This is a genomic window from Dankookia rubra, from assembly GCF_004355005.1.
Taxonomy (GTDB): domain Bacteria; phylum Pseudomonadota; class Alphaproteobacteria; order Acetobacterales; family Acetobacteraceae; genus Paracraurococcus; species Paracraurococcus ruber_A.
Genome location: NZ_SMSJ01000009.1, coordinates 1 through 57,671, shown reverse-complemented (window position 1 = coordinate 57,671; position 57,671 = coordinate 1). Strand labels below are relative to the sequence as shown.

The 57,671-nt window shown below is 70.9% G+C and carries 37 protein-coding genes and 2 pseudogenes (1 of these 39 running past the window's edge); 13 read left to right on the top strand and 26 right to left on the bottom strand.

Annotated features, from left to right (window positions below; genetic code table 11):
- Nucleotides 1-692, top strand: partial view of a dioxygenase family protein gene (locus E2C06_RS09940; protein WP_133288448.1) — the 3' portion only. It extends 25 nt beyond the left edge of the window; the window shows 692 of its 717 coding nt (coding positions 26-717); its start codon lies off the left edge, out of view; the stop codon is at nucleotides 690-692.
- Nucleotides 689-1,291 carry a protocatechuate 3,4-dioxygenase subunit alpha gene (pcaG, locus tag E2C06_RS09935; RefSeq protein ID WP_133288447.1) on the top strand — a complete coding sequence of 201 codons (603 nt, stop codon included), beginning with the start codon at nucleotides 689-691 and terminating at the stop codon, nucleotides 1,289-1,291. The genes E2C06_RS09940 and pcaG overlap by 4 nt, the downstream gene beginning before the upstream one ends.
- Nucleotides 1,292-1,303: 12 nt before the next feature.
- Here pcaG and E2C06_RS09930 read toward each other — a convergent pair whose 3' ends face one another.
- Both E2C06_RS09930 and E2C06_RS09925 read right to left on the bottom strand, forming a co-directional pair.
- A complete protein-coding gene (locus E2C06_RS09930) occupies nucleotides 1,304-1,603 on the bottom strand; it encodes a hypothetical protein (protein ID WP_133288446.1) in 300 nt (99 codons plus the stop codon).
- A 2-nt stretch (nucleotides 1,604-1,605) separates the two neighbouring features.
- On the bottom strand, nucleotides 1,606-1,821 hold the full coding sequence (locus E2C06_RS09925) for a dodecin (protein WP_133288445.1): 216 nt from the start codon (nucleotides 1,819-1,821) through the stop codon (nucleotides 1,606-1,608).
- A 176-nt stretch (nucleotides 1,822-1,997) separates the two neighbouring features.
- On the opposite strand from E2C06_RS09925, the gene glgX reads away from it, so the two are divergent.
- Nucleotides 1,998-4,202: a glycogen debranching protein GlgX gene (gene glgX, locus E2C06_RS09920; RefSeq protein ID WP_241671203.1), complete on the top strand. Its 2,205-nt coding sequence runs from the start codon at nucleotides 1,998-2,000 to the stop codon at nucleotides 4,200-4,202.
- A gap of 139 nt (nucleotides 4,203-4,341) precedes the next feature.
- Here glgX and E2C06_RS09915 read toward each other — a convergent pair whose 3' ends face one another.
- The gene (locus tag E2C06_RS09915) at nucleotides 4,342-6,102 is read right to left on the bottom strand and encodes an ATP-binding protein (protein WP_133288443.1); all 1,761 of its coding nucleotides are present in this window, start codon (nucleotides 6,100-6,102) and stop codon (nucleotides 4,342-4,344) included.
- 154 nt (nucleotides 6,103-6,256) lie between these two features.
- Between E2C06_RS09915 and E2C06_RS09910 the strand changes: the two genes are divergently transcribed.
- The gene (locus E2C06_RS09910; RefSeq protein ID WP_133288442.1) at nucleotides 6,257-7,258 is read left to right on the top strand and encodes an MBL fold metallo-hydrolase; all 1,002 of its coding nucleotides are present in this window, start codon (nucleotides 6,257-6,259) and stop codon (nucleotides 7,256-7,258) included.
- Nucleotides 7,259-7,323: 65 nt separating this feature from the next.
- Nucleotides 7,324-8,289 (top strand): Bug family tripartite tricarboxylate transporter substrate binding protein, encoded by a 966-nt coding sequence (locus E2C06_RS09905; protein ID WP_133288441.1) that lies wholly within the window; start codon nucleotides 7,324-7,326, stop codon nucleotides 8,287-8,289.
- Between the two features lie 4 nt (nucleotides 8,290-8,293).
- Here the strand turns inward: E2C06_RS09905 and E2C06_RS09900 are convergent, their stop codons facing one another.
- The 5 genes from E2C06_RS09900 to E2C06_RS09880 form a co-directional block, all read right to left on the bottom strand.
- The gene (locus E2C06_RS09900; RefSeq protein ID WP_133288440.1) at nucleotides 8,294-9,376 is read right to left on the bottom strand and encodes a zinc-binding dehydrogenase; all 1,083 of its coding nucleotides are present in this window, start codon (nucleotides 9,374-9,376) and stop codon (nucleotides 8,294-8,296) included.
- A gap of 66 nt (nucleotides 9,377-9,442) precedes the next feature.
- Nucleotides 9,443-10,891, bottom strand: a complete 1,449-nt coding sequence (locus E2C06_RS09895) for a glutamate synthase subunit beta (protein WP_133288439.1) — start codon at nucleotides 10,889-10,891, stop codon at nucleotides 9,443-9,445.
- A gap of 10 nt (nucleotides 10,892-10,901) precedes the next feature.
- Entirely contained in the window at nucleotides 10,902-15,545 is a 4,644-nt protein-coding gene (gene gltB / locus E2C06_RS09890) for a glutamate synthase large subunit (protein WP_133288438.1), read from the bottom strand.
- Between the two features lie 225 nt (nucleotides 15,546-15,770).
- Nucleotides 15,771-16,961, bottom strand: a complete 1,191-nt coding sequence (locus E2C06_RS09885; RefSeq protein WP_133288437.1) for a 3-hydroxybenzoate 6-monooxygenase — start codon at nucleotides 16,959-16,961, stop codon at nucleotides 15,771-15,773.
- Nucleotides 16,962-17,115: 154 nt separating this feature from the next.
- Nucleotides 17,116-18,321: an MFS transporter gene (locus tag E2C06_RS09880; RefSeq protein ID WP_206664499.1), complete on the bottom strand. Its 1,206-nt coding sequence runs from the start codon at nucleotides 18,319-18,321 to the stop codon at nucleotides 17,116-17,118.
- Between the two features lie 160 nt (nucleotides 18,322-18,481).
- On the opposite strand from E2C06_RS09880, the gene E2C06_RS09875 reads away from it, so the two are divergent.
- Genes E2C06_RS09875 through E2C06_RS09865 form a run of 3 tightly spaced genes read left to right on the top strand, consistent with a single transcriptional unit; the run spans nucleotide 18,482 to nucleotide 21,023 of the window.
- Nucleotides 18,482-19,627: an acyl-CoA dehydrogenase family protein gene (locus E2C06_RS09875; RefSeq protein WP_241671202.1), complete on the top strand. Its 1,146-nt coding sequence runs from the start codon at nucleotides 18,482-18,484 to the stop codon at nucleotides 19,625-19,627.
- Entirely contained in the window at nucleotides 19,624-20,418 is a 795-nt protein-coding gene (locus tag E2C06_RS09870; RefSeq protein WP_133288436.1) for a PIG-L deacetylase family protein, read from the top strand. The genes E2C06_RS09875 and E2C06_RS09870 overlap by 4 nt, the downstream gene beginning before the upstream one ends.
- Nucleotides 20,415-21,023 (top strand): SAM-dependent methyltransferase, encoded by a 609-nt coding sequence (locus E2C06_RS09865; RefSeq protein WP_133288435.1) that lies wholly within the window; start codon nucleotides 20,415-20,417, stop codon nucleotides 21,021-21,023. The genes E2C06_RS09870 and E2C06_RS09865 overlap by 4 nt, the downstream gene beginning before the upstream one ends.
- On the opposite strand, the gene E2C06_RS09860 is transcribed toward E2C06_RS09865, so the two are convergent.
- Entirely contained in the window at nucleotides 20,950-22,134 is a 1,185-nt protein-coding gene (locus E2C06_RS09860) for a glycosyltransferase (protein WP_165982308.1), read from the bottom strand. The genes E2C06_RS09865 and E2C06_RS09860 overlap by 74 nt on opposite strands.
- A 160-nt stretch (nucleotides 22,135-22,294) precedes the next feature.
- Between E2C06_RS09860 and E2C06_RS09855 the strand changes: the two genes are divergently transcribed.
- Entirely contained in the window at nucleotides 22,295-23,230 is a 936-nt protein-coding gene (locus tag E2C06_RS09855) for a fumarylacetoacetate hydrolase family protein (protein WP_133288433.1), read from the top strand.
- Entirely contained in the window at nucleotides 23,230-24,267 is a 1,038-nt protein-coding gene (locus tag E2C06_RS09850) for an amidohydrolase family protein (RefSeq protein WP_133288432.1), read from the top strand. Before E2C06_RS09855 ends, E2C06_RS09850 begins: the two co-directional genes overlap by 1 nt.
- On the opposite strand, the gene E2C06_RS09845 is transcribed toward E2C06_RS09850, so the two are convergent.
- The 7 genes from E2C06_RS09845 to E2C06_RS09815 form a co-directional block, all read right to left on the bottom strand.
- A complete protein-coding gene (locus E2C06_RS09845; RefSeq protein ID WP_133288431.1) occupies nucleotides 24,255-25,229 on the bottom strand; it encodes a Bug family tripartite tricarboxylate transporter substrate binding protein in 975 nt (324 codons plus the stop codon). The two genes, E2C06_RS09850 and E2C06_RS09845, sit on opposite strands and share 13 nt — an antisense overlap.
- A gap of 8 nt (nucleotides 25,230-25,237) precedes the next feature.
- Complete coding sequence (locus E2C06_RS09840; protein ID WP_133288430.1) at nucleotides 25,238-26,608, bottom strand: LLM class flavin-dependent oxidoreductase; 1,371 nt, start codon at nucleotides 26,606-26,608, stop codon at nucleotides 25,238-25,240.
- A gap of 88 nt (nucleotides 26,609-26,696) precedes the next feature.
- Complete coding sequence (locus E2C06_RS09835) at nucleotides 26,697-27,449, bottom strand: GntR family transcriptional regulator (RefSeq protein ID WP_133288429.1); 753 nt, start codon at nucleotides 27,447-27,449, stop codon at nucleotides 26,697-26,699.
- 31 nt (nucleotides 27,450-27,480) lie between these two features.
- Nucleotides 27,481-28,437, bottom strand: a complete 957-nt coding sequence (locus tag E2C06_RS09830; protein ID WP_133288428.1) for a Bug family tripartite tricarboxylate transporter substrate binding protein — start codon at nucleotides 28,435-28,437, stop codon at nucleotides 27,481-27,483.
- 1 nt (nucleotide 28,438) lies between these two features.
- Nucleotides 28,439-29,821, bottom strand: coding sequence for an MmgE/PrpD family protein (locus tag E2C06_RS09825; protein ID WP_133288427.1), 1,383 nt, complete (start codon nucleotides 29,819-29,821; stop codon nucleotides 28,439-28,441).
- Nucleotides 29,818-30,816 (bottom strand): NAD-dependent epimerase/dehydratase family protein, encoded by a 999-nt coding sequence (locus E2C06_RS09820; protein ID WP_165982307.1) that lies wholly within the window; start codon nucleotides 30,814-30,816, stop codon nucleotides 29,818-29,820. Before E2C06_RS09820 ends, E2C06_RS09825 begins: the two co-directional genes overlap by 4 nt.
- Nucleotides 30,817-31,065: 249 nt before the next feature.
- Nucleotides 31,066-32,028, bottom strand: a complete 963-nt coding sequence (locus E2C06_RS09815; protein WP_133288425.1) for a pirin family protein — start codon at nucleotides 32,026-32,028, stop codon at nucleotides 31,066-31,068.
- A gap of 572 nt (nucleotides 32,029-32,600) precedes the next feature.
- Between E2C06_RS09815 and E2C06_RS09810 the strand changes: the two are divergent.
- Nucleotides 32,601-33,266, top strand: a pseudogene (locus E2C06_RS09810) (DDE-type integrase/transposase/recombinase); the annotation flags it as partial.
- 127 nt (nucleotides 33,267-33,393) lie between these two features.
- Here E2C06_RS09810 and E2C06_RS09805 read toward each other — a convergent pair.
- From E2C06_RS09805 to E2C06_RS09790, 4 genes are all read right to left on the bottom strand, one after another.
- Entirely contained in the window at nucleotides 33,394-37,956 is a 4,563-nt protein-coding gene (locus E2C06_RS09805) for a PAS domain-containing protein (protein WP_165982306.1), read from the bottom strand.
- Nucleotides 37,957-38,000: 44 nt separating this feature from the next.
- Nucleotides 38,001-38,411 carry a helix-turn-helix domain-containing protein gene (locus E2C06_RS40240; protein WP_133288422.1) on the bottom strand — a complete coding sequence of 137 codons (411 nt, stop codon included), beginning with the start codon at nucleotides 38,409-38,411 and terminating at the stop codon, nucleotides 38,001-38,003.
- A gap of 221 nt (nucleotides 38,412-38,632) precedes the next feature.
- The gene (locus tag E2C06_RS09795) at nucleotides 38,633-39,703 is read right to left on the bottom strand and encodes an HWE histidine kinase domain-containing protein (protein WP_133288421.1); all 1,071 of its coding nucleotides are present in this window, start codon (nucleotides 39,701-39,703) and stop codon (nucleotides 38,633-38,635) included.
- 488 nt (nucleotides 39,704-40,191) lie between these two features.
- Nucleotides 40,192-44,076 (bottom strand): PAS domain S-box protein, encoded by a 3,885-nt coding sequence (locus E2C06_RS09790; RefSeq protein WP_133288420.1) that lies wholly within the window; start codon nucleotides 44,074-44,076, stop codon nucleotides 40,192-40,194.
- A gap of 830 nt (nucleotides 44,077-44,906) precedes the next feature.
- Here E2C06_RS09790 and E2C06_RS09785 point away from each other — a divergent pair.
- Complete coding sequence (locus tag E2C06_RS09785) at nucleotides 44,907-50,438, top strand: PAS domain-containing protein (protein ID WP_165982304.1); 5,532 nt, start codon at nucleotides 44,907-44,909, stop codon at nucleotides 50,436-50,438.
- A gap of 10 nt (nucleotides 50,439-50,448) precedes the next feature.
- Nucleotides 50,449-50,850, top strand: a complete 402-nt coding sequence (locus E2C06_RS09780; protein ID WP_206664498.1) for a PAS domain-containing protein — start codon at nucleotides 50,449-50,451, stop codon at nucleotides 50,848-50,850.
- A 716-nt stretch (nucleotides 50,851-51,566) separates the two neighbouring features.
- On the opposite strand, the gene E2C06_RS09775 is transcribed toward E2C06_RS09780, so the two are convergent.
- From E2C06_RS09775 to E2C06_RS09750, 6 genes and pseudogenes are all read right to left on the bottom strand, one after another.
- Nucleotides 51,567-52,079 carry a nucleoside deaminase gene (locus E2C06_RS09775; RefSeq protein WP_133288418.1) on the bottom strand — a complete coding sequence of 171 codons (513 nt, stop codon included), beginning with the start codon at nucleotides 52,077-52,079 and terminating at the stop codon, nucleotides 51,567-51,569.
- Nucleotides 52,079-52,492 (bottom strand): VOC family protein, encoded by a 414-nt coding sequence (locus E2C06_RS09770; RefSeq protein ID WP_133288417.1) that lies wholly within the window; start codon nucleotides 52,490-52,492, stop codon nucleotides 52,079-52,081. Before E2C06_RS09770 ends, E2C06_RS09775 begins: the two co-directional genes overlap by 1 nt.
- 466 nt (nucleotides 52,493-52,958) lie before the next feature.
- Nucleotides 52,959-53,237 (bottom strand): annotated as a pseudogene (locus E2C06_RS09765) (transposase); the annotation flags it as partial.
- 134 nt (nucleotides 53,238-53,371) lie between these two features.
- Nucleotides 53,372-55,525: a PAS domain S-box protein gene (locus E2C06_RS09760; protein ID WP_133288416.1), complete on the bottom strand. Its 2,154-nt coding sequence runs from the start codon at nucleotides 55,523-55,525 to the stop codon at nucleotides 53,372-53,374.
- 275 nt (nucleotides 55,526-55,800) lie between these two features.
- Nucleotides 55,801-56,190: a hypothetical protein gene (locus E2C06_RS09755; RefSeq protein ID WP_133288415.1), complete on the bottom strand. Its 390-nt coding sequence runs from the start codon at nucleotides 56,188-56,190 to the stop codon at nucleotides 55,801-55,803.
- A 904-nt stretch (nucleotides 56,191-57,094) separates the two neighbouring features.
- Nucleotides 57,095-57,671, bottom strand: a 577-nt coding sequence (locus E2C06_RS09750) for an IS630 family transposase (protein ID WP_133288414.1), incomplete at its 5' end; no start/stop codon positions are given.

Here is a 57,671-nt window from a genome sequence, read left to right as displayed (position 1 = left end):
GCTTCGAGCCCTGGCCCCCCGGGATCGAGCCCGCGGTGCCGATCGAGGGCTATGCCAATACCTTCACCCATACCCCGGCCCTGGCGCCGATCCGCCGCCCGGCGACGCGGACCGAGGTGACCGGCCCAACCGAGCTCTGGCGCAAGCTGCCCTGCGGCGATGACAACCTGGCGGTGGTCGGGCCCGGCCGCATGGCGCTCGGCCAGCTGATCCATATCGCCGGCCGCATCCTCGACGAGGATGGCCGTCCGGTGCGCGGCGCGGTGGTCGAACTCTGGCAGGCCAATGCCGCCGGTCGCTATTTCCACCCGAACGACGACCGCGATGCGCCGCTCGACCCGAACTTCGTCGGCAATGGCCGCATCCGTACGGACGAGGAGGGCCGCTACGGCTTCTTCACCATCAAGCCCGGCGCCTATCCAGTGCCGACGCCGAATACCTGGTGGCGGCCGCCGCACGTGCATTTCTCGGTGCTAGGCCCGGCCACGTTGTCGCGGCTGGTGACGCAAATGTACTTCCCCGGCGATCCGCTGAACCTGCTGGACCGCATCTTGATGTCGGTGCCCGATGCCGCGGCGCGGGAGCGGCTGGTGGCGCGGCCTATCCCGCCGGCCGAGGTCGGCCTCGGCTGGCTCGGCTACCGGCACGACATCGTGCTGCGCGGCCGCGCCGCGACGCCGGTGCAGCCATGACCGCGCCGCTGCCGACCTCGGCCCATACCATCGGGCCCTTCTTTCCGCAGACCTTCTTCCGGATCGGCGACAACGATCTGGCGCGGATGACCGCGGATGCGCCACCGACCGCGCGCGGCGAGCGCATCCTGCTGCGCGGGCGGCTGATGCGGGAGGGCGGGGTGCCCTGCGTCAACGCGATCCTGGAAGCTTGGCAGGCCGATGCCGCGGGCCGCTTCCGGCATCCCGCCGACCCGGAGGCAGCGCTGGCCGACCCGGATTTCCTCGGCTGGGGCCGCGCCTGGACGGATGCGGACGGCGCTTACGAATTCCGCACCCTGATGCCCGGCGGCTTCGCCGAGGGGAACCAGCGCCGCGCGCCGCATATCGATTTGTGGGTAATGGCCTCCGGCCTGATGCGGCAGTTGGCGACGACGATCTATTTCGCGGATTTCGCCGCGGAGAACACCGCCGACCCGGTGCTGGCGCTGGTCCCGCCGGAGCGGCGGGCACGGCTGGTCGCGGTGGCGGATGGCGAGGCGGAAGGGATGCGGGTATTCCGCTTCGACCTGCTGCTGCGCGGGGCGCCGGAGGCGGAGACGCCGTTCTTCGTGGAGTAGGGGCTGCGGCTCCTACCCATCCACCCGCAGGATCTCGACCCCTGGTGGTGCCGTCAGCACCTCGCTGAAGGCATGCATCCAGTCCTGAGCCTCGGTGTCGCCGCCGCGCTGGCGCAATTGCTCAAGCTGGTCGAGGCTGGTCAGCTCGACTTCGAACTGCAGCGCGGCGCCGCCCTGGCCACGGGTCAGCGGCACCAGCATTCGCGCCTTGAGCCCGGCACCGACCGCCGCCTCGACCTCGCGCCGGATGAAGCCCATGGCCCGCTGGCGGTTGACCGGCAGCACGTCGTAGGAAAAACGGGCGAGATACATGGCTAGGCATCCTCCAGCGTGAAGCCGGCCTTCAGCGTGACCTGCATGTGGTCGACCCTGCCATCCTCACCGACCGCGCCGCGGATCTGCGTCACCTCGAACCAGCGCAGATGGCGCAACGTGGCGCCGGCGCGGGTGATGGCGGTCTGGACGGCGTCGTCGATGCCCTGCTTCGATGAGCCAACCAATTCGACGACCTTGTAGACGTGCTCCGGCATCGCGGGATCCTCCGGATTTCCAGGCAATCCACCTGAAGCGCCGGGCCGGCCCGGCGGTTTCCCGCCCTTCTACGCTGCACCGCGGAAACGAAAGCAAGTCTGCTTTGTTGTCACGCGGCAAGACGTGAGGGGCCTCGACCATGGATGCGCGTATCGAAATCGGGAAGTCGCGGGTGATGCGGCGATCACGCATCCGGGAAGGCTCGCCATTTCCGCTGGGCGCCAACTGGGACGGGCTCGGGGTGAATTTCGCGCTATTCTCGGCGAATGCGACCAAGGTCGAACTCTGCCTCTTCGACGATGCCGGGGAGCGGGAGCTGGAACGGATCGAGTTGCCCGAATATACCGACGAGGTCTGGCACGGCTACCTGCCGGAAGCGCGCCCCGGCACGATCTACGCCTACCGCGTGCATGGCCCCTACGCGCCGGAGCAAGGCCACCGCTTCAACCCCAACAAGTTGCTGCTCGACCCCTATGCCCGTGCCATCGTCGGCGACCTGACCTGGGGGCCGGAGCTGTTCGGCTACAAGCTCGAGACCGGCGACGACTTGACCTTCGACACCCGCGACAGCAGCGACCGCATGCCGCGCTGCCGGGTCATCGACCCCGCTTTCACCTGGGGCCGTGAGCGCAGCCCCGCGGTGCCCTGGGAGCGGACGATCTTCTACGAAACCCATGTGAAGGGCTTCACCAAGCTGCATCCCGGCCTGCCGGAGGAGATGCGCGGCACCTATGACGGCCTGGCCTCGGCCGAGGTGGTCGCGTACTTGCGAGGGCTCGGCGTCACCTCGGTGGAGCTTCTGCCGATCCACAGCTTCGTCAACGACAGCATGCTGCTGGACAAGGGGCTGACCAACTACTGGGGCTACAACACGCTCAGCTTCTTCGCCCCGGCCCGGCGCTATGCCCGCAACCAGGCCTTCGCCTTCTCCGAGTTCAAGGAGATGGTGGCGCGGCTGCACGATGCCGGGCTCGAGGTCATCCTCGACGTCGTCTACAACCATACCGCCGAGGGCAACGAGAAGGGCCCGACCCTGTCCTTCAAGGGCATCGACAATGCCAGCTACTACCGGCTGCTGCCGGAGACGCCGCGCTACTACATCAACGACACCGGCACCGGAAACACCTTCAACCTCTCGCATCCCCGCGTGCTGCAACTGGTGACGGACAGCCTGCGCTACTGGGCGACCGAGATGCGGGTCGACGGCTTCCGCTTCGACCTTGCGACCATCCTAGGCCGCGAAACGCATGGCTTCGACGAGGGCGGCGGCTTCCTCGACACCTGCCGGCAGGACCCAGTGCTGTCCCGTGCCAAGCTGATCGCCGAGCCCTGGGACATCGGCCCTGGCGGCTACCAGGTCGGCGGCTTCCCGCCGGGCTGGGCCGAGTGGAACGACCGTTTCCGCGACACCGTGCGTGCCTTCTGGAAGGGCGACGAGGGCCAAGCGGCCGAACTTGCCGCGCGCCTGACGGCATCCGGCGACAAGTTCAACCGCCGCGGGCGCAAACCCTGGGCCAGCGTCAACTTCATCGCCGCGCATGACGGTTTCACGCTGAACGACCTCGTCTCCTACGACGAGAAGCACAACGCGGCGAATGGCGAGGACAACCGCGACGGCCACTCGCACAACCTGTCCTGGAACTGCGGCGTCGAAGGCCCGACCGACGACCCCGAGATCCTGGCGCTGCGCGAGCGGCAGAAGCGCAACATGCTGGCGACGCTGCTCCTGGCACAGGGCACGCCGATGCTGCTTGCCGGCGACGAGTTCGGCCGGACACAGCGAGGCAACAACAACACCTATTGCCAGGACAATGAGCTCAACTGGGTGGACTGGTCCGGGATCGACGAGGCCGGGCAGGGCCTCGCCGCGTTTGCCCGCAAGCTGATCGCGTTGCGCCAGGGTTTCGCCGTGCTGCGCCGCGCCCGATTCCTGACCGGGGCGCACGACGAGGGCGCCGGGGTGAAGGACGCCACCTGGCTGACCCCGGACGGCACCGAGATGGATGCTGACCACTGGGGCGACCCCAATACCCGCTGCTTCGGCCTGCTGCTGGATGGCCGGGCGCGGGCCACCGGTCTCCGTCGCCCGGCTTCCGACGCCACCCTGCTGCAGGTGGTGAACGCGCATCACGACGTGGTGGAATTCGCCCTGCCGGAACCGCCGGCTGGCCAGCGCTGGCTGCTGCTGGTCGATACCAACCGGCCGGAGCTGGACGAGCCGGAGCCCTTCGAGTTTGGCCACCCCTACATGGTCACCGGGCGGTCGCTGCTGCTCTTCGTGCTGCGGCCGGAGAGGGGCGGCGGGGCGATCCTGGCTGCGGCGCGGGCGGCGCTGCTGGCCGGCACGGCACCACCGCCGCTGCCGGGCGCCGAGGGCTAGAAAGGTTGGGGCGGAAAAGAGATTCCCGCCCCAAGCCTCTCCCGTCCTTCTTGTGGGGCGGGTGCTGCGGCGGGGCGGCTGCGAGACCCGCCGAGATGGATCAGGGTTTCGGGGAGAATACCTTCTCCCTGGCTTTGCCTTACCCGCCGCTTTGCCGCGCCGCGACCAGGGCGCGGCGCAATTCCTCCAGCGAATAGGGCTTCCGCAGCAGCGGCAGCCCGGCGGCGGCGACCCGGGCTGGGGCGCCGCCATAGCCGCTGTAGAGCAGGATCGGCAGGCCGGGATGGTTTCGCCCGAGCTGCTTCGCCAGTTCCAGCCCGTCCTGCCCGCCGGTCATCACCACGTCGGTCAGCACCAGCTCCACCGCCAGACCCTCCGTCAGCGCGCGGATCGCCGCCGGCCCGCTGGCGACGCGCGTGACCGTATGACCGAGATGCCGGAGCATCTCGGCCGTCAGTTCCGCTACTGCCTCATCGTCCTCGACGAGCAGCAGGTGCAGCGGGGCACCCTCCTCTGCCGCTCGCGGTGCCGGCGGCACTGCGGCGACGCCAGCCGGGAGGGTTGGCGCCGCGCGTGGCAGCAGAAGGGTCACCGTCGTGCCCTCGCCGGGCCGGCTGGCCACCCGGGCCGTGCCGCCGCTCTGCCGCGCGAAGCCATAGACCTGCGCCAAGCCGAGCCCGGTGCCCTGGCCGACATCCTTGGTCGAGAAGAAGGGCTCAAAGGCCCGCGCCAGCACCTCCGGCGCCATGCCGGTGCCGGTGTCGTGGACCGCGATGCGGGTGAAGGCGCCGCCCAGCCGGTCGGCGTCGGTAAGGGCATCCAGCTCGACATTGCCGGCGACCAGCCGCAGCACGCCGCCCCGCGGCATGGCATCCCGCGCGTTGACGCCCAGGTTGAGCACCGCCAGTTCCAGCTCCGCCGCGTCCACCCGCGCCCACCACAGATCCGGCGCGGCCTCGACCTCGATGGCGATGTCACCGCGCAGGGCACGCGCAAGCAGCTCCCGCATCTCCTCCAGCCAGGCGCGCAGGTCGAGCGGTTCCGGCCGCAGCGCTTGCCGACGGGCGAAGCTGAGCAGCCGCCGCGTGAGGTCGGCACCGCGATGCGCCGCCTTTTCCATGGCATCCAGCAGCCGCTCGCGCCGGGCTGGCTCGATTCCCCGCTTCAGCAACGCCACGCCGTTGGTGATGACGGAAAGCAGGTTGTTGAAGTCGTGCGCGACGCCCCCGGTGAGCTGGCCAAGCGCTTCCAGCTTCAGCGTCTGGAACAGCCGCGCCTGCGCCGCCTCCCGCGCCCGCGCCTCCTCCTCCACCTCCTGCCGCAGGGTGGCGTTGGTCGCGGCGATCGCCAGTTCGGCGCGCTTGCGGTCGGTGATGTCGAAGGTCAGGCCGATCAGCCGTTGCGGCTCGCCGCCCGCGCCACGGACCAGCCGGCCGCGGCTGGCCAGCCAGCGCTCGCCCTGAGCGGGCCGGCGGACCCGGTATTCCAGCCGATATTCCGCATCGCAGTGGTTGAGGCAGGCCTCCACCGCGGCTTCCGCCGCGGCCCGGTCCTCCGGCGCCATCGCCTCGATCCAGGCGGCGCGGCTCGGCGCGACCTGGCCGGGGTCGAGCCCGTGCAGGGCGAAATACTCCGGCGACCAGCTGATTTCGCCACTGCCGATATCCCAGGCCCAGAGCCCGATGCCGGCATGGTGCTGCGCCAGGCGCAGGCGCTCCTCCCCGCGCAGTTGACGCTCCAGCTTGGCGAGGGCGGCATCGCGCGCCGCGACCTCCTCCGCAAGCGCCGCGTTCCGAGCTTCGAGGGATGCGGCACGCCGGCGCAGCGCAGCGAGGGTGAGGCGCTGGTCGGGCCGGGTCTTGGTGGCGGCGGCCCGCTTACCCGATAGCGACTCAGGCATGGCGTGGGTGTTCCTGCAACGTCATGTCCTGCCATTCGTTCTTGGGTCAACGGTCCATCGCCCGTCGCGTTCTCCGCGATGCCGCGATCTCGTCCGGCGGGAGCGCGATGGACCGGCCTCGACCGCGCTGGCTTGGCCGTGGCACTCCCATCCGATGAGCGCGACACTGCATCCCCGCTTGCTGAACGGGCGCACCGGCGATCCCGGCCTCTGGATCGAGGCGCTGCACCAGCCGGAGGCCATCCTGATCGATTGCGGCGACCTCGCCTCGCTTTCGTCGCGGCAGCTGCTGCGGGTCGGGCTGGTGGCCGTCTCGCACGCGCATATGGACCACTGGGCCGGCTTCGACAGGCTGCTGCGCCTGCTGATCGGGCGGGAGCGGCGCCTGCAGGTGGTCGGCCCGGCGGGTTTCGCCGAGCGGCTGTTTCATCGGCTGCAGGCCTATACCTGGAACCTGGTCGGCCGCATCCCGGCCGAACTGGCGTTCGAGGTGACGGAGGTCGCCCCGGGCCCGGCCTGGGCGCGCACCCGCTTCCGCCTGGCGGAGGGTTTCCGCTCCGTGCCGCTGCCGCCGCAGCCCGCGGCGGCGGATGGCACGGTGCTGCGGCTCGGGCCGCTGCGGTTGCGCGCCGCGGTGCTCGACCACGGCACCCCCAGCCTCGGCTTCGCGGTGGAGGAGGCGGCGCATCTGAATGTCTGGCGCACCCGGCTCGAGGCCCGCGGGCTGCCGACAGGACCTTGGTTGGCGACGCTGAAGGCCGCGGTGCTGGCCGGCGCGCCGGACGAGACGTGGATCCCGCTGGCGGAGGGCGCGCCGCCGCAGACGCTCGGAGCGCTGCGGGACCTCATCGAAGTCACGCCGGGCGAGCGGCTTGCCTACCTTACCGACCTGGCCGATACACCGGCGAACCGCGCCGCCGCCATCGCCCTGGCACGGAATGCCGACATTCTCTTCATCGAGGCGCCCTTCGCCGCCGCGGATGCGGCGCATGCGCTCGACCGCCGGCACCTGACCACGCGGGCGGCCGGGGAAATCGCCCGCGCTGCCGGGGCGCGGCACGTCGAGCCCTTCCACTTCTCCCCGCGCTACGAGGATGCCGAAGTCCGGCTGCTGGCCGAGGTCCTCGCCGCGGCCGGGTGCCCGCCGGCGCATTGACAGGGCGACGCCGGGCGCAGCAGCCTGACCGGGTCCAGGAAGCACCAAGATCGGGGAGGGGATATATGCACCTGCCACGCCGCGCCCTGCTGCGCGCCTCGGGCGCGCTGCTCGCCGCGCCCTCCCTTGCGGAAGCCGCCCTGCCGCAGGGCACGGTCCGCATCCTGGTCGGCTTCCCGCCCGGCGGCGGTACCGACGTCATGGGCCGGGCGATCGCCGAGACGCTGCGCAAGCGCGGCAAGCTGCGGAACATTGTGATCGAGAACCGCGCCGGCGCCAGCGGCACGGTGGCTTGCGAGGCGCTGAAATACGCGGTGCCGGACGGCACCACGCTGCTCTTCGCGCCCAGCGCCTCGACCGTGCAGCCGGTCTTGACCTTCCGCAAGCTGCCCTTCGACCCGCGCAGCGACTTCGCCCCGGTGACCATGACCGGCACGGTGCAGACCTGCTACGTGCTGGCACCGAGCCTGCCCTTCACCAGCTTTCGCGACTATGTCGCCTGGGTGAAGCAGGATCCGAAACGCGGCAGCTTCGGCAGCACGGCGCTGGGATCATCCACGCATTTCTTCGGTCTGCAACTCGGCGGCGCTTTCGGGGTGGAACTCGAGCCGGTGGGCTATCGCGGCGCCGCACCCGTGATCGCCGACCTGGCTGCGGGGCATATCAAGGCGGGCTGCGGTGGCGTCTCCGACTTCCTGACCCACCACAAGGACGGCAACCTGCGCATCGTCATCACCTCCGGCCCGAAGCGGGGCGTGACGACGCCTGAGATCCCGACCATCGCCGAGCTCGGCCATCCCGACCAGGCGAGCTTCGGCTTCTATGCCCCGGCCGGCACGCCGGCGCCGGTCGTCGCTGCACTGCGCGACGAGCTGGCGGCGGCAACCATGGAGCCGGAGGTGAAGGCGCAGCTCCTGGCGATCGGGCTGGAGCCGGAGGTCTCGACGCCGGCCGAGCTCGGCAGGATTCTCGTCGAGGATATCGAGCGCTGGCGGCCGGTGGTGGAGAAGAGCGGCTTCAAGGTCGATTGATCCGCTACCGCCAGGGCTCGACCAGCACCTTGGCGTGCCGCTCCGGGCTCGCTAGGTCGAGAAAGGCTTGGCGCACGCCGTCGAGTCCGACCCGGCCGGTGATGAGGGGCGCCACGTCGATCCGCCCGGCGCCGATATGGCCGAGGGTCGAGGCGAATTCCTCCGCCGTGTAGCCCAGCACGAATTGCACGTTGAGCTGCTTGACGATGCCGAAGAAGGGCTCGAAGCGATCGGGTTCCATGCAGACGCCGACGATGACGATGCGCGCGCCGGCGGGGGCCTGCTCGAAGACCTGCGCCATGACGCCCGGCATGCCGACGCATTCGAAGATGACCGCCGGCCGCCGCTTCGGCGACAGGCCGAGCAGCTGCGCATAGCGGCCGGCATCGAAGCCGGCCGGGGTGATCGCCGCCTCCAGCGCCGCATAGGGCGAGGCGGCGGCCGGATCGACCACGATGTCGGCGCCCATGCGCTGCGCCAGCGCCCGCCGCGCCGGCGAGAAATCCGTGGCGATCACCGGGCCGATTCCCTGCAGCTTCAGCGCGGCGATCACCGCCAGCCCGATCGGGCCGCAGCCGATCACCAGCGCCACGTCCTCCGGCGTGGTGCGGGCGAAGGCCACCGCATGCACGCCGACCGCGATCGGCTCGACCAGCGCGGCATGGTCGGGGTCCATGCCGGCGGGCAGCGGCAGCAGCATGCGCTCGGCCAGGGGCAGGTATTCGGCGAAGGCGCCGGGCACGTCCGGGTTGTAGCCGACGCCTTCGACCCGCCGGCCGGCGATGGTCAGCGGCATGGAGGTGACGAGCGTGCCGGGCGCGAAGCGCCCCTCGGTGCCCGGGCCGTTCGCCACGACCTCGCCGACGAATTCATGGCCGAAGACGATGTCGCGGTCCTTCACCATGGCGAAGCGGCCGCCGGACCGCTTCGCCACGTCGACGAAGGCATCGGTGTATTTCGCCGCGTGCAGGTCGGAGCCGCAGATGCCGCAGGCCCGGGTGCGGACCAGCACCTGGCCCTCGGCGAGGACCGGGTCGGGAATCGTATCGACGACGAAGTCGCCCTGGCGGAAGATGGCGGCGCGCATGGTGGTTTCCTCCGGTTTCACCGGAGGGTAGGCCAGGATGGGCGCGGCCGGAACCGCGCCCGCCGCTCAGCGCGGCAGCGTGCTCGCGCCCATCAGGAACGCGTCCACCGCGCGGGCGCATTGCCGGCCCTCGCGGATCGCCCAGACCACCAGGGACTGGCCGCGCCGCATGTCGCCGGCGGCGAAGACGCGCGGGACGGAAGTGGCATAGCCTTCGGTGTCCGCCTGCACGTTGCCGCGGCCGTCGAGCGCCACCGCGGCGCTTTCCAGCAGCCCGGCGCGCTGCGGGCCGAGGAAGCCCATGGCGAGCAGGACGAGGTCGGCCTTCAGGGTGAGCTCGCTGCCCGCGACCTCCCGCATCTGCATGCGGCCGCCGTCGCGCACCCACTCCACCCGGACGCAGTCGAGCGCGGTGACGCGCCCGGCCTCGCCCACCGCACGCCTGGTCAGCACCGCCCAGTCGCGGGCGCAGCCTTCCAGATGCGCCGGCGCGGTGCGCAGCTTGTTCGGCCAGTTCGGCCAGGACAGCGCCTTGTCCTCCCGCTCCGGCGGCTTCGGCATGATCTCGATCTGGGTGATCGAGGCCGCGCCCTGCCGCGCCGCCGTGCCGATGCAGTCGGCGCCGGTGTCGCCGCCGCCGATGACGACCACATGCTTGCCGCGCGCGCTGATCGTGCCGCGCGGCGCCGCCTGGTGCTCGGGCGCGCCATGGACGCGCCGGTTCTGCTGCACCAGGTAGTCCATGGCATAGTGGATGCCGTCCAGCGCGCGGCCCTCGACCTCGAGGTCGCGCGGCCATTCGGCGCCGCCCGAGAGCACCACCGCATCGTATTCGGCCAGCAGCGCCTCGACCGGCAGCGCCGCGCCGATCTCGACGCCGGTGCGGAATTCGACGCCCTCGGCCGCCATCTGCTCGACCCGGCGGTCGATCAGGTGCTTCTCCATCTTGAAGTCGGGAATGCCGTAGCGCAGCAGCCCGCCGATGCGGTCGCTCTTCTCGAACAGGGTCACCGCATGTCCGATGCGGGCCAGCTGCTGCGCCGCCGCCATGCCCGCGGGGCCGGAGCCGACGACGGCGACGCGCCTGCCGCTGCGCCGCGCCGGCACTTGCGGCTGGATCCAGCCTTCCTGCCAGCCGCGATCGACGATGGCGCATTCGATCGACTTGATGGTGACCGGGCTGTCCTGGATATTCAGCGTGCAACTCGCCTCGCAGGGGGCGGGGCAGATGCGGCCGGTGAATTCGGGGAAGTTGTTGGTGGAATGCAGCGTCGAGAGCGCCGTCTGCCACTGTTCCCGATAGACCAGGTCGTTCCAGTCCGGGATCATGTTGTTCACGGGACAGCCGTTGTGGCAGTACGGGATGCCGCAATTCATGCAGCGCGCCGCCTGCCGGCCGAGCTCGGCCTGTGGCAGCGGCTGCACGTATTCGCGCCAAGTTTTCACGCGTGATTCCGGTGTCTCGTAGCCCCGGTCGCGCCGGTCGATCTCGAGGAACCCTGTCGGCTTACCCATGGTCGTGTCCTTACTCGGCCGCCGCGGCCGGGGCCGCGGTCTCCGCCTGCAGGTCGATCAGCGCGCGGCGGTAGTCGGCCGGCATCACCTTCACGAACCGCGCCAGGGCGGTGTCCCAATCCTCCAGCACCGCACGGGCACGCGCGCTGCCGGTCAGCAACAGGTGGCGTTCCACCAGGATGCGCAGACGTTCGGCATCGAAGCGCAGCATGTCGCCCATGCCGCTGTCCTCGGCCGAGACCGAGCGCTGGCGCGGCCGGCCCGGCGCATCCCCGGCGGCGGAATCGACCGGGGCGATGTTATCCAGCGCCACCATCGACAAGTTGCAGCGGTCGCGGAAAGCCCCGTCCTCGTCGTAGACATAGGCGATGCCGCCCGACATGCCGGCGGCGAAGTTGCGGCCGGTCTCGCCGAGTACCACCACCACGCCGCCGGTCATGTATTCGCAGCCATGGTCGCCGCAGCCTTCGACGACGGCGACAGCGCCCGAGTTGCGCACCGCGAAGCGCTCGCCCGCGACGCCCTCGAAATAGGCCTCGCCGGAGATCGCGCCGTACAGCACCGTGTTGCCAACGATGATGTCGGTGGCCGGGTCGCGCGCCAGGCTTGCCGGCGGCTTCACCGCGATGCGGCCGCCCGACAGCCCCTTGCCGACATAGTCGTTGGCGTCGCCGGTCAGCTCCAGCGTCACGCCGCGGGCGAGGAAGGCGCCGAAGGACTGCCCGGCATGGCCGGTGAAGGCAATGCGGATGGTGTCGTCCGGCAGCCCGGCATTGCCGAAGCGCCGCGCCACCTCGCCGGACAGCATGGCACCGACGGTGCGGTGCAGGTTGCCGATCTCCCGGGTGATGCGCACCGGCATGCCGCCCTCAAGCGCCGGCATCGCCTCGGCGATCAGCCCGCGGTCCATGGCCTTGTCCAGCCCATGGTCCTGCGTCTCGGCATGGCGGATTGCCACGCCGTCACGCGCCGGCGGCTGGTAGAGGATGCGAGTGAGGTCGACGCCCTTGGCCTTCCAGTGGTCGAGCGCCGCCCGCATGTCGAGCCGGTCGACCCGGCCGACCATCTCCTCGACCGTGCGGAAGCCGAGCTGCGCCATGATCTCGCGCATCTCCTCAGCGACGAAGAAGAAGAAGTTGATCACGTGCTCCGGTAGGCCGGTGAAGCGGGCGCGCAGCACCGGGTCCTGCGTCGCCACGCCGACGGGACAGGTGTTGAGGTGGCACTTCCGCATCATCACGCAGCCCGCGGCGATCAGCGGCGCGGTGGCGAAGCCGAACTCGTCGGCGCCGAGCAGCGCGCCGATGACGACGTCGCGTCCGGTGCGCAGCCCGCCATCGACCTGCACCGCGATGCGGCCGCGCAGCCCGTTCAGCACCAGCGTCTGCTGCGTCTCCGCCAGCCCGATCTCCCACGGCGAGCCGGCATGGGTGAGGGAGGTCAGCGGGCTCGCGCCCGTACCGCCCTCGTAGCCCGAGATCGTCACGTGGTCGGCCCGCGCCTTGGACACGCCGGCCGCCACCGTGCCGACGCCGATCTCGGAGACCAGCTTGACCGAGATGCGGGCGCGGTCATTCACGTTCTTCAGGTCGTGGATGAGCTGCGCCAGGTCCTCGATCGAGTAGATGTCGTGGTGCGGCGGCGGGCTGATCAGGCCGACGCCCGGCGTCGAGTGCCGGACCTTGGCGATGTTCTTGTCGACCTTGTGGCCGGGCAGCTGGCCGCCCTCGCCGGGCTTCGCGCCCTGCGCCATCTTGATCTGGATGTCGTCGGCATTGACCAGGTATTCGGTGGTCACGCCGAAGCGGCCGGAGGCCACCTGCTTGATCGCCGAGCGCATGGAATCGCCGTTCGGCAGCGGCGCGAAGCGGTCGGGCTCCTCGCCGCCCTCGCCGGTATTGGAACGGCCGCCGATGCGGTTCATCGCGATCGCCAGCGTGGTATGCGCCTCGCGGCTGATCGAGCCGAAGCTCATCGCACCCGTGGCGAAGCGGCGGACGATGGACGCCGCCGGCTCCACCTCCGCCAGCGGCACCGGCGCCTCGGCCGGCTTGAACTCCATCAGCCCGCGCAGGGTCAGCAGCCGGCGGCTCTGGTCGTTGATGCCGGCGGCATAGGCGCGGTACTCGTCCTGCGAATTGCCGCGCACCGCATGCTGCAGGCGGGTGACGCTGTCCGGCGTCCAGGCATGGTCCTCGCCGCGCAGGCGGAAGGCGTAGTCGCCGCCGACATCCAGCAACTCGCGGTAGACAGGGTCGTCGCCGAAGGCGTTGCGGTGGCGCTGCACGGCTTCCGCGGCGATCTCGGCAATGCCGGCGCCCTCGATGACGCTTTGCGTGCCGGTGAAGTACTTCTCGACGAATTCGGTGGAAAGCCCGACGGCGTCGAAGATCTGCGCCCCGCAATAAGACTGGTAGGTGGAGATGCCCATCTTGGACATCACCTTCATCACCCCCTTGCCGATCGCCTTCAGGAAATTCTTCTGCACCTCATAGGGCTTCAGCGGCAGCCTGCTTCGCTGGCGGAGCTCCTCCAGCGTCTCGAAGGCGAGGTAGGGGTTCACCGCTTCCGCGCCATAGCCGGCGAGGACGCAGAAATGGTGCACCTGGCGCGCCTCGCCGGTTTCCACCACCAGCCCGGTCTGGGTTCGCAGCCCCTGGCGGATCAGGTGGTGGTGCACCGCCGCGGTGGCCAGCGGCGCCGGGATCGGGATGCGCGCGGCGGCGACCGCGCGGTCCGAGATCACCAGGATGTTGTGGCCTTCCAGCACGGCATTGGTGGCCGCGTTGCACAGCCGCTCCACCGCCGGGGCGAGGCCATCCGCACCGGCAGCCGCGGCCCAGGTGGCATCCAGCGTCGCGGTGCGGAAGGCGTCGCCGGCCAGCTTGGCGATGCCGCGGATCTTGGCGAGATCCGCATTGGTCAGCACCGGCTGCGCCACTTCCAGCCGGTAATGCGAGCCGGCGTGGTGGCCCAGCAGGTTCGGCCGCGGCCCGATCATCGAGACCAGCGACATCACCAGTTCCTCGCGGATCGGGTCGATCGGCGGGTTGGTGACCTGGGCGAAGTTCTGCTTGAAGTAGTTGTAGAGCAGCTTCGGCCGGCGGCTCAGCACCGCCAGCGGCGTGTCGGTGCCCATCGAGCCGATCGGGTCGTCGCCCTGCGCCGCCATTGGCTCGAGGAAGAAGGCCAGGTCCTCCTGCGTGTAGCCGAAGGCCTGCTGGTCGCGCAGCAGCGCGGCGGGATCATTGGGCCGGTCGGGCACCACCGCGGCCGGCGCCTCGGGCAGCTCCTCCAGCTTGAACTGCGTCGCCTTCAGCCAGTCGGCATAGGGGTGCTCGGCGGCCAGGCGCTGCTTGATCTCGGCATCGTCGATGATGCGCCCGGCCTCGAGGTCGAGCAGCAGCATGCGGCCCGGCTGCAGCCGCCACTTGTGGCGGATGCGCTTCTCCGGCACCGGCAGCACGCCGGCTTCGGAGGCCAGGATCACCCGGTCGTCGTCGGTGACGAGGTAGCGCGCCGGGCGCAGCCCGTTGCGGTCGAGCGTCGCGCCGATCTGCCGCCCATCGGTGAAGGCGATCGCCGCCGGCCCGTCCCAGGGCTCCATCAGCGCGGCGTTGTATTCGTAGAAGGCGCGGCGCTCGGGATCCATCTGCGGATTGCCGGCCCAGGCCTCCGGGATCAGCATCATCATCGCATGCGCCAGCGAATAGCCGCCGGCCAGCAGCACCTCGAGCGCATTGTCGAGGCAGGCGGTGTCCGACTGCCCATGCGGGATCAGCGGCCACATCTTGTCGAGGTCGGGGCCGAGCAGCGGGGAGGACATGCCGCCGCGCCGCGCGTACATCCAGTTGACGTTGCCGCGGACGGTGTTGATCTCGCCGTTATGGGCGAGGAAGCGGTAGGGATGCGCCAGCTTCCAGGACGGGAAGGTGTTGGTCGAGAAGCGCTGGTGCACCAGCGCCAGCGCGGATTCGCACAGGGGATCGCGCAGGTCGACGTAGAAGCTGCCGACCTGTCCGGCCAGCAGCAGCCCCTTGTAGACCACCGTGCGGGTGGAGAACGACGGCATGTAGAGATCGGTGCCGAGCGGCAGGCCGGCCGCATCCGCCAGGGCGCGGAACTTGTTCAGCGTCTGCTTGCGGATGGTGAGGATCTTGCGCTCAAAAGCGTCCTGGTCCGGGATTGACGTGCTGGCGCCGAGGATCGCCTGGCGGATCACCGGCATCGCCTCGATCACCGCGGCGCCGAGGCCGCTCGTGTCGACCGGCACGTCGCGCCAGCCGATCAGGGTCTGGCCCTCGGCGGCGATGTAGCGTTCCAGGCTGGCGGTGGCGAACTCGCGCGCCTTATCGTCCTGCGGCAGGAAGCACATCCCCACCGCGTAGCGGCCTCGCGCCGGCAGGGTCAGCCCCTTCGCCTCGGCCCAGTGACGCAGCAGGCGATCCGGCATCTGGATCAGGCAGCCGGCGCCGTCGCCCATCAGCGGGTCCGCTCCGACCGCGCCGCGATGGTCGAGGTTCAGCAGTATCTGCAACCCTTGGGCAATGATGTCGTGCGATTGCCGGCCCTTGATGTCCGCGATGAAGCCGACGCCGCAAGCGTCGTGCTCGTTCCGCGGATCATACAGGCCTTGCTTCTCGGGCGTTCCCATACGGCTACTCTTCGGGCAATGGCGCGATCAGGCGCGTGGAGGCAGGCGGACCGGCGTGGATCGTCAGTTTGCGGCGGTCGATAACACTATCGGGAATGCCGCTGCCCGCCCATACCAAATGCCCGGGCTGCGCCATAGCCCCCCTTTCGCGGCCAAGCTTACCCCGTCTGGTTGAGTCTCCCTGGTGGTGTCCGCCCAGTGGGCGGATCGCCCGCCTTCTTCCGGTTACGCCGGGTCGAGCCCGGTGCCACCGTAGAGCCAGGCCAGCGTCTCGTACCACTGCCTGGAGTCCTTGGCTGACATGATGGCGTTGCGCAGCAGCGCATGCGCGCCGGCGGGATGGTAGACGTGCTCGCCCATGGCACGCGACATCAGTTGCACCCGGGTGGTGCGGAGGACCCGCCGCGCCCGGTAGGCTTCGAGCGCCGGCTCGATGCGGCCCGGATGCGTGGCCAGCATGTGCGACAGGCAGACCGCGTCCTCCATCGCCATGCAGGCGCCCTGCGCCATGTATTGCAGCATGGGATGCGCCGCATCGCCGAGCAGCGCGACGCGGCCATCGACCCAGTGCTCCACCGGGTCGCGGTCGCAGAGCACCCATTTCCGCCATTCTCTGCCGTGGCGGATGATCGCCTGCACGCGCGGATGGATGTGCTCGAAGCCCCGCATCACCTCTTCAAAGGGCACGGGCTGGCCGCCTACCAGCGCGGGCGCGTCGTTGTGGTAGGTGACGACCAGATTGAACAGCTTCCAGCCCTGCAAGGGGTAGTGGACGATGTGGCATTTCGGCCCGGCCCAGAGCGTCGCGGCGTTCCAGCGCAGCGCCTCCGGCATCCGCTCGGTCGGAATGACCGAGCGATAGGTGGTATGGCCGGAGACGCGCGGCGCACCGTCGCCGACGACGCGCCTGCGGATCTTCGACCAAAGCCCGTCGGCGCCGATAAGGACCGAGCCCGCCAGGCGCTCGCCATTCGCCAGCAGCGCGGTGACGCCTTTGCCGTCCTGCGCGTAGTCCACCACCTCGCTGCCGGTGCGCAGCGCGATCAGCGGGCTCTCGCGGCAGGCCGTGAGGAAGACACCGTGCAGGTCGCCGCGATGGATCACCGCGTAGGGGTTGCCGAAGCGACGGCGGAAGGCTTCGCCAAGATCGATATGGGTGATCTCCTCCCCGGCCACGGCATCCATCAGCCGGAGCCGATCGATATAGACCGCCATGGCGCGGGCGGTGTCGCCGACGCCGAGATGGTCGAAGGCATGGAAGGCATTGGGGCCGAGCTGGATCCCGGCGCCGATCTCGCCGAGCGCAGGGGATTTCTCCAGCACGCTGCAACGGATGCCGCGGCGGGCAAGGCCGAGCGCCGCGGCCAGTCCACCGATGCCGCCGCCGACGATCAGCATGGGTGCGGCCTGCGGCATCTGCATCTCCTCCCCGCGGGCGGGGAGGGGCCCCGGCATCGCGCGCCGCGACGCTAGCGCGGATCGCGGGACGGCGTGAGCGCCAGGCGGCGTGGACCTGCGCCTGGCCGCGATGGCAATCCGTCGTCGCCCCGAAGGATGCTCCGCACCGGGGTCATCCCTCGCGGCCCGGCAGGCCGCGCGCCAGCGGCACCGCCAGCGCACACAGCGCCGCCATGGCCCAGAAGCCGCCGAGGCCGATCCGCTCGTACAGCGCGCCCGAGGCCAGCAGCAGCACCGCGGTGAAAAGGCCGGTCCCGAGCGAAGCCAGCAGCGCCTGCGCCGTGCCGCCCAGCCGGTCCGGCGCCAGCCGCGCCAGCACCGCCATCGCTGCCATGTGCTGCGCCGCGAAGGTCAGCCCGTGCAGCAGCTGCATCGGCACCAGCAGCGCCACCGGGGCGTCTAGCGCCATGGCCGACCAGCGCAGCAGCCCGGCCGCCGCGGCCAGCGCGCAGGTGCCGCCCACCCCGAGCCGACCGAGCAGCCGGCGGCCGAGCAGGAGGAAGACCAGCACTTCCGCCGCGACCGAGAGCGACCAGAGCAGGCCGATGCTGCCCGGCCCAATCCCTGCCGCCTGCCAGCCCAGCACTGCGAAGCCGGCATAAAAGGCATGGCTGCCCTGGATCAGGCCGGAGACCAGCACGAGGCGGCGGAACTCCGCCAGGCGCAGCAGCGCCCGCACCGAGCCAGCCCCGGACGCCGTGCGCGGCGACGGAACCGGCGTTATTGCAGGCCGTGGCAGCCGCAGCGCCGCCCCGGCGGCCAGGACGAAAAGCCCGGCATTCAGCCATAGCACGATCCTCGGCGAGCCCGCGGCCGCCACCGCGAGCCCGGCCGCGGTGCTGGCGGCGATGAAGGCCGCGGCCCCGGCGCCCCGCACCACACCGTAGTCGAGCCTCCGCGGCCCGGCGGCCGCGCGCACCGCCAGCGCATCGGGCAGCGGCCCGACCGGGGCGGTCGCCAGGGCATGGGCCACGCCGACCAGCAGCAGCATCGCGCCGCCGCCGACCATCCCGTAGCAGAGGACGGAGACCGCCGCGCCGAGCAGTGCCAGGGCCAGCACTTGGCGCGGCGCGCCGGTGCGGTCGGCGACGGCCCCCGCGACCGGCATGGCGAATAGCCGCAGCGCGGTGCCCATGCCGAGCAGCAGCCCGACCTCGGAGGCCGAGGCGCCTTGCAGGGCGAGCACCGCCGGCAGGAAGGGGCTCAGCACGCCCCAGCCGAGGAAGAGCAGGACAAAGAGCAGCAGGTATCGCGGCAGCACCGCCGGACCTTCCGCCCTTGCCGCCGCAGCAAGGCCGATCGGGCGCGTTTCGTTCATCCGGGAGAATAGCCGGCGCCCGCGGTCCGGTTTCCCTGCTGCATCCGGGGTCACGCAAGCCTGAGCGGTGGCGGCGCGGATGCATCTTTCCCGGCTCCGCTCCGTTCCATCCTCAGCCGCGCATGCCGCGCCGGCCTGCCAGAGGACCATAGCCATTTTCGTGACCCGCCAGGCTGCGCTCGGCGCCGCCATGCCCGACCTCCTGGCTGCCTTGCGCCTGCGGCTGCCCGGCATCGCCGAGGCGGCAGCCACCGAGGATGTCGATGGAGCCTTCCCCGCTGGCTCGGTCGCCGCGCTGGATGCGGCTGGGCTGCTGCGCGCGCCGCTGGCTCGGGCGCTGGGCGGCGCCGGCTGGGGGATTGAGGCCGAAGGCGCGGCGCCACTGGCCCAGGCGCTGCGCCTGGTCGGCCGGGCCAGCCTGCCGCTCGGCCGGTTGTATGAGGGCCACGTGAACGCGCTGCGCCTGGTGCAGCGGCACGGCAGCGCCGCGCAGGTCGCAGCGGCGGCGCGAGACGCCGCGGCGGGGCTGCTGTTTGGCGTCTGGAATACCGATGCGCCTGGCGAGCCGCCGCTGGCGATCCGCCCGGACGGCCGGTTGGCCGGGCGCAAGGTGCTCTGCTCCGGCGCCGGCTTCGCGGCGCGGGCGCTGGTCACCGCCCGGCCGGAAGCAACGCCCGAGGCGCCGCCACAGATGCTGCTGGTGCCGCTCGTGCCGGGCGAGCGCGCCGACATCTCCGGCTGGACCGCCCAGGGCATGCGTGCCTCGGCGACCGGGGCGGTCGACTTCACCGGCCTCGCTCTCCAGGACGGCATGGCGATCGGCAGCCCTGGTGACTACCTGCGGCAGCCGGACTTCTCCGCCGGCGCCTGGCGCTTCGCCGCCGTCCAGTGCGGCGGGCTGGAAGCGGTGCTGGGCGCGCTGCGCGAGCATCTCCGTCGCACCAACCGCGGCGGCGATCCGCATCAGGCGGCGAGGCTCGGCCAGGCGGCGCTCGCGGCGGAGACGGCGCGGCTCTGGGTCCATTCCGCCGCCCTGCGGGCCGAGGCCGAGCCCGCCGCCGCCGAGGCCGCGACCTATGCCAACCTTGCCCGGACGGCGGTGGAGCGGGCGGCGCTCGACGTGCTGGAACTGGCGCAGCGCTCGGTCGGCCTGACCGCCTTCCTGCGGCCGAACCCCTTGGAACGGCTCTGCCGCGACCTCGCCACCTATCTGCGCCAGCCGGCCCCGGACCGGGCGCTCGGCGTGGCCGCCGCCGATATCCTGGCGGCCGTTCCCGCGGTCGGCGACCTGTGGGACAGGCCATGAGCGAGGCGGGCGTCCCGGCCGGCACCTGGCTGCGAGCGGCGGAGCGCGACCTGCCGCTGGTGGACGATGTCGTTGCGCTGCTCGGGCCTGACGGCGGCGCGCTGGTGGTGGCGCCGCATCCGGACGACGAAAGCCTCGGCTGCGGCGGGCTGCTGGCGGCCTGCGCCGCGGCGGGGCGGCCGGCGCGGGTCGTAGTGGTCAGCGACGGCGCCGGCTCGCATCCCCGGTCGCGCGCCTGGCCGCGCGACCGGCTGGTGGCGCAACGCCAGGCTGAGGCGCGGGCGGCGGTTGCCGAACTTGGGCTGGACCCGGCGCGTGACATCGGCTTCCTCGGCCTGTCGGACACCGCGGTGCCGATGGCGGGGACCGCCTTCGATGCCGCGGTCGCGGCCCTGCGCCGTGCGGCCGGCCCGGTCCCCGGCTGCGTCTTCGCGCCCTGGCGGCACGACCCGCATCGCGACCACACCGCCAGTTTCGCCATCGCCGCGGCGGCGCTGCCCACCTGGCCGCCGGAGACGCGGCTCTTCGCCTATCCGGTCTGGGGCCTGGCCTTCGCGCATCCCATCCCCGGCTTCCCGCTGCCGCCCGAGCCGCTGCTGCCGATGCCGCCGCGCGGCCTGCGGCTGGACGTCGCGCGCCACCTGGCGGCCAAGCGGCGCGCGGTCATGGCGCATGCCTCGCAGGTCTCGGGATTGATCGAGGACGACCCGGGCGGCTTCCGCCTGCCCGAGGCCGCCCTGGCCCTGGCCTTCCGCCCCTTCGAGCTGTTCCTGGAGGCGGAGGCGGGATGACCCGCCCGACGAATTCCCTGACGCCCGATTATTTCGAGGCGATCTACGCCCGCGACCCCGACCCCTGGGGCTTCGCCGACAGCGCCTACGAACGGGCGAAGTACGACGCGACCCTCGCCGCGCTGGCCCGGCCGCACTATGGCCGGGCGCTGGAGGTCGGCTGCTCTATCGGCGTGCTGACCCGCGACCTGGCGCCGCGCTGCGGCAGCCTGCTGGCGCTCGATGCCGCCGCGGCGCCGTTGGATGCCGCCCGCGCGCGCTGCGTCGGGCTGCCGCAGGTCGCCTTCGGGCAGATGCGCGTGCCGCAGGACTGGCCGGCGGCGGCGGACCCCTTCGACCTCATTCTGCTCTCGGAAGTCGTCTACTACCTGGATGCTGCCGATGTCGGCCGGCTCGCCGCGCGGGTGCGGGCTTCCCTGGCAAGGGGTGGAGAGGTGCTGCTGGTGCACTGGACCGGGGCGACCGACTATCCGCTTTCCGGCGACGCCGCGACGGAGACCTTCCTGCGGGCATCGGCGCCCTTCGCTAGGCCTACGCAGCAGTCGCGCGCCGATCGCTACCGGCTGGACCGGCTGCACGCCCTTCCGGCAGCCGCCGCGGGCTGACCAGCGCCCGGGCGCCGCGCAGTCCACCGAGGAGGGCGGTGGCGCGGTCGATCTCCACGCCGACCGCAGAGGCCCGCAACGGCCGCCGGTGGCGCAGCGGCAGGGCGCGGGCCTGCAATCCCTCCCAGGCCGACCAGAAGCGCGGCAGCCGGACGATCTCCGCCAACGTCGACGGCGCCATACCGAGCGCGAGCGCCAGCCGCACCGGGTCACCCAGGCGTGGCTGACCGGCCCGCAGCCGGCGCAGGGCGCGGCGGCAGCGCAGCCGCAGCAGCGCGTTTAACGCCGGCTCCAGGCTTGCATCGAGCGGCGCCGCCCCGGCTTCGGCAAGGCGGCGCCGCAGCGTATCCGCCATGCCGCCCGCCGCCCGCCCGTCCAGCCGGCAGGAGACGACGACGCGCGCCGCCGGGCAGTGCCGCACCCGCATGTCCGCGCGGATCAGCGCCTCGAACAGCGCCCGGTCCTCGCCGACCGGCACCGCGGGCGGGCCGCCGACGCGGCGATAGGCCGCGAGCGTCAGGGCAATGGAGGCGCCGGAATGCGCCGCATGGCGTGGCCAGGGGTCGTGCGGGTCGGGATCCACCAGTGCCGCCATCTCGTCCAGCAGCGCGGCATAATGCGCCTCCTGCGCTTCCTGCCGGCGCAGCGCCGGGGGCAGCAGCGCCGCCTCCGCCGGGTCGGCTGCTATGGCGCCGGCAACGGCATCGGCGCCTGCGGCCAGCGCGGCGAGATTGGCGTCCAGCCAGCCCGGCTCGGCCCTGCCATCGGCATCCGTGCTGAGCAGCACGGCGCGGCGCGGGTCGGCCTCCGCCGCCAGCAGGTCCGCCGCCGCCTCCATCGCCGCGCGGCGGGCGCCGCCGGCATGCGACAGGGAGGAGTCGAGCGTGGCCTCCCGCACCTCGAGCCGGAAGGGCAGGCCGGGGGCCAGGGCACGGGCGACGGCAGCGGTGTCGTCGCGGCAGTTGTTCGCCAGCACCAGGACGGCGAGGCCGCCGGAATCCTGCTGCCGGGCGAGGGCGGACAGGCAGTCGGGCAGCCGCGCCGCCTCATCCCGGGCCGGGATGGCGATGACCGCACGCAGGCGGGGAGGGCGGGGGCCTTGCGGAGCCACCCGCGGGGGAGGTTCGTGCGGGGAGGGATGCATGGGTCGCGGGAGAAACGAGCGAAAGGCGTTGCCGTTCCCGGTTCGGGTGGTTGCCGCCGATGCCGGATGCGTGCCCAATCCGTTCCAGGGAAAGCCGGCGCCGCCAGGGCGCCCCGGGGGAAACGCCATGAAGCTGCTCTTCGTCCAGGATTTCCGGCTCTGCGTGCTGCGCGGCGAGCATGCCGCGGTCGATGTCTCCGCTGTGCTGCGCGACATCCCGCATACCGGGCCGCACGACCTGATCAACGGGCTGATCGCCCGCTTCGACACTTGGCGGCCGAAGCTGGAGGCGGCCGCCGCGGCCGGGCCGGCCATGCCGCTGGAGGGCTTGCGCATCCGCCCGCCGCTGCCGAAGCCCGGCAACATCGTCTGCATGGCGGTGAACTACATGGAGGACGGGACGCTGCCCGCCCCCGCGCCGATCAACGCCTTCCACAAGGCGCCGACCGCCATCATTGGCCCGGGCGACACCATGGTGCTGCCCGACGTGCCGGCGACGATCTTCGAGGGCGAGGCGGAGCTGGCGCTGGTCATCGGCAAGCGCGCCCAGCAGGTGAAGGCGGTCGAGGCGATGGACTACGTCTTCGGCTACATGAACTTCATCGACGGCTCGGCGCGCGGGCTGAAGCCGGCCGGCAACAGCTTCTTCCAGATGAAGTCGCGCGACACCTTCGCGCCGATCGGGCCATACCTGGTGACCAAGGACGAGATCAGGGACCCGCAGAACCTGCGGGTACGGCTGACCAACAACGGCACGGTGATGCAGGACTTCAGCACCAGCGACATGGCGCACAGGATCGCCTGCTGCATCGAATGGGTTACCTCGATCCACACTCTCGAGCCGGGCGACATCCTGGCCACCGGCACCAACCATCGCGGCCTGAATTCCTTCATGGATGGCGACCGGATCGAGCTGGAGGTCGAGGGGCTCGGCGTGCTGCGCTTCGGCGTGCGCGACGACCTGAAGCGGACCTGGAAGCGGGAGACGCGGCTCGACCGCCAGCGCCAGGGCTTCGACACGCCGACGCCGCAGACCGGCGGCAAGTACGCGCAGGCCGAGTGATGCAGACCATCCCGCAGCCGACGCGCTACGGGCGGATCTTCCCGCCCGATGCCGCTTGGCTGGCCCGGCGCCCGGCGGAGCCGGCGCTGGAGCCCGAGCTGCCGATCATCGATGCGCACCACCACCTGTGGCACCGGCCGGACCAGCGCTACCTGCTGCCGGAATTCCTCGCCGACGTCGATTGCGGCCACCGCATCGAGGCCACGGTCTTCGTCCAGTGCCACGCGATGTACCGCGCCGCCGGACCGGAGGCGATGCGGCCGGTCGGCGAGACCGAATTCGTCGCCGGCATCGCCGCGATGAGCGACAGCGGCGGCTATGGCCCGACGCGGATCGCCGCCGGCATCGTCGGCTTCGCCGACCTGACGCTGGGCGATGCGGTGGAGCCGGTGCTGCAGGCGCATATGCAGGCCGGCGGCGGGCGCTTCCGCGGCGTGCGGCATTCCGCCGCCTGGGATGCCGACCCCATCATCGGCAACGGCCACCCGGCTCCCGGCCTGCTGGCGCGGGAGGATTTCCGCGCCGGGCTGCGGCGGCTGACGGCGATGGGCCTCGCCTTCGACCTCTGGGTCTTCCACACCCAGCTGGCGGAGGCGCTGGACCTGGTGCGGGCCTGCCCCGGGACCAGCTTCATCCTCGGCCATTGCGGCGGGCCGCTGGGCTATGGTCCCTATGCGGGCAGGCGGGATGAGGTCTTCTCGCAGTGGAAGGCGGGAATGGCGGCGCTGGCCGCCTGCCCCAATGTCGCGGTGAAGCTCGGCGGCATGTTGATGCGGCTGGCGGCCTACGACTACGGCGCGCTGGAGGATCCGCCTGGCTCCGCCGAGCTGGCAGAGCACTGGAAGCCTTTCATCCTTACCTGCATCGAGCTGTTCGGTGCCGACCGCTGCCTGTTCGAGAGCAATTTCCCGGTGGAGAAGATGGGCATCGGCTACGGCGCGATCTGGAATGCCTTCAAGCGCCTCGCCGCGGGGGCCTCGGCCGGGGAGAAGCGGGCGCTCTTCGCCGGCACGGCGGCGCGGGTCTACCGGTTGTAGGTCGGCTCGGCGCTGCGCAGCAGGCCGCCCCAGCGGGCGACCTCCGCCAGGTAGTGCCGTTGCGCCTCGGCCTGCGGGTTGCCGGGGATACGCTCGGCGCCGAGATCGGTCAGGCGCTGCCGCAGCACAGGCTCGGCCAGCGCCTCGACCACCGCGGCATGAATGCGGGCCATGGTGGCGTCCGGTGTCGCCGCCGGCGCCATCAGCATCTGCCAGATCGAGAAGGTGGCGCCGGGCAGCCCGGCTTCCGCCACGGTCGGCACCTCGGGCATCACCGTGCTGCGCTGCGCGCTGGAGACGGCGAGGATCTGGGCCCGGTCGGCGCGCACCGCGGCGAAGCCGGCGATGCCGGAATCGAACAGCATGTCGAGCGACCCGGCCGCGAGGTCGAGCTGCGCTTGGCCGGAGCCGCGATAGGCGACCTCGGTCATCCGCACGCCCGCGGCGCGGAGGAATTGCAGCGAGACGAGCTGCAGCGCGCCGCCGCCGCCGGAGGAGCCATAGGTCAGCCGGCCGGGCTGGCGGCGCGCGGCATCGAGCAGTTCCTGCATGGTGCGGTAGGGACTGTTCGGCGGCACCAGCAGCGCCATCGGCCCTTCCGTGACGGTGGTGACGGCGCGCAGCTCCGTCTCCGGATCGTAGTCGAGCTTCGGGAAGAGGGCCTTGGCCGCGGCCTGGCCGACATTGGTGAAAAGCAGCACGCTGCCGTCGCCCGGACCCTTCGCCACCGCGGCGGCGGCAAGGTTGCCGCCGGCCCCGGTGCGGTTCTCCACCACCGCGCGCTGCGGCAGCATCTGCGACAGCCGGTCCGCCAGCAGCCGGGCGGCGACGTCGGTCGAACCTCCGGTGCCATAGGGCACCAGGATGCGGATCGGCCGGGTGGGCCATTCCGGCTGCGCCCGCGCGCCTGCCGGGGCCAGCAGGACGGGCGCGGCGCGCAGCAGGGTCCGGCGGGTCGGCATCGGCCGGGTCAGCGCGCGGCCAGGCGGCGCGCCTCGGCGGCGCTCGGCTTCGGCAGGCCAAGGTTCTCGCGCAGCGTGTTGCCGCGGTAATCCTTCTGGTAAAGGCCGCGCCGCTGCAGCTCCGGCACCACCAGCCGGGCAAAATCCTCGTAGGCGCCGGGCATGTGGGTGGCGGCCATGACGAAGCCGTCGCAGGCACGACCCGCGAACCATTCCTCCATCTGGTCGGCCACCATCTTCGGCGTCCCGACGAAGGCGTGGTGCTCCTTGATGGTGCCGCGGCCGGAGAAGTGGACGAAGTCGGCGACGCTCGGGTTGCGCTTGCCGCTCAGCGCGACGACGCGGTCGCGGAATCCGTGCCAGGAGAGCGAGGCAAGCTCGTCGTCGGTCAGCGGTTCCTCGTAGGGCTTGCGCGCGAGGTCGTAGTTCAGCACCTCGGACAGCAGCGTCAGCCCGTCGATCGGCTTCGGCAGGGTGTCGAGCAGCGCCTTCTTCTCGCGGGCGATGTCCTCCGTCTCCCCGCACACCACGTAGCAGGCCGGGGCGACATGCAACTGGTCGGGGTCGCGACCCTCGGCGGCGATGGCCGCCTTCAACTCGGCATATTGCTTTTGGCCGGCGGCGAGGGAGGGGTAGACGACGAAGACCACCTCCGCCCAGCGCCCGGCGAACTGCCGGCCGCGGCCGGACTGCCCGGCCTGCAGCAGCACCGGATGGCCCTGCGGCGAGCGCGGCACGGAAAAGGGTCCGCGCGACTTGAAGTAGGTGCCTTCATGGTTCAGCCGGTGCACCTTGCCGCCGTCGGCGAAGCGGCCGCTGGCCTTGTCGAGGATCAGCGCGTCGTCGTCCCAGGCGCCCCAGTGGCCCATGACCACCTGCATGAACTCCTCCGCGCGGTCATAGCGCAGGTCGTGCTCCAGGTGCTCGGTCTTGCCCATGTTCAGCGCCTCGCTGTCGTTCAGCGAGGTGACGATGTTCCAGGCGGAGCGGCCGCGCGTCATCAAATCGAGCGTGGCGAAGGTGCGGGCGACGTGAAAAGGTTCGTAGTAGGTCGTCGAATAGGTCGCGCCGAGGCCGAGCTTCGTGGTCGCGCAACCCATGGCCGTGACGATGGAGACGAGGTCCATCTTCACGGCGCGCACGCCGTTCTCGACGGTGTTGCGGTAGTCGTTCGAATAGATGTCGGGCATGGCCAGGCGGTCGTCGAAGAAAGCCATGTGGAACTTGCCATCTTCCAGCACGCGGCCGATGCGCTGGTAGTAGTCGGGCGTCAGGAAGTCGGTGGCGGAGGCCGGGTGGCGCCAGCTGGCCGGCAGGTTCGAGCAGTTCTGCGCCTGCAGGAAGGCGATCATCGTCATCTGGCGCGGCTGGGCGGCCATGGGACTTCCTCCGGGATCTCTTTTGTGCATGATCATGTATACACGGATGTGCAGTCAAGTGGCCCCGGGGCCGGCGCGTCCAAATGGGCTAGCCGGTCTCGCGCGTCCGGCGGTCCGCCGGGCCGGTCGGCAACGGGCGGGCGGAGCGGCGCTGCGAGGCGGCGCGGACATCCTCCGTCACGACCAGCATGCGGTTCTCCAGCGCGCTGCGGATATGCAGCCGCGCCGCCTCCTCGGCACGTGCGGCGTCGCGCGCCAGGATGGCGGCGACGATCGCCTGGTGCTCCGCCAGGGCGGAGGCGACGCGACCGGGCGCGTCGTAGGTGGTGCGGCCGAGCAGCGGCACGAAGTTCAGCAGCGCGCGCAGGCTCTTCAGCAGGAAGCGATTGTGGGCCGAGCGGTGGATGTGGTCGTGGAAGGCCTGGTTCTCCCGCGCATGGGCGCGCGGGTCGTCCGGCAGGGCCTGCATCCCCTCCAGGATGGCGTGCAGGATGCCGAGCTCGGTCGCATCCGCGTTGCGCGCGGCGAGGGCCGCCGCGGTGCCTTCCAGCGATTCGCGCATGGCGTAGAATTCGGCGATGGCCCGTAGGTCGTAGACCGCGACGGCGAGGCCGCCGCCGGCCGCGTGTTCCAACAGTCCTTCCGCCTGCAGCCGCCGCAGCGCCTCCCGCACCGGGGTGCGGCTCACCCGCAGCCAGGCGGAGATCTCGGTCTCCATCATCCGCTGGCCCGGCTCGATCGTGCCTTCGCGGATCGCCTCGTGGAGCCGCTCATAGGCCCACTGGTTGCGGCCGCGGGAGGCGGGGCCCTCCACCTCCTCCGTCAGGTCATCGGTGCTCATGCCGGGTTTTGGCCGGGATCGGGGCAAGGCGTCATTGGGCCTCGATGCGGGCGAGCTTCACCCGCTCGCCCCAAAGCGCCAGTTGCCGCTGGAGGAAACGCCCGAACTCGGCGGCGGTCATGCGCATCGGCGCCAAGCCATGGCCGGTCAGCTTCGCGGCGAAGTCGCGGTTCGCCAGGACGCTGCCCAGCGCAGCTTCCAGCTGCGCCAGGACCGCCGGCGGCACCGCGGCCTGGGTGACCATGGAAAACCAGACGCTGGCATCGAAGCCCGGCAGGCTGCCGGCCATGGGCGGCACATTGGGAGAAAGCGGGAAGGGATGGCCAAGGCTTTGCGCCAGCGCGCGCACCCGCCCCGCCTCGGCCTGCTGCATCCCCATGCCGAAATCGGCGAAGGTGACGTCGAGCCGCCCGGTGGAGACATCCGTCAGCGCCTCCGTGCTGCCGCGATAGGGCACCAGGGTCAGCTTCAGCCCGGCCATGTCCGCCAGCATCGCGCCCATGATATGCCCGCCGGCATTGCCATAGCCGAGGCTAAGATCGCGGCCGCGCACGCCGCGCAGCCAGCCGGCGAAATCCTCGCCCGGTGCGGCGGGCGGCACCACCAGCACATAGGGCGTCTCGGCGATGGTGCCGATCGGCGCGAAGTCGCGGATCGGATCGTAGGGCGGGCGGCGCAGGGTATGCGGATTGATGGCGGCGACCGAGGTGCCCATCATCATCAGCGTGTAGCCGTCGGCCGGCGCCTTGGCCACGAGCTCGGCGCCGACCACGCCATTGGCGCCCGGCCGGTTCTCCAGCACCACGGATTGGCCGAGGGCACGGCCGAAGGGCTCGGCCAGCAGGCGGGCCAGGATGTCGGTGCCGCTGCCCGGCGGGAAGGGCACGACGAGGCGGATCGGGCGGTCCGGCCAGGCGGCCTGGGCGCGGCCCGCGGCAAGCAGCGCGGGCAGCGCCAGGGCGGCGCGGCGGGAAATGCGCGCGGTCATCTCAGGGGTCTCCCAGCCGAAGCATGGTTTTGCGCACCGGATGCCGGTCGATCGCCAGCACCGCCTCCGCCGTCTCGCGGGCGCGCTCCGGCGTCAGGTGCATCCCGGCCGCCAGGGTGTATTTCCGCAGCGCGCCGGCGCGGTCCAGCTGGCGCTGACCGGCGCCGCTGTTCACCCGCACATGGTGGCGGAGCCGGCGGCCGTCCTGCAGCTCCAGCTCGACGCCGCCGGAGAAAAAATCGGGGTAACCGGTCTCGGGGTCCGCCGCGCAGGTGGTCAGGGCACAGAGCGCGAGCGTGCGCTCATCCGCCATCGCCTCCGGCCGCAGCTCCGCCAGGCCGAAATGGCCGAGCCGCAGGCAGGTGGCGACGATGAAGGGGGCGCTGAACTTGGCGGCGTACTCGGTCTGCGGTCGGGCCTTGGCGGCGACCGGCTCGGCGACGATGGGCAGGGTCGGCGCCGGCAGCAGGATGCGGATGGCGCGGATGGCGTCGACGTCCAGCCCGGCCTCATGCAGCCCGATGGCGGCATCCGCCGCGCCATGGGCGAAGTGGCAGACCGGGTAGGGCTTGATCGCGGTCTCTGCGAGCTTCCAGTCGCTGCCGAGCCCGGCCGAGAGCTGCCCCATGTCAGCATCCGGCAGGTGCGCCTGCAGGTGCGATTGGAACAGGCCGAACTTGCCTTCATAGGGCCGCGACGGGCCGACGAAGTCATGCTTCGCCAAGGTCGCGGCGGTGATGCCGGCCACCGCTCCCCAGCCCGGGTGGAAGCGCTTGGTCCAGGCGCCTTCCTCGAGGAAGACCTGCACGCCGGAGGCGGTGCTGGCGGCGATTCCCTGGGCGGAGACGAGCTGCGCCGCGTCCAGCCCAAGCAGCCGCGCGGCGACCACGGTGCTGCTGAAATGCGAGATGACGCCGGTGCCGTGGAAGCCGGCATGGTGGAAGCCGCCGCGGGCGGCCAGGCCGATGCGGATGGCGACCTCCATCCCCGCCACATAGGCCGCCATCAGCGTCTCGCCGTCGGCATCCAGCTCCTCGCCAAGCGCCAGGGCGCAGGGCAGGGTGGCGACGCTGGCATGGACGATGCTGGCGAGGTGGGTGTCGTCGAAGTCGAGCCCGTGCATCAGCACGCCGTTGGCCAATGCGGCATCCCGCACGGCCAGGCGTTCCGGACGACCGACGACTCGGCAGTCGCCGTTGCCGCCCAGCGCCGCGATGCCGGCCATGGCCTTGGCCGCGAAGGGAAAGGCATTGGCGGCGAAGCCGACGCCGACGGCATCCAGGATCTGGATGCGGGCGCGTTCGCGCACCGCTTCGGGAATGGAGTCGTAGCGCAAGCCGGCGGCGAAATCGGCGATGTCGGTGGCATGGCCGGCCGGGTTCATGCCGCCTGCCCTTGCTCATTGCGCCAGGCGATATAACGGGTCAGGCCGGCGCGCAGGTCTACCGCTGCCTCCCAGCCGATCTCGTGCCTTGCCTTGGCGGGGGAGAAGCCGAGATGCGTGCCGCCGGCCGATTTCACCGCGCGCGTGTCGGCGCGGTACTCCGGCTGCAGCCCGGCGGCGCCGCACACCTGCAGCAGCGTGTCCACCAGGGTGGTGTGGGTGGTGTCAACGCCGGTGCAGAGATTGAGCACCTGGCCGCCCCGGCCCCGCAGCATGGCCGCGATGCAGCCGGCGGCGACATCGGTGACATGGATGTAGTCGTGCACCTCCCGCCCGTCGCCAACGATGACCGGTCTTTCGCCGCGGCGGATGCGGTCATGTGTCTCGGCGATGAAATTGGCGTTCACCGCGCGGGCATGCTGGCGTTCGCCGTAGACCGAGGAGAAGCGCATCCCGCTGAAGCCGATGCCATGCCGCTGGGCGTAGAGCAGGCCGAGTTGCTCGCCGAGCAGCTTGGTGACGCCATAGACCGCGGCGGCGGGGGAGACGCTGGCCATGGCGCTGGGGCAATCCTCGTCCAGCACCTCGGCCGCCGTATTGCCATAGGCGGCGACGGAGGAGGCGAAGACCACGTGGCGTGCCTTGGCGATCCGCGCGGCTTCCAGCGTGTTCGCCACGCCGGTGGTGTTCACCGCGACGCCGAGCGGCGGGTTCTGCGAAAAGGGCAGGGTGAGGAAGCCGGCGAGGGCAAAGATGCCGTCGCTGCCCGCGGTCGCGTCGATCAGCTCATTCAGCCGAAGGATGTCGCCGCGGACCAGGCGGATGCGCGGGTCACCGGCGAGGTGCGCGATAGTCTCCGGCGTGCCGAGCGCGTAGTTGTCCAGCAGCCGGACCTCGGACGCGCCCTGGTCCAGCAATTGGTCGGCGATATGCGAGCCGATCAGGCTGGCCCCCCCGGTGACGAGGTAGGCCTTGCCAGCGACGGTCGGCGTCATCTGCGTTCCCCCGTGCCGCCCGGTGTGCCCGGCGGCCTGTTGCCGGGATGCTTTCATGGCGCGGCCGCGTCTGTCAACGCAGCGGCACACGCGTGTATGCATGATGGAGCGGCGACCGGCGGGCATCCGGGACAGCCCCGACCGGGCGGCGAGCTCCAGCGTCAGGCAGGCGCCCTGGCCGCAACCCAGGACCACCCTGCGGTCAGGCCCGAAGCCCCCGTCCTCCAGCGCGTTGAGGCCGGAGGCGCGCTAGGGATAGAATACGCCGCCGGTCGCGCGCTGCGGCGCATCGGGTTTGTTGGGCAGGGGGATGAACTCGGCCTCGTCGCCCGGCACGGTGTCGAAGCGGCCCTTCGCCCATTCCTCCTTCGCGGCCTCGATGCGTTCGCGGCGGGAAGAGACGAAGTTCCACCAGATGTAGCGTGGTCCCTCCATCGGGGCGCCGCCGAACAGCATGAAGCGCGCATCCGCCGTCGCCGCCACCGTGATCGCGTCCCCCGGCCGGAGGACCAGGAGCTGCCCGGGCTCGAATGCGTCTCCGGCGATCTCTATCCGGCCGCTGAGGATGTAGATCGCCCGTTCGTCGTAGCCGGCATCGACCGGCAGGCGGGCGCCCGCCGCAAGCTGCACGTCGGCATAGAGCGTCTCGGACGCCGTCTCGAGCGGCGAGGCCGTGCCGAAGGCCCGCCCGGCGATCAGCCTTGCCCGCATGCCGCCGGCCTCGACCACCGGCAGCGCCTCGGCGCCGTGATGCATGAAGGCGGGATCACTTTCTTCCTGGCTCGCGGGCAGCGCCATCCAGGTCTGGATGCCGAACAGGCGCTGGCCGTGGCGCTTCCGCTCCTCCGCGGTGCGCTCGGAATGGACGATGCCGCGGCCGGCCCGCATCCAGTTCACCGCGCCGGGCTGGATCACCTTCTCGGTGCCCAGGCTGTCACGGTGCAGGATCTCGCCCTCGAACAAATAGGTGAGCGTCGAGAGGTTGATATGCGGGTGCGGCCGCACGTCGATGCCCTGGTCGGTCAGGAACTCGGCCGGGCCCATCTGGTCGAAGAAAATAAAGGGGCCGACCATCTGCCGGCTGGTCGAGGGCAGCGCCCGGCGTACCGTCATCTCGCCGAGGTCGACCGCGCGCGGCACGATCTTCAACTCGACCGCGTCGACGTTCGTGCGGTCGCCGAGCGTCGGGTCGGGGCAGGGATTCCAGCTCATGCGTCGTCTCCTTTGGTGGCAGGTACGGGCTCAACGCCTCAGGACGGCGCCGGTCGGATCAGCCGTGGGCGAAGTTGGGCAGGCGGGCGTCGAACCGCCAGGCCGGAGGGGCCGGCATGCCATGGAATAGAATCGGGACAGCCGGGCGCGGAGACAATCTCCGCCCTATCACGCAGCGTGGCGATCACCATGCCGGCTTTTTCTTCCTCCGGCTGTTCGGGTCCAGTGCCGCCGCGCCCCAACGGACGGATGGCGTCGCAATTCCAGGCGTCGGCCCGGCCGACGGCTTGGGCGGACGTAACCCGTCTTGCAGCGGCGCCGAGCCGCGGCCGTCAGCAGGTCAGTTGCGGCGGCTGGCGGAGCGGCGGATTCCTGACGCATCGTAACCGCCGCGGATCGAGGGTGGGCCCAAAATCCTCCGCTCCTGTCGCCTGAACCGTAACAGTGCGTTCAGGCCACCTGCCGAGCCGGTGGTCAGCGACATCCGGCGCGCGACCCACAAACAGCACCCAGCCGAGGAGAAGATCCGGATCATGCTGGAGCGCCTGCGCGGTGAGGACAGCATTGCTGCCCATCGCCTGCTCAGCGCACACACGCTGATCGCCAGTCCGGTCTTAATCGTGGTCGATGCGGCCGACGAGTTCCACACCACGACCACTGCACCACACCAGCTCTGGCAGACCGGCTTTGCATACCTGAAGGTCATTGGCTGGGGCGGCTTCTATCTGCCCAGCGTGCTGAACGACTTCTCCCGCACCGTCATGGCCTGGAAGCTCTGCACGGCCATGGTGCCACGCGACGTCACCGACACGCTGGAACTGGCTCTCGCCGCGTCAGGTTGCGCGCAGGCGCGTGTGCGCCACAGGCCGCGGCTGCTGTCCGACAACGGACTGAGCACCATCATCAGAGACTTGGCCGACTGGCTGGCCAGCCCGCCGGCGAAGGACATCCGCGGCGCCCTCTGCTATCCGCAGACCCAGCGTAAGATCGAGCGCTGGCACAAGACCCTGCAGAACCGCCTCCGGCTCGAGCATTCCTACCTGCCCGGCGAACTCGAGGTGCGGCTCGAAGCTCTTGCCGATCATGACAACCACCGCCGCGCTCACGAGAGCCTCGGCAACCGCACACCCACCGACGTCTACTTCGGCCGCGGCCAGGCCATCCTGTCTGAACACGCGCGCATCACCTGGCCGACCATCCAACAACGCCGCTTGCCGCATCAGCAGCAGGCCACATAACCTCCAACCATCCCAAGCCAAAGCCTCTGCGGGAAATACGCCTCGCCTTGCTAGAATCGTCCGACGACGGAAAACGACAACAGGGCGTGCCTGCGTCGACGTCCCGCGCGTCATTCTCGTCCGCGCATCATGCGGCCCTGCCGGTGCCGCTCTGCCGCAGCACACGGGCGAGCCGGTCAAGCAGCACCTCGGGCGTGGCTGGCTTGCGCAGCAGGGCGAAAGGACCGCCCCGCTCGGCCTCGTCCATCCGACCATGGGCGACCTCACCGGCGTGACCGGTGACCAGCACGGCGGGCAGGCGCGGCAGTTGCGTCCTGACCTCGGCGAGCAGGTCGAGCCCGTCCAGCACGCCCGGCATGCTGAAGTCGGTCACCAGCGCATCCGGCCGGAAGCCATCGGCGAGGGCGGCGAGAGCCGAGGCGGCGTCCTCAGCCGCCCGCACTTGGTAGCCCTGGTCCTCCAGGTGCCCGACAAGTACGGCGCGCACCTCGGCCTTGTCCTCGGCCAGCAGGATAGCAATGCCGCCCTTTGGCGGCGGCGCCGGTTCGGGGGCCGAGCCGTCGATAGCAGAGCTGGCCGCAGCGTGCTCCAGCCAGCGCGGCATCCAGACCGAGACGGTGGTGCCAAGGCCCGGCGTACTCTCGATCGACAATCCGCCACCGGATTGCTCGGCGAAGCCACGTGCCATGGCCAGGCCGAGGCCGGTGCCCTTGCCCCTGGGTTTGGTGGTGAAGAATGGCTCGGTCACCCGCGCCAGCACCTCGGGCGGCATGCCCTCGCCACGATCAGCGACGGACAGGCGCAGGTAGGTGCCAGGCTGCAGGCCGTGCGGCGGCGGTTGGGCATCATGCACCGTCACCTCCTCGGCCGTGAGGGTCAGTGCGCCGCCGTCGGGCATGGCATCGCGGGCGTTGTTCGCCAGGTTGACCAGCACCGCCTCAAGCTGTGCCTTGTCAGCGAGCAGCGTGGGAAGGTCCGGATGCACCTCGGTCCGTAGCATGACTTTCGGCCCGAGGGCGGACCCGAGCAACTCGGCCAGTCCCTCGAGCAAGGGGCCAGGCGCCACCGGTTCGGAGCGGAGTTCGCCGCGCCGGGCAAAGGAGAGCAGGCGGCCGGTGACCGCCGCTCCGCGCCCGGCTGCCTCGGAGGCGATGCTGAGATACCGCCGCACCGCGTCGGCTTCCGCGGGCAGGCGCTTCGAGGCCAATGCGATGCCGCCCTGAACCGCCTGGAGGACGTTGTTGAAGTCATGCGCGATGCCGCCCGCCAGCCGCCCCAGCGCCTCCATCCGCGCGGCCTGCGCCAGTCGCCGCTCGCTCTCGGCCAGGGCGCGGCCGCGCTCCTCGGCCAGATGGTCGAGTTGTTCCGCCTCGCGCGCCAGCACGGCCTCGGCCTCCCGCCGCGCCGTGATGTCCATGTTCAGGCCCGCCATGCGGCTGGCTTGGCCGTCCGGTCCCGTCACAGCATGGCCATGGCCCGCGATCCACCGGACACCCCCGGCATGGACGATGCGGAACTCGTGGCTGAAGGCGCCATCGCCCGAGACGATGGCGCCCTGGATCGCCGCGGTCAGGCTCGGCAGGTCGTCCGGATGGACGGTCGAGAGCGCGTCCTCGCCGCTCGGCTGGCCACGCGCGGGGTCGAGGCCGAAGAGCTTGAACTGCCGCGCATCCCATTCCAGCTGGTCAGTGCGGAGATCCCAGGACCAGTAGCCCATGCCGCCCGCCTCGAGGGCCAGGCGCAGCCGGGCCTCGGTCCTGGCCAGGGCACTCTCGGCCGCGACACGGGCCGTGACGTCGATCGCCACGCCGTAGGCGCGTATGAACTGCTCACCTGCCCCCCACTCGCGCAGCGTCCGCTGTTCGACGTGCATGATGGCGCCGGTGACGGGGTGGGCAATGCGGTATTCGTAGCGGGACTCCGCCGCGCCGCTGGACAAGTCGGCCGCAACCTGGGCGACCAGGCGGGCCGCATCGTCGGGGTGAACCAGGGCGATCCATTCGGCGCGTGAGATGGCATCCTGGGCGGATGGGAAGCCCAGCCGCGCGAGGGCCCCCGGCGCGGTGCGGATGGCTCCGTCCGGCAGGTCCTGCACGTAGCTGACGACACCGGCCGCCTGCTGCGACAGGCGCAACACCGCCTCGGTGTCGGCCAGGCGCGCCATGGCGGTTCGCGCTTCGGTGACGTCGTGGATCGTGCCGATGATGCGCAGCACGCGGCGCCTGGCGGGCGCGCCCGGGTCGGGCTCGAAAAAGGCACGCCCATGGACGGAGAGCCAGCGTACCGCTCCGCCCGGCAGGACGACTCGGTAGTCGCGGACCAGGTCGTCGTCCGGCTCGGCCGGGTCGATGGCGCGCGCCACGGCGGCCTCGGTGGCGACGCGATCCTCCGGCAGCAATGCCGCAGCCCAGGCGGCGTACCCAACCACCGCTGCGGTCGGCAGGCCGAACAGCGCCTTGCAGCGCGCATCCCACTCCAGGGTTTCCGTCCCGCGCCCGACCTCCCAGCCCCAGGTGCCGAGTCCGGCGGCATCGAGGGCGAGCCGCAGTCGCGCCTCGCTCTCGGCGAGCGCATCGCGGGCGCGCCGCTGCGCATCGACATCGACCAGCGCGACGACGCCTCCGGCCACCTCGCCCCTCTCGTCCCGGATGGGGCGCCCGAGGATCCGCGTCCAGGCGCGCGTCCCATCGCCGCGCTGGAAGTGCACCTCGATCGAAGGTTCCTCCTCATCCGCCAGCGCCATGCGCGCGAGCGGGTATTCGTGACTTTCGACCCGCCTGCCGTCGGCGTGGAAGGAGACCCAGTCCTCGCAACCATCGACATCGGCCGAGCGCAGCACCGGGCGGCGGAGCATCTGCTCGACATAGCTGTTGGCGTTGACGATGCGGCCGGAGGGCAGTTCGGCCAGGATCAGGCCGACGGGCACCGTCCCCAGGATGGTGCGGAGTTGCGCCTCGCTCGCGGCCAGGGCCGTCTCCGCCCGCTTCCGCTCGGTGACGTCGATCGCCACGCCGAGCACGCTGAGCGGCGTGCCGTCGGCGGCGTATTCGCACCGCGCGCGCATCTCCACGTCGAGGACCGCACCGGTATCGGGCCGGACCACGCGGTACTCGAAATGCGCGCTCGGCGCGCGGCTGCCGAAGGCCGCGGCCCGCTGCCTCGCTATCCGGTCCGCGTCATCCGGGTGGATGGCGGAATGCCACTCCTCCAGCGGCATGCGGTCGCTGCCCGGCGGGAAGCCGAAGAGCTGCAAGGCCGCCGGGCCGCAGCGCAGCATCCTGCTCGGGACGTCGAGGGTGAAGCTGGCGATCCCCGCGTGCTCCTGCGAGAGGCGCAGGACCGCTTCGCTGTTGGCCAGCGCCAGCTCGGCGCGCCGCTGGCGGGTCAGGTCGATCAGCACGCCGAGACCGCGCTGCGGGATGCCCGCCGCGTCGCGCTCCACCAGGGCACGCGACATGAGCCAGCGCTCGCCGCCGTCCGGGGCGGGTATGGCGGAGCGGAAATGTGCCTCGTAGGGCGCGCCTTCCTCCACCGCCCGCCGCCAGGCCTCGGCTGCCGCGGCCCGGTCGTCCGGGTGCAGCGCCTCCACCCAGGTTTCCGCGCTCGCCTCGAGCGGCCCGATCCCGAGCAGGTCCCCGGCCTCACGCGACCAGCGGCCTCGGCCCGTCGCCAGATCGAGCTCCAAGGTGCCGATGCCCGCGCCCGAGGTCGCCAGTCGCAGCCGCGCCTCCGAGGCGGCGAGTTCCGACGTGCGTGCGGCGACAGCCGCCTCGAGGCCGGTATTGGCGGCGGTGAGACGTGACAGCGCGGCGCGACGTTCGGTCGTTGCTGCCGAGAGGAGTTGCGCTGTCGCGGCGGCAGCGCCGACGAAAAGCTGGAGCAGCACCGCCTGACCGGTCGGGCCGAGGTTGATGCGGTCGAAAGGGCCGAACCCGGACGCGGCGGTACCGGCGGCACAGAGCGCCAGGAACGCCGCGGTGGACGCGGTCGCGAGCGGCCCGAGGCGGAGCGCCGCCCATAGCAGCGGCGGCACGGTCAGGAAGGGCGGACGGATCACGGGGGTGGTCAGCCAGAATATGGCCACGCAGGATCCGAGCACGGCAGCGTGGGCCGCGGCAGCCTCCAGCCACCAGGCCGCACTTTTCACCGCAACGGTGCGATAAGGGCGCCAAGCCCCCGCGGCAGCGAGGACGAGAGGCGAGACGACCAGGATGCCGACGACATCGGCGGCCCACCACACCGGCCAGACCGTGGCGAAGGGCGCGCCAAGAAGCGCGTCGACCGTTCCGGCGCCGACCACGCTTCCGGCAACCGGCGCGGCGAGAGCGGCAGCGCCGAGCACCACGGTGTCCCGCATCCGGGCACCGGGTTGCAGCGGCGGGGCGTGCAGCAGCAGGCGAACGAGGGAGGCGCCTGCCAACGCCTCGAGGGCGTTCGCCAGGGCGAAGCCGAGCACGAGGAGCGGCGGGCGGCCCAGCACCAAAACGTCTGACGCCAGGTTCGCCGCCGTTGCTGCGGCGATCAACATGGGCCAGCGGCGCGGCGGAGCCAGCAACAACGCCGCAAGATAGAGGCCTGCGGCAGGCCAGAAGCTCGCCACCTCAACGGACCGCAAGGTGAGGGCATGGCCGAGCAGCGCAGCGGCAAGATAGGCCATGCCGAAGATCAGGGCGAGCGCGAGGGGGCGCATGTGCCCCGCGCGCCCAGGCTGGCGCACAAGGTGCATGGTGGCTGTCACTGCGTGGCCCTCGGCTCCCCGTCCTCCGCCAGCGGGGCGAAGCGCCGGCGCAGGGCGGCGCCGTAGCCGCAGGCGGCCTGCTTCAGGGCGGCAAAGTCGGGAACCCGCACGTGGCCGTGGCGGATGCGCACCAGGCGCTCGTTCCGCGGGGCGAGCGGCGCCGGGCTCAGGGTGGCGCGGTGGACACCGAGCATTTCGGCCAGGAGTTCGTGCGCGAGGGGAATGGGGAGCAAGACCTCGCCTCGGGCGAGTGCAGCGTGGTCGCGTCGCGGCAAGGCCGAAAGCAGCCGCTTGCCATGCCAAGGAACCTGTGGGCGGGCCTCTGGCCCATCGGGACAAGCTTGAAGGCGGGACGCGTCAGCCCCGCGCGGTAGCGATTTGAAGGGGAGACGATCTGCCGTTCTCACGAAAGATCAAGTAAACGAGAATACTTCTTTGCGCCACCATTTTTCGCATCGATGCGCGTGTACTGAGTTACGCAGCATCCGCTTCGCGTAATGATTACCGCTGTTATTGGCGAGTTCTATTGCTAGCGAGGCGTGCTGAGCAGGGGTTCAAGGATCTCCGTAATAAAGTGATTGTGCCGATGCCGTTTAATTGAAGATTCGGCGGGCAGGCGGGGGCACCCTCATTCACGGACAACTTTCGTAAGCGGCATGGTGATGTCGCAACGCAGGCCCGCGGTCTCGAACAGCAGCCTTGTATGGGCCTGCAATTCGTGCGCGAGGCCGCGCTCGATGAGCCGCAAGCCGAAACCGCGGTGGATGGGCGGCCCGGAAATCGGCGGCCCGCCCCGTTCGGTCCAATGCAGGCAAAGCCAGCCCTGGCCATCCTGCACATGAATGGACCAATCGATGCAAACAGTGCCGCCAGGCATGGACAGGGCGCCATGCGAGGACGCGTTGACGGCGAGCTCGTGGAAGGCCATCGCCAGGGCGACGGCCGCGCCGGGAGCCAGCCTGACCTCCGGCCCGGAAAACCTGGCCCTCGGCTGGTCCGCGCCACAGTGGAACGCCAACTGCCGCTCCACCAGGACAGGCAACGACGCTCCGGCCCAGTAGCTCTGGGCGAGCAGTTCATGCGCTCGCGCCAGGGCGAGCAGACGGCCCAGCAGCGCAGCACGGACGGCGCCCGACGGAACCGTGGCGCGAAGGGTCTGCGTGGCCACGGACTGGACCACGGCGAGCGTGTTGTTGACGCGGTGATTGACCTCGTCGAGCAAACGGCGCTGCCGTGCCTCGGCGCGCCTGCGCTCGGTGATATCGCGCTGCGCCGATACCCACCGCACGATCCGGCCGGTGCCGTCCCGCACCGGTGTCATCAGCCACTCCACCACGAAGGGCGTGCCGTCCTTACGGTAGTTCACCGCCTCGTCGCGGATCGGCTCGCCGGCCTGCATCGCAGCCCGCAGGCGGTCCAACGCTGCGCGTTCCGTTTTCAGGCCTTGCAGGAAGCGCGGGGATCGGCCGATTGCCTCGTCGCGCGCATAGCCGGTCATGCGCGTGAAATTCGGGTTGACGTACTCGATGACCGGGCCGGGCTCGTCCAGCTCGGGGCCGGTGATGATGATCGTTTCTCCGACAGCCTCGACGGCTGCCCTGAACAGGTCAAGGTCGAGGCTGTCGTCCATCGCTTCGGCAGCGATCGGCTGGCGCGCAGATCCCCCCGCCTGCCGCTGCTCCGGCGCTTGGCCGCTCATTCTGTCTGCACCGCTCGTCGCCTGCTTTCAAAGGATCCGCCTTAGCTCATGCAAAAGCCGAGCCCGACCCCTGGTTTCTGATGCCACCGACATGTTGTGCGCCAGAGAGGGAAGGGAAGCCGGGATACCGGCGGCGCGCCGGCCGTTGCCGCGGCATTCGGTCGCGCCGGCCGGGGAGCCCTGGGGAAGCGCAGGGTGACCCCGCTACCCTGTCCCGGCCCTATCTCGGCCAGCACGGCCGCACCGGCCTGATTGCGTCAGCGAACGGACCAGGGCCGGGCGAAGTCCGCCGGTGGCGCTGGACGTCCAGGTGGGCCGTCCGAGAGGACCGTCACGCCGGCCCCACACGCCGAGGCCGGTCCTCGGATTGGACGCGGATGCGGAACGAACGAGGTGTTGCCTCCGCGCGGCAGGAAACGCCGCGGCATCCGGTTCTGCGCCGCGGCCTGGTCACGCCCTGATGTCCGGCCGCGCGGCGAGTACCCGTGTCATCTGGCCGCCTTCAGCCCAGGAAGTCCCGCCTGCCGCAGCACGCGGGCGAGCCGATCGAAAAGCATCTCGGCTGCGGCAGGCTTGCGCAACAAGGCGAAGGGACCGCCCTGCTCGGCCCGCTCCAGCCGCCCGGGCAGCGCATCGCCTGCATGCCCGGTCACCAGCACGGCGGGCAGCCGCGGCAGCCGCGCCCGCATCGCGCCGAGCAGGTCGAGCCCGTCCATCTCCCCCGGCATGGCCAGGTCGGTGACGAGGGCATCGAACCGCACGCCGCTCTCGACCAGCAGGAGTGCCGCGGCGGCGTCCGCGGACTCCCAAACGGCATAGCCATGGTCCCTGAGCTGCGCAGCGAGCACCGCCCGAACCTCGGACTGGTCCTCGGCCAACAGCACGGTGAGCTCCCCGGCAGGCGGTGCCGACGCGCGGGGAATGTTCTTCCTGTCGTCCACGAGCAGGCCGCCGCCGCTGCGGTCCGGCACCCGCGGTAGCCAGACTGAGACGCTGGTGCCGCGCCCGGGCGCGCTCTCGATCAAGAGGCCGCCGCCCGACTGCTCGGCGAAGCCGCGTGCCATGGCAAGGCCGAGCCCGGTGCCCTGGCCCCTCGGCTTGGTGGTGAAGAAGGGCTCGCTCATGCGCGTCAGCACCTCGGGCGGGATGCCCTCGCCCTCGTCGACCACATACAGACGGACGTAGACACCCGGGGCGAGGCCGTGCGGCGTGCGTGCCGCATCCGGCACCGTCGCGGCCTCGGCCCCGAGGGTCAGGCCACCGCCGCCCGCCATGGCGTCGCGCGCGTTGTTGACGAGGTTGACCAGCACCGCCTCGAGCTGCCCCTTGTCAGCCAGCAGCGGTGGCAGGCCGGGCGCCACCTCCGTCCGCAGCGCCAGGTTCGGCCCGATCACCGGCTGCAGGAATTCGACCAGCCCCGAGAGCAGCGGCCCGGGAGCGACCGGCTCGGCCTGCAGCTCGCCGCGCCGGGCGAAGGCGAGCAGGCGGCCGGTCACCGCCGCCCCGCGCCCGGCCGCGTCGGAGGCGAGCCTGAGATACTTCCGCACCGGCTCAGCCTCGGGCGGCAGGCGTTTCGAGGCGATCGCGATGCCGCCGTGCACGGCCTGGAGGACGTTGTTGAAGTCGTGCGCGATGCCGCCCGCGAGCCGCCCGAGCGCCTCCATCTTCGCCGCCTGCGCCAAGCGTCGTTCGCTCTCGGCCAGCGCCCGGCCGCGCTCCTCGGCCAGACGGTCGAGCTGCTCGGCTTCGCGCGTCAGGACCTGCCGCGCTGCGACGATGTCGGTGATGTCGAGTGCCGAGCCGACATAGCCGAGATAGCTGCCGTCCGTGGCGATCCGCGGCGCGGCGGCGTCGATCACCCAGGCCCAGCCGGCGTCCGAGGCGCGGCGCAGGCGGCATTCGATCCGGTAGCCGCCGCGGCGGGCGGCCGCATCGAGGAAGGCATCCCGCACGCAGTCGCGGTCTTCGGGATGAATCATCTCGAGCCAGCCGAAGCCGAAGCCTTCCGCCTCGGTCTGGCCGGTGAACTCGCACCAGGGCTGGCTGAGATAGGTGCAGAAGCCCGCAGCGTCGGTTTCCCACACCATGCTCGGCGCGTGGTCGGCCATCGAGCGGAAGCGTGCCTCGCTCTCGCGCAGCGCCGCCTCGGCTGCCTTGCGTTCCGAGATGTCGCGAACGATGGCGAGCAGGAAGGGGCCACCCGCCTCATTGATCGCCGTGACGCTGACCTCGACGGGAAGGCTGGTGCCGTCGCGCCTGCGATGCCGCGCCTCAAAAGGCGCGACGGATTCCCGCATGGCCTGGGCCACGATGCCGCGGAACCGCTCGACCGGCCAGTCCGGATCGAAGTCGGCGACGCTGAAGGTGAGGAACTCCGCTTCCGTATAGCCGAGCCGCGCCCAGGACGTCCGGTTGGCGTAGACGACCCGTCCCTCGGCGTCGAACATGTGGTGCGCGTCCACCGAGCGCTCGCTGAAGGCCTTGAAGCGCGCGACCTCCTGCTCCCACCTCCGCCGCTCCGTGACGTCGCGTGCGACCGAGAGCAGCCGCGGCGGCTCGCCGTCCCGCGCGTGCAGCCGCGAGATGGTGACGTCCCACCATTTCGGCGTGCCCTTCGCAGTCGGGCCATAGGCGGTGTAGCGGGCCGTGTGACCGTCCCGCGCCCGCGTCATGGCTTCACGCACCAGTCGCCGCGACTCCTCCGGCCATAGCTCCTCGACCGGCCGCCCGAGCACCTGCGCCGTGTCGTCGAGCTCCTTCTGGCATCGCCCGGGCTCGTTCATGAAAGCGACACGCCCCTCGGCGTCGAGCACCACCATGCAATCCGAGGTACCGCAGAGAATGGAGCGGCCGAACGCCTCGCTCTCGGCCAGCGCCGCCTCCGCCGCGCGCCGGTCGGTGATGTCGAGGTTGACGCCGATGGCGCGGCGCGGCGCACCGTCCGGACCGTGGTCGAGGTAGCGGCCGACCGTCTCGATCCAGCGCTCCGCGCCGTCATCGGCGCGCCGGATGCGGTAGCTGACACGATAGGCATGCATGCCGGGCCGGGCATCCCGGTTCGCTGCCTCCACCGCGGGCCAGTCCTCGGGCAGGATGCGGTCGTGCCACATGGCATTGCTGGCCCAGCCCGAGCGGTCCGGCACGTAGTCGAGCATGGCGAACTGGTTGGCTGTCCAGGAGGCCGTCCCGGTCGCAAGGTCGGCATCCCAGGTGGCCAGCCCGGCGCTCTCGCCCGCGAGGCGCAGGCGCGCCTCGCTCGCCGCCAAATCTGCCTCGGCCCGGCGTTGCGCCGCGACGTCGGTCAGCGAGATCAGGGTGACCGGCGGCTTGCCCTCCACTGTCCGCTGCACCATTTCGGCCGCGACCACCAATTCACGCCCGTCGCGTGCGGTGTGGTGCAGATCGCCGCGCCAATGGCCGTCGCACCGCAGCGCCGCGAGGATTGCGGGAAGCGGGGTCGGGTACTTCGACCGGAGAAGCTCTCCCGTCTCGCGGCCGACCGCCTCCTCCGCCGTCCAACCGTATAGCCGCTCACAGCCCTTCGACCAGAACAGGACCCTGCCGTCGTCTCCGCGGACCACCGTATTGCCGAGGTCGAGCGTGACGAGCAGGTCGCGCAGGCGCGCCTCGCTCTCGGCCAGTGCCTCGGCCGCCCCGCGCTCCGCATCCTGCCGTTCCACCCGGCGCAGAAGCCGCATCCCGGCCAGCGCGGTGCCGGCACAAGCGATGGCTGTCGCCAAGGCGACGCCCGCGGCCAGGGAGAGGAGCCACGAAAGCCGCTGCTCGACCTCCGCCGCCTGCGCCTTTCGCGCGGTCAGGAGGCGTTCCTCCTCCTCATGCAGGTCGAGGATCAGGCGCCGGATCCGCAGCATGATCTGCTGCCCCTCGCCAGTGCGCACCACGGCCAGCGCCGCCTCGGTATTGCCGCCGCGCGCCAGCTCCACGGTTGTGGACAGTTCCGCCAGCTTGCCGGTGACCGCCGCTTCGAGCGTCGCAAGCCGCGCTTGCTGCCCGGGGTTGCCAGCGGTCAGCTGCCGCGCCCGTTGCAGCCGGTGCAGCGCCGCCACGCGCCCCGCCTCGTAGGGCTGCAGGTAGTCGGGGTCACGCGTGAGCAGGGAGCCGCGCTGGCCGGTCTCCGCGTCCTGGACGGCCGAGAGCGCTCCGTTCGCCTCGACCAGCACCTCCAGCGTATGCGCGACCCGATCGTCCGCTTCCGTCGCCTCGCGTGATATGCGCGCCCCGGCAAGAGCAAGGAGGATCAGGCAGAGCGCGAGCGCGGCAGGGGCGGCCGCGCCGAGGCGCCCGAGGCGGCGCCAGGGACGGGTGATGGAGGCGAAGTCCGGCAGCGATGTTGCCTTGGCGGAAGCCGACATGCTGGCGATTCTGCTTTCCTGGATCGGAGCAGACAGTCGAGGTGGGGCGGGGAGGTTCAGCGCCGTGCGTCGCGTGAAGGCGTCATCGGCAGAGCAGTGCCGACCATCGCACGACCCGCCTCGGGCCTGTCCTGTGGCCGCCGCCGCGCGAAGTGGCGGAAGGCGGCGCGGCCCTCGCAGGAGTTGCCCTCCGGCCCGGTACAATCGACCGCCTGCCCCCTGCCGCCGCTGAGGCGGCCCGGCCCCTCGGCTCGGCGCGCTACGACGGCTTCACCGAGGCGGCGCGCCTGAGGCCGACTGGCCCGGCCATGAACACCTGGCTGCGCGGCGGCGGCGCGCGCCCGGTCCCGGCATGCGCGGGCGGCGAGGAGGCGACGGCCGTCCGCGGCGGGGTAGGCTTGATGGAAGCGGCGTGGCGCGGTGCCTTGCGTTGCCGCCAAATCCAACTGTACTTCATATGAGTACATCACCGCCGTCTCCAACTATCTCACGGATCCGGGAGGGTATAGCAGGTCCGATCGGGTTTTCCTCATGTCGAGCGGCAAAGGAGTTCGCTTCTTCATGCGGGATCAATGGTTGGCACCGCAATCACTCGTAAGATGTCGAGAGCCGAAGGATGGAAACCGTTTGTTCCGTGCTTCTTTGCATACTGTATGTGTAGGTAAAATGTAATCTACTTACGGTTGTAGTATGAGCACTGGATCGGCAGATCGTCCCGTTGTCCGGACCTGTGCCAGTGGTTTGTTGGTTGCTCAAGACAATCGAAGGTTCTATCAAGCGCGAGCGTGAGCGGCGCAAGTATAACGCCTCGGATGGAGGTGGGCTGGGCCATGCTGATCGATACAGGTGGGCTTGGCGGCACCCTGGCCGGTGACCCCATGCCCCAGCCCAGGGCTGCACCGAGCCGCGCTCCGACGCTGCGCCGCCGTATCCTGATGTTTGCACTCTGTGCCGCCCTGCCGCTGCTCCTGCTGGCAGGCGGCGCCGTGTGGCAGCAGAACCGCGTCGAGCGGTTGCGGGCGGAGGAAGGGCTGGTCGTCCGTGCCCAGGCCATGGCCCTGCTGCTCGACCGGGAGTTCGCCGGGGCCGAGCGCCTGCTCCGTGCCCTCGCGGGCTCGCCCGCCCTCGCGCGCGGCGACCTGCCGACCTTCTGGTCCGAGATGCGCTCGGCCGCGACGGCCTTCGGGGCCAAGGCGGTCAACCTGATGGGCCCGGACGGCCGCATCCAGTTGAGCACGAGCTGGCTGCCCGGTGAGCGGCCCGGCACCATGTCCACCGGCCCGGCCATCGAGGCGCTTGCCAGCGGGCGCACGGTGGTCGGCGACCTCTATGTCAGCCCGAGCGCCGGCGAATGGTCCGTCGCCGTCGCGGTCCCGGTGCTGGTCCCCGATGCGGCCGAGGGTGGACCCGGCAGGCGCGTCCTCGGCCTCGTCCTGCCGCGCGAGCGATTGCTCTCGGCGCTGACCGAGCAGCGGCTGCCGCCGGGCGCGGTGGCGTCCGCCCTCGATCGGCAGTCCACCATTGTCGCCCGGACCATGCGCGACCACGAGACCGTGGCGAAGCAGCCGCCCGCCAGGGTGCTGGCCGCCATGACGCAGCAGGCCGGGATCATCGCGCCCTTCACCGCGGTGGAGGGCGAACGGGTGCATGCGGCCTATGCGCTGGCGCCGCAATCCGGGTTCCGGGTCAAGGTGACGGTGCCCGCGGAGGCCTTCGAGGCGTCGCTTCGTCAGGCCCTTTTGCCGACCCTGCTGATCGGCGGCGGCCTGCTCTCGGTGACGCTGGTCTTCGGCGTGCTCTTCGCCGACCGGCTCAGCCGCTCGCTGCGGCGGCTGGGCGAGCCAGGGATGGCGGGCCTGCCCGGCTGGCACGCCGTCCGCGAATTCGACGAGCTCGGCGCCGTGCTGGCGCGGCGGGCCGAGACGCGCGAGCGGGCGGCGGCCGAGGCGCGGGCGCTGTTCGACGCCAGCCCCGTCGGCGTGGTGCGGGCGGATGCCGGCGGGCGGGTCACCGCCGCCAACCAGGCCTTCCTCCGCATCGTCGGCATGACGCGGGAGGACCTCGCGGCCGGGCGAGTCCGCTGGGACGACCTGACCCCGCCCGAGTGGATCGGCCGCGACGAGGCGGCGATCGCCGAGGCGGCCCGCGACGGCGCCTGCGCGCCGTACCAGAAGGAATACATTCGCGCCGACGGCACGCGGGTTCCGGTGCTGATGTTCTTCGCCTTCCACGACCGCGCCGTCGGCGCCGCCTCGGCCTTCGTGGTGGATCTCTCGGGCTGGGATGCGACGGAGGCGGCGCTGGCCCGGGCGCACGAGCAGATGCGCCTGGCGATGGGCGCGGCGCGGATCTTCTCCTGGGACTGGAACGTGGTCAGCGGGGCGGTGCGGTGGTCGGGCGGCCTCGAGGCGGCGCTCGGCATGGCCGACGGGTCCTTCGGCGGCACCGTGGACGACTTTCGCGCCCTGGTCCACGCCGCGGACCTGCCGCGGGTCGAGGCGGCGCTGCGCCGGGCGCTGGCCGACGAGGCGCCCTACGACATCGAGTTCCGCATGCGCCGCGCCGATGGCGGCGAGCGCTGGGTGGTGGCGCGCGGCACCGTCCTGCGGGACGGCACCGGCCGGCCGACCCGGATGATCGGCATCGACTTCGACATCACCGACCGCAAATGCGCTGAGCTGGCGCTCGCCAGGAGCAAGGCCGCTCTCCGCCGCATCACCGAAGCGGCGCAGGTCGCCACCTTCGAGGTGGAGAGCCCCGGGACCGGCGGCGAGGCACGCGTCTCGCCCGGCCTCCGCGCGCTGCACGGCCTGCCGCCCGGGTCGCGCTGCGACTATGCCACCGTGCTCGGCCAGATCCATCCGGAGGACCGGAGGCTGTTCGTGGCGGAGCACCGCCGCCTCGCCGTGGAAGGCGGGCATTATGATGTCGACTACCGGATCACCCTGCCGGACGGGTCGGTCCGGTGGATCCAGTCCATGGGCGAGGGCGAGCCCGGGCCGGACGGCATGCCAGCCCGCCTGCGCGGCATCGCCATCGACGTCACCGCGCGCAAGCGGGCCGAGGCGGCGCTCTCCGCGAGCGAGGCCCGCATGCGCGCGGCGCTCGACGAGATCCGCGCGGTCTATGCCACCGCGCCGATCGGCCTGGCGCTGGTCGGCCGCGACCTGCGCTACCGCAACATCAACGCCGCGCTGGCGGCCATCAATGGCCGCCCGGTCGAGGACCATCTCGGCCGCAAAGTCGCCGAGGTGGTGCCGGAACTCTGGCCGGAGATCGAGCCGGTCTACCGCGCGGTCCTCGAGCGCGGCGAGGCCGTGGTCGACATCCCCATCTCGGGCCGGCCCGCGGCGGGCGCGGCGTCGGGACATTGGCGTGTCTCCTACCACCCCGTCAGCGACGAGGCGGGCGGGATCTGGGGCGTCAGCATCACGGTGCGCGCGGTCACCGCCGAGCAGCAGGCCGAACCGGGGCTGGCGGCGGACCGGGCGCGGCTGCGCGACCTGCTGGCGACCCTCGACCTCGGCGCCTTCATGGCACGCGACCTCGACGGCACCATCCGCTACTGGTCGGACGGCTGCGAACGGCTCTATGGCTGGACCGCCGAGGAGGCGGTCGGCCAGGTGTCGCACCGGCTGCTCGGCGCCGAATCTCCCGTGCCGCTGGCCGAGGTCGAGGCGGCGCTGGAGCGCGCCGGCGCTTGGTCGGGCGACCTGCGGCACCGCACGCGGACGGGCAAGGAAATCGTCGTCGCCGCCCGCAAGGCGCTGCGCCGCAGCCCGGAGGGAAAGGCCGCCCTCGTCTTCGAGGCGCTGATCGACGTCACCGCGCAGCGCCGGGCCGAGCAGGCGCTGCGCGAGAGCGAGGCGACGCTCTCCGCCGTGCTCGACGCCCTGCCGGTCGGCGTCGCCATCGCCGATGCCAAGGGCCGGATCCTGCGGGACAATGCCGCGCTGCGGGAGCTCTGGGGCGTCCCTCCCGAGACGACGGGTTGGGAGGGCTACTCCGATTGGGTCGCCTGGTGGCCCGAGACGGGCCAGCGCATCCTGGCGGAGGACTGGGCCATGACGCGGGCCCTGCTCCGGGGCGAGGTGACCCGGGACGAGATGTTGGAATGCGCCCGCTTCGGCTCCGGTGAGCACCGCTACTTCCTCAACAATGCGGCCCCGATCCGCGACGCGGAAGGGCGCATCATCGGCGGCGTGGTGGCCGCGCTCGACGTCACCGCGCGGCGGGCGGACGAGCTGCGGCTGCGCGAGAGCGAGGAGCGGCTGCGCCTGACGCAGGAGGCCGCGGCGGTCGGGGCCTGGGACTGGAACCTCGAAACCGGGGAGTGCCGCTGGTCGCCGCGGAACTTCGCCCTGCACGGCATCGAGCCGGGCGACGCGGCGTTGTCCTACGCGATCTGGCGCGAGGCGGTGCATCCCGAGGACCGCGCCGGCGCCGACGCGGCCGTGCAGGCCGCCGTCGCGGGGGATGGCCGCTATGAGGCCGAGTACCGCGTTCTGCCGGCAGGCGGCACGGTGCGCTGGCTGCTGAGCCGCGGCGTGGTCCTGCCGGGGCGGGACGGGCGGCCCGTGCGCATGCTCGGCATCAGCCTCGACGTCACCGCGGCCAAGCAGGCGGAGGCCGCGCTGGGGCGTGCCAATACCGAGCTCGAGGACCGCATCGCCGAGCGCACCAGGGCGCTCGACGAGGCGGCGGAGGAGCTGCGGGCCGAGATGCGGCGGCGGGAGGAAGCCCAGGCCGCCCTTGCGCAGGCGCAGAAGCTCGAGGCGCTCGGCCAGCTCACCGGCAGCGTGGCGCACGACTTCAACAACGTCCTCGCCGCCGTCATGGGCAGCCTGCGGCTGATCGCCCGGCGGGCCGAGGGCAATGCGCAGATCCTGACGCTGGCCTCGGCCGGGGAGCGCGCGGCCGAACGGGCGGCGGCGCTGATCCGCCAGCTCATGGCCTTCGCGCGGCGCGAGGAGCTCATCCCGGCTGTGGTCCTGCCCGCGCGGATCCTGGATGAGGTCGACCAGATGCTGCGCCGCGCCGTGGGCACCGGGGTCATCCTGGCGCTGCATGCCGATCCCGACACCTGGCCGGTCCTGACCGACCCGCACCGGCTGGAGGTGGCGTTGCTGAACCTCGCGGTGAACGCGCGCGATGCCATGGACGGCGTCGGGAGCCTGGCGGTCGCAACCCGCAATGCGGCTGCCGCCCCCGGCGCGGAGCGCCCGCAGGGGCTGGACCCGAACCGGGACTACGTCGTGGTGTCCACGCGGGACAACGGACCGGGCATGGCGCCGGAAGTCATGGCCCGGGCGGCCGAGCCCTTCTTCACCACCAAGCCGCGCGGCCAGGGCACCGGCCTCGGGTTGGCCATGGTCTACGGCTTCGCCCGGCAGTCCGGCGGTGCGCTCCGCCTGCTCGGTGCGCCGGGTGAGGGCACGACGGCGGAGATCTGGCTGCCGCGTGCCGTCGGGGCCACCGCGGCGGAGGCTGCCGAAGCCGAGCGGGAGCCGGATCCGGCGCTGCACGGTTCGGCGACCGTCCTCGTCGTGGACGATGACGACCAGGTCCGGCTGATGACCGCGACCCTCCTGCGCGACCTCGGCTACGAGGTGATCGAGGCGGACGGCATGGCCTCGGCGGTGGTGCAGGCGAGCGTCGCCGCCCGGCTCGACCTGGTCGTCACCGACATCATCATGCCGGGCGGGCGTGGGCCCGACCTCGCCATGCGGCTGCGGGCCGATCGGCCCGGCATCCCGATCCTGTTCGTCAGCGGCTACGGCGACCGTGCCGGGCTCGCGGGCGAGGTGGTCCTCACCAAGCCCTTCACCCCGGTCGAACTGTCCCGGCGCGTGCTGTCCGCGCTCGGCCGGCTGCCGACATCGCTGCACGAGAGGACGCTCATGCGCCTGGGCCGACCGGAACTGAGCCGGGCCTACCTGGCCTGGCGCGCCCTGCGCGAAGCAGGAGGCGCGGACACCCTGCCGACGCCCGAGGCGCTGGACATGGCCAAGCAGGTCGAGGCCGACCACGCCTATACCGTGGCGCTCGAGGGCGGCGAGGACGGCGCACCGCGCATGCGCTTCGTCCGGGTCGGCGCCGCGCTGGGCCGGCGACTCAACCGCCCGCTGGTGGGCGAGGAAGTCGGCGATGACCTTGAGGAGGACGAGGTGTTCGGCGGGCTCGGCGATGCCTATCATCGGTGTGCCCGCCTCGGTGTCCCTTGCCACGACTATGCGCGCCTTCGCTTCGGCGACGGCGGCGAGCCGGTCTACTTCGAGCGCCTGTTGCTGCCGCTCGCCGAGGACGGCCGGGCCAGGCCGACTCATCTTGTCGGCCTCGCGTTCTTCTCTGATTCGGTGTGAGGATCCTGCCGTGACCCCAGCCACCCTGCCCAGCTTCGATCAGCCGGATCTCGCCCGCGCCATCGAAGGGCTTCCCGTCCAGGCGCTCGACGACCTGCCCTTCGGCGCCATCCGCCTCGATGCCGAAGGGGTGGTGCGGGTCTACAGCGGGGCGGAGCGGCGCCTGTCGGGTTCGGGCGAGCGGCCGCGGCTCGGGCTGGAATTCTTCCGCGAGGTGGCGCCCTGTATGGATACGCCGCGCTACCGCGGCCGGATCGAGAAGGCTCTGGCCGGCGGCACGCTCGACCTCGAGTTCGGATGGACCGGCGACTTCGCCGATGCCGAGCGGTCGCTGCGCGTGCGGGTGCAATCCGCCGTGGGCGGCGGATGCTGGATCTTCATGCGGCGCGAGGGGACCGTGGCGAATAGCTGATACCCGCCGGGAGGAACCCAGCGGCGGAAGACCAGGAGCGGCGGCCGGCGGCATGGCCGCGCGACACCTGGTGAGCCGGGTCGGCGCCGGTCCGATCGAAGGGCAGGGAGGCGAGGGCGCTCCTCCCGGCAGGACAGCCCCGGCTGGTTCATCCGCTGTCGGAGCGGCCGGCAGCGGCGCCGGCAGTTGGTTAGTCGGTGACAAGGCTCGCTTGCCGAAAGGTCAGCGCATTGCGAGCGTAATGCCGTTTGCCGGAGGCCACAGCGGGCTTCTCGCGCACCGGAGGTGTTCGGGCCTCCGTGGAAGCCTGCCCGGCCAACCGGCGCAACCATTTGCCCTGGCGGATGCAGTCGGAAGCTGCAGTTGTGCGGTGACGGACAAGGTGGTCCCAGGTACCGACGAAAGTCGGCGGTGCGGCGCTGTGGAGCACCCGCGTCAGGCAGGGATGGGGCCGGGAATGACGGGTCGGCTGGCGGACCTGGATTCCACCCGGGCCGGAAGTCCCTCAGCACTATCAATGGATCGAATCGGCAAATCCAGCTTGCGGCCCCGTCGCGCGGGGCAATTAAGTGGACCGGGCGCTCGGCTGCGGGGCTGACCGGACCGAGGTGATATCCTGGGTACCAGCCGTGAGCTCCCGCATCGCCACGACCTTGGACCCGAACAACGCAGCCGCGGCAGGACTTGGTCAGGCCGGCTGCCTGCCGCTCCGGGCTTCAGATGTTTGCCTGCTCCTCCTCGGGCACGTCCTCGCCTGGCTGATGATAGAGCCTGGCGCATTCCCGCCGCAGCACGCCGCCCGTGAGGGAGAAGTCGTCGCGATAGGCGTCCACCACGAAGTCCACCGTGTTCAGGTCGCGGCCCTCAAAATACATCTGGTGCACGTCATCGCGCCCAGCGCCGTAGACGATCCGACCGATCTTCGCCCAGATCGACGCCATGGAGCACATGCCGCAGGGCTGCAGGGTCGAGTAGAGCACCGCGCCGGGGAACTGCGAGACGCCGAGCGCCTCCCCGGCCCGCCGCATCGCCACGACCTCGGCATGCGCGGTGGGGTCGTGCCGCAGGTCGACCTCGTTGTGCCCCTCGGCGATGACGCGGCCGTCCTGGACAATGATGCAGCCGATCGGCGAGGTGCCCGGCACGCGTTCGGCCCGCTCGGCGAGCTCGATGGCCCGGCGCATGAAGGCGGCATCCTGCTCGGCCTGGTCGGCCGCTTCGCCGCTCATCAGTAGCTCGGCCACAGGCCTGGGGTCGCCACTTCCAGCGAATGCCGGTCGGGGTCGCGGAAATAAAGGCTGACACCGCCGCGCGGCCAGGTCACGCGGGACTCGATCGGCACGCCCATGCGCATCAGGTGTTCCTCCCAGGTCGGAAGCTCGCCCACCGGGATGGCGAAGGCGATATGCTGTTCGCCGCTCGCGTCGTGCGGCGGGATGTCCCCGGTCGGCGTCGGCGAGGGCTCGACGGAGCCGCCCCGGCGGAACAGAAGCAGGATGGAGCCGCCCGGGACACCGAGCCCCGCCATGCGGTCGTCGCGCAGGAAGGTCTCGAAGCCGAAGATGCGGTGGTAAAACGCCTCCGCCCTGTCCAGGTCGGCGACATAAAGCGAAGTTTCGAGCTGGTGGCTGATTCGCGGCATTGGACTGGGCGAACGCAGGGCCAGACACATTGTTCCCGCCGCGCCGAGACGCGAGCCTGAGCGCCAACCTACCGAAACGCACCCTGGTTGCCGCAGCAGCACGACGGCATCATGGCCCGGCAGGCTGGGCACACTCCTGAGCCAGCTTCCGCAGGGCACTCGGTAAGTTTCGCCGAGGTGGCCAGCCTGGCGCGCCCGTGCCGCCATGAACTTCGCCAAGCCAAGCGAAATCCCGATTCATCCTGCGGTTGGCGATGATCAGGGCAGCGCTGGTGTCGCTCACGTCGTCCGGAATGCCGCTGTTCCATGTGCGGCTGAGCGAAGCATGGTCGATGCGTGACCGCATGCATCGCAGCCGTACAGCAGCGGGCCCCTGGGAACCGAACATGTATCACGTCTTCGCCAAGGTCGCGGTCGGGCCACAACCAGAAAGGGCTCACTGGCTAAGGGTCCGAGGTGCCTTGTCGGCGTCCTGCAGGCGCTCGAGCAGCACCAGATGCAGGCGGGACCAGACGCCAGCCGCCTGCCAGTCCCGCAGCCGTCGCCAGCCGGTCATGCCCGGCCCGCAGCCCATCTCCGCCGGCAGCCTCTCCCAGAGGATCCCGCTCATCAACACGAACAGGATCCCGGCCAGGGCCGGTCGGTCCGAGACAGGCTTCCGGCCGCCATTCCGCCGAGGCCGCTCCGGAGGCGGCAGCGGCGCGATCGCCGCCCAGAGATCATCGGAGACGAGGGGCTTCGCCATCCCCACCGACGCAGCACGGCACGTTTTGTTGGATGCAAAGGCGCGGCGAGCGCATTGAAATGCAATAGGGATCGTGTCTCGTTCGATCGGATCGGGCCGCAGAAACATGTGCCTCGGTGCACTGCCAAGACCATTCAGGCGGCGCTCGCTCGCCTTTCTGGAATTGTGGTAGTCGACGTGGATGCGTCAGCGCCGGCCAAGATGCGCGCCACTGGTACCGTAATCTCGACACCGAGGCCGGTTGGCTCCCAGCGCCGCTCCACCGTTCCGCCAAGCTGGCCGCGTACCGTGGCTTCAACCACCCGCGTGCCAAACCCTCGGCGAGCCGGCGGACCAGCAATGGGAGGCCCACCGACTTCGATCCAGCGCAGGCGTAGGAGCCCGTCCTCACCCGTCCTGCGACCTATCGTCCAACGCACCTCAACCTGCCCATCGGGAGTGGAAAGCCCTCCGTGCTTCGCTGCATTGGTGGCCAACTCGTGCAGTACCATGGCGAGCGGCTGCACCGCTGTCGGGGCGAGGGCGACCGCAGGCCCATCGATGCACACTGCCGGGCCGGCTTCCGTGCCGTTGCCTATCGCGCTGTAGGCAGCCAACTCTCGCTCGACCACGGCGCGCAGGTCGGCACCTGACCAGCCGCCTTCCGCTAGGAGCGAGTGAACGCGGGCGAGGCCGGCGACGCGTGTCTCGGCGGCAGCGAAGGCCCCAGGCTGGTCCCTTGGGGTGAGGCGCAGTACCGACTGGACAACGGCCAGGATGTTCTTCGCCCGGTGGTCCACCTCACGCACGAGGATGTCTTGCCGCGCCTCAGTTGCTTTCCGGGCGGAGATGTCGCGCATGATAAGGGTGAAGAATCGTCCACCCGCGGCATCCCGCCATTCGGCGATCGACAGGTCGAGCGGCACCATAGTGTCATCCTGGCACTTGCCCTCGACCTCGCGCCCGACGCCGATCGGCTTCCTCTCGCTGGTCTGCAAGTAGGTGGCGAGGCAGACGTCCTGCTGCAAAGCGCGATCAGTGCAGATGAGCATTGCCACGTTCTGGCCGACTGCCTCCGAACTGGCGTAGCCAAAGATCGCCTCGGCGGCACGGTTGAAGGAGAGCATCGTCCCGCCCTCATCCGTCACGACGATCGCGTCAGCGGCGGTGTCCAGCACGGCACGCAGGCGCGCTTCTCCGACCGCCACGGCCTGCGCCCTTTCGCGGAGCGCGACATGCGCTTGCAATACTGCGGCGCGCAGGCGCTCGAACTCCTGCACGCGCACTGGGGGTCCCTCGGGCATGATCTGGGCGGCGCCGCCAGTCGACGCAACGCGCTCCGCCTTCTGCGTCAGCCAGTCGACCGGCCGGAGTACCCGCTGGCCGATCCAGACCGCGACGGCAAGCGCCAGGACCACTGCGGCCATGCCGCCTATCGCCAGCATGGCGAGCGGGCTTCGCAGGCTCGCATGGTAGGTGGACAACGGCTCCGCGACGGTGACAAACCACCCTGGCGCGCCGGGAATGCGTCGGAATGCGGTGACGATCTCAATGCCGCTACGGTTCGCGCCTCGCAGCGTGCCGGCCTCTCCCTCTTGAGCGCCACCTGTCACCCATCCGCGGACCGTCTGGCCGACATATTGCTCGGGTTCGGTGGAACGGGCCACAATCCGCCCGTTCCCATCGACGAGCGATGCATAGCCGCCGTCGCGGAAGGTTTGTCCGGCCAGCATCCTCGAGATGCGGTCGGCTTCCAAGGCTGTCCCGAGAATGCCGTAGACTTGCCCGTCCCTGATGACCGGAACGTAGACCGGCGCGACCCACCGGCCGGTCACCTGACCGTTCAAGAGGTTGCCTATCGCTGGGAGGCCGGTCTCAACGACCTGTCGCACCAGGTCGATTGATCCGCTTTGCTGCCGGTCAACAAACTCGGCATTCGCCGGGAAATATGTATGCAGCAGCAGTGAGCCGTCCGGCGCCATCAAGAAGAGGCGGGTGCCGAGCATGGTGGCGACCTGCCGCGCTCGCTCGTGGAACGAGGCCAGGTCACCTCCGCGGTCGAGGTCGCGCGCAGTGGCCAGTGTGAAGAGTGCGAGGGTATGCGAGGCGATCTCGGTCTCGACTACGCTCGCCAGCGCCTTGGCGGTACTTTCGAGCCGGTCGTCGAAGGCTTGACGATAGCTGCCGACCGCAGCCCAGACGGCGATGCTGCCGACCGCGAAGGCTGGGAGGAGGGATGCAGCCACGAGTGCGACGATGTGTGCCCGCAGGCCACCTAGTCTGGATCGCTCCGAGGAGACCGCCGGCAAGCTGTTTTTCCAACGATTGTATTGTATGCCGGATTATCTACCAGTGAGCTAGTCATCGCAAGCTATGATGCGGTTCCGATGCATTTCAGCCCGCCCCTAACGACGGCACTCATTCCGCATCTGGCCGCGAACCAATCCCTAACCAGGCACTCATGGCTTGGCCCAACAGGCCCGTGCGCTGCGGCCATTGGTATCGGCTCGGAAGGGAGCCTCAGGGGACATGCAGCGGAGCCGGTTTTGCGCCGCCTCCGCCTTCCCTGCGCTGATCCGATCCGTCAGGCGTTCAGGAAGCCAAGACGCTGGATCTGGCAATGCTGCCGCCACGCAACGGCTGCGGCGGATGCCAACCGCACGGCGAGGGCGCGTCGCTTAGCCTCCGACGGTGGGACGCCTTGGACGACCCAGGCCAGCGCCGTCTCGCCCGCTGTCAATGCGCCCGCCTCAGCGCCCGCTTCGATCAGGCGAACAGCGGTATCCTTCAGGTCCGCGGTCATTTTGACCATCAGTATCAGGGCATGGTCGGTCGTCGGCTGGTTCGCCAACTGCTGGCGCAGCAGGGGCGCGAAATGGACCGCAGCATTTCGTTCAGCTTGATCAAGGCTCGGCACCGCGGGCGGCAGGTGTCGGCGGCTGAAGCCTGGGGCGGGGAGGGCATCGAGGGGCATGGTTTAGTTCCGGACCGGGGGGAAAGTCCAAGCTACGAAGCGGCAGCCCTGGGGGAGGGAGGCCAACATCCGCCGTCATTATTATCTCAAAGAGACAATTGCCCTTAAATGAATTAGCCGTGGGTTGTTGGTGGATGGAGGTCGACAAAACCGAATTGGTCTCCTTCACGCTGGAGCGTCGGCCGTTTGTTCCAAAAAATAAAACTGTTTGGCGACCCCAGGCGCTGGTCGCCTTCAAGACTTAGCGTGATGTGACCCGGCGCCTCGCGCTCTTGCAGGCTCAGAAACGACGCAATCTTTGCGTGGAATGTCCGTTTCGAATCGATGGAGATTTGGCCGGTGTCAGATGCGGCAGTGGGACCGGTGCGATGTAGCGTTTGCGGTTAATGCATCGTTGCCGGGCGGCGGGGATCGCCCTGTTGCGGCGAAGGCACTGCCGACCATTCGAATACGCGTTGAGCGCGATGCGGCCATCCGTGCCGCGCGCCTCCTGTACGCCGGAAAGACGACCTACCAAGCAGCCAAGGACATGCAGCGCGACTTGCGCTCCTACCTCGCTCGGTGCTGGCCGCGTGAGAGGTATCTCGATGAACTCCCAGCCCGAGCCAGCGACCTTCGCGCGGCGCTGCATCGGCTCGCATGCGCTAACAAGGGCAGAGAGCTTTGTTGGCGCCGCATCTACGACATCCTCAGCAGCGGCCCAACGGATGTTCGCTGAATTACATGGGAGTCCGAACCTTCGGCAACCCTTCATCAAAGTGCCTATGCTCGAGTGGGCGATTGTTGCCACGCTCCAGAAACCGCCAGCAGAGCGTGCCGTGCTGACAAGGTTGCCGCACGGATTCCGCTCTGGCGTCGGCGTATTTGAAGTCAGCCCTATTGATCCGGCCTGGGCGATCTTGAATCAGGCGGCGTAGCGAAAAGTCTTGTGCCCGAAGAAGCTGCGAACGCGGTCGGGCAGCTTCGATAGCCTGCGCATGTGCCCGACGACGGCGCGCTTGAGCTGCGCCTTGCTGCGCGCCGGCTCCTTGCGGGTCACCGCCTGCTTTAGGTCGCCGTTGAGCCCCTCGTCCGGGTTCAGCTCCGGGCTGTAGCCGGGTAGGTAGAAGACCTCGATCTCGGCCTCACGCCCGACGAGCCAGTCGCGGACCTTGGCCGAGCGATGGACCGGCAGGCGGTCGAGGATGAGGAAAACCTTCTGCCCGGCGTCCCGAACCAGACGGGCGAGGAAGCGGAGCAGGTCCGGCGCCTTGATGGCGCCGTCCAGCACCATCCAGCGCAACTCGCCCTTGTTGGTCACCGCCGAGATCAGGCCGAGGTTGGCCCGCCGGTGGTTGACCCGCACTTCCGGCGTGCGGCCAGGCGGCGCGTAGCCGCGGCCGCGCACGTCATCGGAGCGCAGGCCGGTCTCATCACCCCAGAAGACCGCGCCGCCTTGCGCTTTGGCCCGGGCAGCGATGGCCGGGTAGTCCCGTCGCAGC

Coding starts and splice junctions, on each gene's coding strand:
- pcaG (WP_133288447.1), top strand. CDS start 689: ATGACCGCGCCGCTGCCGACCTCGGCCCATACCATCGGGCCCTTCTTT.
- E2C06_RS09930 (WP_133288446.1), bottom strand. CDS start 1,603: ATGTATCTCGCCCGTTTTTCCTACGACGTGCTGCCGGTCAACCGCCAG.
- E2C06_RS09925 (WP_133288445.1), bottom strand. CDS start 1,821: ATGCCGGAGCACGTCTACAAGGTCGTCGAATTGGTTGGCTCATCGAAG.
- glgX (WP_241671203.1), top strand. CDS start 1,998: ATGCGGCGATCACGCATCCGGGAAGGCTCGCCATTTCCGCTGGGCGCC.
- E2C06_RS09915 (WP_133288443.1), bottom strand. CDS start 6,102: ATGCCTGAGTCGCTATCGGGTAAGCGGGCCGCCGCCACCAAGACCCGG.
- E2C06_RS09910 (WP_133288442.1), top strand. CDS start 6,257: ATGAGCGCGACACTGCATCCCCGCTTGCTGAACGGGCGCACCGGCGAT.
- E2C06_RS09905 (WP_133288441.1), top strand. CDS start 7,324: ATGCACCTGCCACGCCGCGCCCTGCTGCGCGCCTCGGGCGCGCTGCTC.
- E2C06_RS09900 (WP_133288440.1), bottom strand. CDS start 9,376: ATGCGCGCCGCCATCTTCCGCCAGGGCGACTTCGTCGTCGATACGATT.
- E2C06_RS09895 (WP_133288439.1), bottom strand. CDS start 10,891: ATGGGTAAGCCGACAGGGTTCCTCGAGATCGACCGGCGCGACCGGGGC.
- gltB (WP_133288438.1), bottom strand. CDS start 15,545: ATGGGAACGCCCGAGAAGCAAGGCCTGTATGATCCGCGGAACGAGCAC.
- E2C06_RS09885 (WP_133288437.1), bottom strand. CDS start 16,961: ATGCCGCAGGCCGCACCCATGCTGATCGTCGGCGGCGGCATCGGTGGA.
- E2C06_RS09880 (WP_206664499.1), bottom strand. CDS start 18,321: ATGAACGAAACGCGCCCGATCGGCCTTGCTGCGGCGGCAAGGGCGGAA.
- E2C06_RS09870 (WP_133288436.1), top strand. CDS start 19,624: ATGAGCGAGGCGGGCGTCCCGGCCGGCACCTGGCTGCGAGCGGCGGAG.
- E2C06_RS09865 (WP_133288435.1), top strand. CDS start 20,415: ATGACCCGCCCGACGAATTCCCTGACGCCCGATTATTTCGAGGCGATC.
- E2C06_RS09855 (WP_133288433.1), top strand. CDS start 22,295: ATGAAGCTGCTCTTCGTCCAGGATTTCCGGCTCTGCGTGCTGCGCGGC.
- E2C06_RS09850 (WP_133288432.1), top strand. CDS start 23,230: ATGCAGACCATCCCGCAGCCGACGCGCTACGGGCGGATCTTCCCGCCC.
- E2C06_RS09845 (WP_133288431.1), bottom strand. CDS start 25,229: ATGCCGACCCGCCGGACCCTGCTGCGCGCCGCGCCCGTCCTGCTGGCC.
- E2C06_RS09840 (WP_133288430.1), bottom strand. CDS start 26,608: ATGGCCGCCCAGCCGCGCCAGATGACGATGATCGCCTTCCTGCAGGCG.
- E2C06_RS09835 (WP_133288429.1), bottom strand. CDS start 27,449: ATGAGCACCGATGACCTGACGGAGGAGGTGGAGGGCCCCGCCTCCCGC.
- E2C06_RS09830 (WP_133288428.1), bottom strand. CDS start 28,437: ATGACCGCGCGCATTTCCCGCCGCGCCGCCCTGGCGCTGCCCGCGCTG.
- E2C06_RS09825 (WP_133288427.1), bottom strand. CDS start 29,821: ATGAACCCGGCCGGCCATGCCACCGACATCGCCGATTTCGCCGCCGGC.
- E2C06_RS09820 (WP_165982307.1), bottom strand. CDS start 30,816: ATGACGCCGACCGTCGCTGGCAAGGCCTACCTCGTCACCGGGGGGGCC.
- E2C06_RS09815 (WP_133288425.1), bottom strand. CDS start 32,028: ATGAGCTGGAATCCCTGCCCCGACCCGACGCTCGGCGACCGCACGAAC.
- E2C06_RS09805 (WP_165982306.1), bottom strand. CDS start 37,956: ATGCGCCCCCTCGCGCTCGCCCTGATCTTCGGCATGGCCTATCTTGCC.
- E2C06_RS09795 (WP_133288421.1), bottom strand. CDS start 39,703: ATGAGCGGCCAAGCGCCGGAGCAGCGGCAGGCGGGGGGATCTGCGCGC.
- E2C06_RS09790 (WP_133288420.1), bottom strand. CDS start 44,076: ATGTCGGCTTCCGCCAAGGCAACATCGCTGCCGGACTTCGCCTCCATC.
- E2C06_RS09785 (WP_165982304.1), top strand. CDS start 44,907: ATGCTGATCGATACAGGTGGGCTTGGCGGCACCCTGGCCGGTGACCCC.
- E2C06_RS09775 (WP_133288418.1), bottom strand. CDS start 52,079: ATGAGCGGCGAAGCGGCCGACCAGGCCGAGCAGGATGCCGCCTTCATG.
- E2C06_RS09770 (WP_133288417.1), bottom strand. CDS start 52,492: ATGCCGCGAATCAGCCACCAGCTCGAAACTTCGCTTTATGTCGCCGAC.
- E2C06_RS09755 (WP_133288415.1), bottom strand. CDS start 56,190: ATGCCCCTCGATGCCCTCCCCGCCCCAGGCTTCAGCCGCCGACACCTG.